51 protein-coding genes and 1 pseudogene (2 of these 52 cut by a window edge) are annotated in these 57,671 nt (G+C 71.9%); 19 read left to right on the top strand and 33 right to left on the bottom strand.

Translation table 11 applies throughout. The annotated features are described in order from the left end of the window. Window positions 1-309 carry the 3' end of a TOMM precursor leader peptide-binding protein gene (locus LNW72_RS26250; protein WP_250977611.1) on the top strand. Its footprint begins 876 nt before the window's first position, so 309 of the gene's 1,185 nt are visible here — the last part of the coding sequence; its start codon lies beyond the left edge, outside the window; the stop codon is at window positions 307-309. A 20-nt stretch (window positions 310-329) separates the two neighbouring features. Next, window positions 330-1,679 (top strand): AarF/ABC1/UbiB kinase family protein, encoded by a 1,350-nt coding sequence (locus LNW72_RS26245; RefSeq protein WP_250977610.1) that lies wholly within the window; start codon window positions 330-332, stop codon window positions 1,677-1,679. Between the two features lie 15 nt (window positions 1,680-1,694). Here LNW72_RS26245 and LNW72_RS26240 read toward each other — a convergent pair whose 3' ends face one another. The 5 genes from LNW72_RS26240 to LNW72_RS26220 all read right to left on the bottom strand — a co-directional run bounded on the left by LNW72_RS26240 (window position 1,695) and on the right by LNW72_RS26220 (window position 5,498). Beyond that, window positions 1,695-1,892, bottom strand: a complete 198-nt coding sequence (locus LNW72_RS26240; RefSeq protein ID WP_138350955.1) for a hypothetical protein — start codon at window positions 1,890-1,892, stop codon at window positions 1,695-1,697. Window positions 1,893-2,042: 150 nt separating this feature from the next. Continuing rightward, window positions 2,043-2,303 (bottom strand): hypothetical protein, encoded by a 261-nt coding sequence (locus LNW72_RS26235; protein WP_250980319.1) that lies wholly within the window; start codon window positions 2,301-2,303, stop codon window positions 2,043-2,045. 62 nt (window positions 2,304-2,365) lie between these two features. Continuing rightward, window positions 2,366-2,725 carry a WhiB family transcriptional regulator gene (locus tag LNW72_RS26230; protein WP_164298475.1) on the bottom strand — a complete coding sequence of 120 codons (360 nt, stop codon included), beginning with the start codon at window positions 2,723-2,725 and terminating at the stop codon, window positions 2,366-2,368. Between the two features lie 126 nt (window positions 2,726-2,851). Then, complete coding sequence (locus tag LNW72_RS26225) at window positions 2,852-3,160, bottom strand: hypothetical protein (RefSeq protein ID WP_374117329.1); 309 nt, start codon at window positions 3,158-3,160, stop codon at window positions 2,852-2,854. 133 nt (window positions 3,161-3,293) lie between these two features. Next, entirely contained in the window at window positions 3,294-5,498 is a 2,205-nt protein-coding gene (locus tag LNW72_RS26220) for an ATP-dependent DNA helicase UvrD2 (protein ID WP_250977609.1), read from the bottom strand. A gap of 175 nt (window positions 5,499-5,673) precedes the next feature. Between LNW72_RS26220 and LNW72_RS26215 the strand changes: the two genes are divergently transcribed. Then, window positions 5,674-5,916 (top strand): mycoredoxin, encoded by a 243-nt coding sequence (locus tag LNW72_RS26215; RefSeq protein WP_138350959.1) that lies wholly within the window; start codon window positions 5,674-5,676, stop codon window positions 5,914-5,916. Between the two features lie 80 nt (window positions 5,917-5,996). Here the strand turns inward: LNW72_RS26215 and nudC are convergent, their stop codons facing one another. The 8 genes from nudC to LNW72_RS26175 all read right to left on the bottom strand — a co-directional run bounded on the left by nudC (window position 5,997) and on the right by LNW72_RS26175 (window position 18,212). After that, window positions 5,997-6,935, bottom strand: a complete 939-nt coding sequence (gene nudC, locus LNW72_RS26210) for an NAD(+) diphosphatase (protein WP_374117328.1) — start codon at window positions 6,933-6,935, stop codon at window positions 5,997-5,999. An 88-nt stretch (window positions 6,936-7,023) separates the two neighbouring features. Continuing rightward, window positions 7,024-8,442: a M20/M25/M40 family metallo-hydrolase gene (locus LNW72_RS26205; RefSeq protein ID WP_250977608.1), complete on the bottom strand. Its 1,419-nt coding sequence runs from the start codon at window positions 8,440-8,442 to the stop codon at window positions 7,024-7,026. Window positions 8,443-8,493: 51 nt separating this feature from the next. Further along, window positions 8,494-12,027, bottom strand: a complete 3,534-nt coding sequence (locus tag LNW72_RS26200; RefSeq protein WP_250977607.1) for an ATP-dependent DNA helicase — start codon at window positions 12,025-12,027, stop codon at window positions 8,494-8,496. Window positions 12,028-12,170: 143 nt separating this feature from the next. Then, on the bottom strand, window positions 12,171-12,980 hold the full coding sequence (locus tag LNW72_RS26195; RefSeq protein WP_250977606.1) for a hypothetical protein: 810 nt from the start codon (window positions 12,978-12,980) through the stop codon (window positions 12,171-12,173). A gap of 82 nt (window positions 12,981-13,062) precedes the next feature. After that, window positions 13,063-13,800 carry a hypothetical protein gene (locus tag LNW72_RS26190; RefSeq protein WP_250977605.1) on the bottom strand — a complete coding sequence of 246 codons (738 nt, stop codon included), beginning with the start codon at window positions 13,798-13,800 and terminating at the stop codon, window positions 13,063-13,065. Between the two features lie 95 nt (window positions 13,801-13,895). Then, on the bottom strand, window positions 13,896-17,306 hold the full coding sequence (locus tag LNW72_RS26185; protein WP_374117422.1) for an ATP-dependent helicase: 3,411 nt from the start codon (window positions 17,304-17,306) through the stop codon (window positions 13,896-13,898). Window positions 17,307-17,568: 262 nt separating this feature from the next. Beyond that, on the bottom strand, window positions 17,569-17,739 hold the full coding sequence (locus LNW72_RS26180) for a hypothetical protein (protein WP_250977604.1): 171 nt from the start codon (window positions 17,737-17,739) through the stop codon (window positions 17,569-17,571). Between the two features lie 107 nt (window positions 17,740-17,846). Further along, the gene (locus LNW72_RS26175) at window positions 17,847-18,212 is read right to left on the bottom strand and encodes an MGMT family protein (protein WP_285369753.1); all 366 of its coding nucleotides are present in this window, start codon (window positions 18,210-18,212) and stop codon (window positions 17,847-17,849) included. An 80-nt stretch (window positions 18,213-18,292) separates the two neighbouring features. Between LNW72_RS26175 and LNW72_RS26170 the strand changes: the two genes are divergently transcribed. The 7 genes from LNW72_RS26170 (at window position 18,293) to LNW72_RS26140 (ending at window position 28,439) form a co-directional block, all read left to right on the top strand. Next, window positions 18,293-21,196 (top strand): lysylphosphatidylglycerol synthase transmembrane domain-containing protein, encoded by a 2,904-nt coding sequence (locus LNW72_RS26170; protein ID WP_250977603.1) that lies wholly within the window; start codon window positions 18,293-18,295, stop codon window positions 21,194-21,196. Window positions 21,197-21,338: 142 nt separating this feature from the next. Further along, complete coding sequence (locus LNW72_RS26165) at window positions 21,339-22,148, top strand: VC0807 family protein (protein ID WP_250977602.1); 810 nt, start codon at window positions 21,339-21,341, stop codon at window positions 22,146-22,148. 207 nt (window positions 22,149-22,355) lie between these two features. Continuing rightward, on the top strand, window positions 22,356-23,501 hold the full coding sequence (locus LNW72_RS26160) for a hypothetical protein (protein ID WP_250977601.1): 1,146 nt from the start codon (window positions 22,356-22,358) through the stop codon (window positions 23,499-23,501). A 227-nt stretch (window positions 23,502-23,728) separates the two neighbouring features. Then, the gene (locus LNW72_RS26155) at window positions 23,729-24,814 is read left to right on the top strand and encodes a phosphotransferase family protein (protein WP_250980316.1); all 1,086 of its coding nucleotides are present in this window, start codon (window positions 23,729-23,731) and stop codon (window positions 24,812-24,814) included. 201 nt (window positions 24,815-25,015) lie between these two features. After that, window positions 25,016-25,678 carry a hypothetical protein gene (locus LNW72_RS26150; RefSeq protein ID WP_250977600.1) on the top strand — a complete coding sequence of 221 codons (663 nt, stop codon included), beginning with the start codon at window positions 25,016-25,018 and terminating at the stop codon, window positions 25,676-25,678. Between the two features lie 32 nt (window positions 25,679-25,710). Beyond that, window positions 25,711-26,730, top strand: a complete 1,020-nt coding sequence (locus LNW72_RS26145) for a hypothetical protein (protein ID WP_250977599.1) — start codon at window positions 25,711-25,713, stop codon at window positions 26,728-26,730. 104 nt (window positions 26,731-26,834) lie between these two features. Next, on the top strand, window positions 26,835-28,439 hold the full coding sequence (locus LNW72_RS26140) for an alpha/beta hydrolase (RefSeq protein WP_250977598.1): 1,605 nt from the start codon (window positions 26,835-26,837) through the stop codon (window positions 28,437-28,439). A 71-nt stretch (window positions 28,440-28,510) separates the two neighbouring features. Here LNW72_RS26140 and moeZ read toward each other — a convergent pair whose 3' ends face one another. The 12 genes from moeZ to LNW72_RS26085 form a co-directional block, all read right to left on the bottom strand. Then, window positions 28,511-29,689: an adenylyltransferase/sulfurtransferase MoeZ gene (moeZ, locus tag LNW72_RS26135; RefSeq protein ID WP_138350972.1), complete on the bottom strand. Its 1,179-nt coding sequence runs from the start codon at window positions 29,687-29,689 to the stop codon at window positions 28,511-28,513. A 110-nt stretch (window positions 29,690-29,799) separates the two neighbouring features. After that, on the bottom strand, window positions 29,800-30,645 hold the full coding sequence (locus tag LNW72_RS26130) for a spherulation-specific family 4 protein (RefSeq protein ID WP_250977597.1): 846 nt from the start codon (window positions 30,643-30,645) through the stop codon (window positions 29,800-29,802). Next, on the bottom strand, window positions 30,633-31,544 hold the full coding sequence (locus LNW72_RS26125) for an NAD(P)-dependent oxidoreductase (RefSeq protein WP_138350974.1): 912 nt from the start codon (window positions 31,542-31,544) through the stop codon (window positions 30,633-30,635). The genes LNW72_RS26130 and LNW72_RS26125 overlap by 13 nt, the downstream gene beginning before the upstream one ends. 78 nt (window positions 31,545-31,622) lie before the next feature. Continuing rightward, the gene (locus tag LNW72_RS26120; protein WP_250977596.1) at window positions 31,623-33,497 is read right to left on the bottom strand and encodes a hypothetical protein; all 1,875 of its coding nucleotides are present in this window, start codon (window positions 33,495-33,497) and stop codon (window positions 31,623-31,625) included. After that, window positions 33,494-35,257 carry a DUF3492 domain-containing protein gene (locus tag LNW72_RS26115; RefSeq protein WP_250977595.1) on the bottom strand — a complete coding sequence of 588 codons (1,764 nt, stop codon included), beginning with the start codon at window positions 35,255-35,257 and terminating at the stop codon, window positions 33,494-33,496. The genes LNW72_RS26120 and LNW72_RS26115 overlap by 4 nt, the downstream gene beginning before the upstream one ends. A gap of 308 nt (window positions 35,258-35,565) precedes the next feature. Continuing rightward, window positions 35,566-37,293, bottom strand: a complete 1,728-nt coding sequence (locus LNW72_RS26110; protein WP_250977594.1) for an ABC transporter ATP-binding protein — start codon at window positions 37,291-37,293, stop codon at window positions 35,566-35,568. Continuing rightward, complete coding sequence (locus tag LNW72_RS26105) at window positions 37,290-38,279, bottom strand: ABC transporter permease (protein WP_250977593.1); 990 nt, start codon at window positions 38,277-38,279, stop codon at window positions 37,290-37,292. The genes LNW72_RS26110 and LNW72_RS26105 overlap by 4 nt, the downstream gene beginning before the upstream one ends. Next, window positions 38,276-39,274, bottom strand: a complete 999-nt coding sequence (locus tag LNW72_RS26100; protein ID WP_374117327.1) for an ABC transporter permease — start codon at window positions 39,272-39,274, stop codon at window positions 38,276-38,278. The genes LNW72_RS26105 and LNW72_RS26100 overlap by 4 nt, the downstream gene beginning before the upstream one ends. After that, window positions 39,271-40,989, bottom strand: coding sequence for an ABC transporter substrate-binding protein (locus tag LNW72_RS26095; protein WP_250977592.1), 1,719 nt, complete (start codon window positions 40,987-40,989; stop codon window positions 39,271-39,273). Before LNW72_RS26095 ends, LNW72_RS26100 begins: the two co-directional genes overlap by 4 nt. Before the next feature lie 176 nt (window positions 40,990-41,165). Then, a complete protein-coding gene (locus LNW72_RS42135; protein WP_374117326.1) occupies window positions 41,166-41,258 on the bottom strand; it encodes an Ms4533A family Cys-rich leader peptide in 93 nt (30 codons plus the stop codon). A gap of 82 nt (window positions 41,259-41,340) precedes the next feature. Beyond that, window positions 41,341-42,765 carry a DUF3152 domain-containing protein gene (locus LNW72_RS26090; protein WP_250977591.1) on the bottom strand — a complete coding sequence of 475 codons (1,425 nt, stop codon included), beginning with the start codon at window positions 42,763-42,765 and terminating at the stop codon, window positions 41,341-41,343. Window positions 42,766-42,773: 8 nt separating this feature from the next. Further along, entirely contained in the window at window positions 42,774-43,799 is a 1,026-nt protein-coding gene (locus LNW72_RS26085; protein WP_250977590.1) for an alpha/beta fold hydrolase, read from the bottom strand. A 105-nt stretch (window positions 43,800-43,904) separates the two neighbouring features. Here LNW72_RS26085 and LNW72_RS26080 point away from each other — a divergent pair, with 105 nt between their 5' ends. The 4 genes from LNW72_RS26080 (at window position 43,905) to LNW72_RS26065 (ending at window position 45,678) form a co-directional block, all read left to right on the top strand. Then, window positions 43,905-44,141 carry a hypothetical protein gene (locus LNW72_RS26080; protein WP_250980495.1) on the top strand — a complete coding sequence of 79 codons (237 nt, stop codon included), beginning with the start codon at window positions 43,905-43,907 and terminating at the stop codon, window positions 44,139-44,141. Between the two features lie 102 nt (window positions 44,142-44,243). Next, a complete protein-coding gene (locus LNW72_RS26075; protein WP_138350982.1) occupies window positions 44,244-44,885 on the top strand; it encodes a TetR/AcrR family transcriptional regulator in 642 nt (213 codons plus the stop codon). 171 nt (window positions 44,886-45,056) lie between these two features. Continuing rightward, window positions 45,057-45,287, top strand: a complete 231-nt coding sequence (locus LNW72_RS26070) for a DUF3107 domain-containing protein (RefSeq protein WP_250977589.1) — start codon at window positions 45,057-45,059, stop codon at window positions 45,285-45,287. Window positions 45,288-45,399: 112 nt separating this feature from the next. After that, entirely contained in the window at window positions 45,400-45,678 is a 279-nt protein-coding gene (locus tag LNW72_RS26065; RefSeq protein ID WP_250977588.1) for a hypothetical protein, read from the top strand. 20 nt (window positions 45,679-45,698) lie between these two features. On the opposite strand, the gene LNW72_RS26060 is transcribed toward LNW72_RS26065, so the two are convergent. Continuing rightward, window positions 45,699-46,436: a ferritin-like fold-containing protein gene (locus LNW72_RS26060; RefSeq protein ID WP_374117421.1), complete on the bottom strand. Its 738-nt coding sequence runs from the start codon at window positions 46,434-46,436 to the stop codon at window positions 45,699-45,701. Between the two features lie 217 nt (window positions 46,437-46,653). Between LNW72_RS26060 and LNW72_RS26055 the strand changes: the two are divergent. Together LNW72_RS26055 and LNW72_RS26050 are read left to right on the top strand one after the other, a co-directional pair. Next, a pseudogene (locus LNW72_RS26055) lies at window positions 46,654-48,215 on the top strand (DEAD/DEAH box helicase); the annotation flags it as partial. A gap of 403 nt (window positions 48,216-48,618) precedes the next feature. Continuing rightward, window positions 48,619-49,476 (top strand): alpha/beta fold hydrolase, encoded by an 858-nt coding sequence (locus LNW72_RS26050; protein ID WP_250977587.1) that lies wholly within the window; start codon window positions 48,619-48,621, stop codon window positions 49,474-49,476. A gap of 4 nt (window positions 49,477-49,480) precedes the next feature. Here the strand turns inward: LNW72_RS26050 and LNW72_RS26045 are convergent, their stop codons facing one another. Then, window positions 49,481-50,377, bottom strand: a complete 897-nt coding sequence (locus LNW72_RS26045) for an NYN domain-containing protein (RefSeq protein ID WP_138350987.1) — start codon at window positions 50,375-50,377, stop codon at window positions 49,481-49,483. 124 nt (window positions 50,378-50,501) lie between these two features. On the opposite strand from LNW72_RS26045, the gene LNW72_RS26040 reads away from it, so the two are divergent. Further along, window positions 50,502-50,642: a hypothetical protein gene (locus LNW72_RS26040; RefSeq protein ID WP_187145002.1), complete on the top strand. Its 141-nt coding sequence runs from the start codon at window positions 50,502-50,504 to the stop codon at window positions 50,640-50,642. Between the two features lie 84 nt (window positions 50,643-50,726). Here LNW72_RS26040 and LNW72_RS26035 read toward each other — a convergent pair whose 3' ends face one another. The 4 genes from LNW72_RS26035 to LNW72_RS26020 form a co-directional block, all read right to left on the bottom strand. Further along, complete coding sequence (locus tag LNW72_RS26035) at window positions 50,727-51,335, bottom strand: MarC family protein (protein WP_250977586.1); 609 nt, start codon at window positions 51,333-51,335, stop codon at window positions 50,727-50,729. 145 nt (window positions 51,336-51,480) lie between these two features. After that, the gene (locus LNW72_RS26030) at window positions 51,481-52,338 is read right to left on the bottom strand and encodes a PHP domain-containing protein (protein ID WP_250977585.1); all 858 of its coding nucleotides are present in this window, start codon (window positions 52,336-52,338) and stop codon (window positions 51,481-51,483) included. A gap of 82 nt (window positions 52,339-52,420) precedes the next feature. Next, on the bottom strand, window positions 52,421-53,059 hold the full coding sequence (locus tag LNW72_RS26025) for a DUF6758 family protein (protein WP_250977584.1): 639 nt from the start codon (window positions 53,057-53,059) through the stop codon (window positions 52,421-52,423). A gap of 152 nt (window positions 53,060-53,211) precedes the next feature. After that, a complete protein-coding gene (locus tag LNW72_RS26020; protein WP_250977583.1) occupies window positions 53,212-53,799 on the bottom strand; it encodes a suppressor of fused domain protein in 588 nt (195 codons plus the stop codon). Between the two features lie 424 nt (window positions 53,800-54,223). On the opposite strand from LNW72_RS26020, the gene LNW72_RS26015 reads away from it, so the two are divergent. Next, on the top strand, window positions 54,224-55,339 hold the full coding sequence (locus LNW72_RS26015; protein ID WP_138350992.1) for a magnesium and cobalt transport protein CorA: 1,116 nt from the start codon (window positions 54,224-54,226) through the stop codon (window positions 55,337-55,339). 21 nt (window positions 55,340-55,360) lie between these two features. On the opposite strand, the gene LNW72_RS26010 is transcribed toward LNW72_RS26015, so the two are convergent. After that, on the bottom strand, window positions 55,361-56,329 hold the full coding sequence (locus LNW72_RS26010; RefSeq protein WP_374117325.1) for a DMT family transporter: 969 nt from the start codon (window positions 56,327-56,329) through the stop codon (window positions 55,361-55,363). A 153-nt stretch (window positions 56,330-56,482) separates the two neighbouring features. On the opposite strand from LNW72_RS26010, the gene LNW72_RS26005 reads away from it, so the two are divergent. Beyond that, window positions 56,483-57,010, top strand: a complete 528-nt coding sequence (locus LNW72_RS26005; protein WP_250977582.1) for a hypothetical protein — start codon at window positions 56,483-56,485, stop codon at window positions 57,008-57,010. A gap of 43 nt (window positions 57,011-57,053) precedes the next feature. Here LNW72_RS26005 and LNW72_RS26000 read toward each other — a convergent pair whose 3' ends face one another. After that, window positions 57,054-57,671, bottom strand: the 3' portion of a protein-coding gene (locus LNW72_RS26000) for a hypothetical protein (protein ID WP_250977581.1). It continues 108 nt past the right edge of the window; 618 of the gene's 726 nt are visible here — the last part of the coding sequence; its start codon lies off the right edge, out of view; its stop codon occupies window positions 57,054-57,056.

The following is a 57,671-nucleotide window of genomic DNA, read 5'->3' as shown; positions in this document are numbered from 1 at the left end:
GCGGACGCGGATCCCGCGTGGCCGCGGATGCTCGCCCAGCTCAGATCGGGCCGGGCACCCGCGGTGCCGGCCTGCGACATCGCCCTGGCGACGACGGTCGCGGGGCTCGCCGCCGCCCATGCGCTGGCCTTCCTCGACGGCGGCAGCCCCCCGAGTTCCGGGGCCCGGGTGGAGATCGCGCTGGCCCGGCTTTCCATGGAAGTACGACCGGTTCCCGGTGACATCAGATGCGGTTGCGGTGCCGGAAGCGACGCGAGGACGGTGCTGCCCGCCGCGCCGCGAGTGCGGAGAGGCACAATGGCCGGGTGACCGACGGGAAAGAGGAGCGCATGTCTGATCTTCCTCGTAAGGCGGTGACTCGCACCGCGAAACTGGCCGCGCTCCCCCTGGGGTTCGCGGGCCGCGCCACACTCGGGCTGGGCAAGCGGCTGGGCGGTCGTCCCGCCGAGGTCGTCGCGAGCGAACTGCAGGAACGCACGGCCGAGCAGCTGTTCAAGGTGCTCGGAGAGCTCAAGGGCGGGGCCATGAAGTTCGGCCAGGCGCTGTCGGTGTTCGAGGCCGCGCTGCCCGAGGACGTGGCCGGTCCGTACCGGGCCGCGCTCACCAAACTGCAGGACTCCGCGCCGCCGATGCCCGTCGGCACCGTGCGCAAGGTGCTGGCCGAGCGGCTGGGCGCGGACTGGCGGGAGCTGTTCACCGAATTCGACGAGACTCCGGCCGCGGCCGCCTCGATCGGCCAGGTGCACCGCGCGGTGTGGCACGACGGCCGGGCGGTGGCGGTGAAGGTGCAGTACCCGGGCGCCGGGGCGGCCCTCCTCTCCGACCTGTCCCAACTGGGCCGGGTGGCGCGGCTGTTCGGTCCGCTCATCCCGGGGATGGACATCAAGCCGCTCATCGCCGAGCTGCGCGCCCGGGTCTCGGAGGAGCTGGACTACGAGCTGGAGGCACAGGCGCAGCACGCCCATGCCGCGGAGTTCGCCGGCGACCCCGATGTCTCGGTGCCCGATGTGGTGCACCAGGCCGATCAGGTCCTGGTCACCGAGTGGATGGACGGCGTGCCCATGGCCGAGGTGATCGCCAAGGGCACCCAGGAGCAGCGGGACCGGGCCGGCCAGCTGCTGGCGCGCTTCCTGTTCGCGGGCCCGGCGCGTACCGGGCTGCTGCACGCCGACCCGCACCCCGGAAACTTCCGGCTGCTGGTGGACGACGGCCCCGCCGAGGGCTGGCGGCTGGGCGTGCTGGACTTCGGGACGGTGGACCGGCTGCCCGACGGGCTGCCGCTGCCGATCGGCACCGCGCTGCGGCTGGCGCTGGAGGGCGACGCCGAGTCGGTGCACGCGATGCTCCGTCAGGAGGGCTTCGTCCGGCCGTCGATCAAGCTGCGCCCGGACGCGGTGCTGGACTATCTGCGGCCGATCATCGAGCCGGCCGGATCCGAGGAGTTCACCTTCGTCCGCAGCTGGATGCGGGCCCAGGCGGCACGGATCGCCGATCCGCGCTCGCCCGCCCATCAGTTGGGCAAGCAGCTGAACCTGCCGCCGTCGTATCTGCTGATCCACCGCGTGACCTTGAGCACCATCGGCGTCCTGTGCCAGCTGGGCGCGACGGTGCGGCTGCGCGACGAACTGCTGGAGTGGCTGCCGGGCTTCGACGCCGGTGGGGCGGCGGAGTCGGCGTGACCACCGCGCGGGCAGCTACCACCAGGAGGAGTCGAGACGACCTTCGATACTGCGGAGGTTCTCCCGGCCGCACCGGTCACAGAAATAGACGCGCCGGCTGTTCTCCACGGAGCAGGTCCAGGTGATCGGCAGACCCTCTTCGACGGCACCGCAGCGCGCGCACGTCGTCGTCTGGGCAGTCCCGACCCGGTTGTGCTGAGTCTTCTGGTCCACTTGGCGACGATACCTCTCCCAGTGCCCGTAAATACGCCGTAACGCACCGCGGGGCCGGTCCTTTCGGACCGGCCCCGCGGTGTTCGCTGTGGCACGGAGTGGTGTTACCCGGCCGCTGGTGTGCGGCCGTTGGAGCGTGTCTGCCGCTGATTACTGCATGACGGCCATCGCCAGCGCACGGCGGGCGCGCAGCGACACTCGTTCGGCCCGGCGCTGGAGCCGGCGGGCCGACACCAGTCGAAGGGCCTGACGTTCGTGCTCTGCCTCGTAGAGGCGTTGTTGCATATGGGCACGTGCCAAGGCTTCTGGCATGAGTTGCATTTCGAGGTTCCTGTTCTGGCGGGCGCTGTACGCGCCGGAGGTGTGTCGGGAGGCTTCGGTGGCGTGCGCCACTTCTGTGGAGGGGTTCATGGGGACCTGCTTCTTCGGGTCGTGCGTCAGGGGTCGGTCGACGGTTCCTACGGTGCTGGTGTTCACACCGCTACTGCGTTCTTGCGCGGACGGCCACGGGGCCGCTTGCGGGCTACGACGACGCCCTGGATGAAGAGCTCTCCACCCCAGACGCCCCAAGGCTCACGGCGGTCCTTCGCACCGGCGAGGCAGGCCTCGCGGACGGGACAGGTCTGGCACAGCGACTTGGCGTACTCGACGTCGGCCGGGGACTCCGCGAAGAAGACCTCCGGGTCGTAGGTCCGGCAGGGGACGGGTACACCGAGGCGCTCGATTTCGTCATCGAGCTCGGTCAGGGGCAGCAACGGGACCTCCGAGTGGACCGCGGGCGGGGGGAGCGGGTCTGTGGGCGATACGGACGGGGCGTGCGGGGTGGCATGCACGGTCTTGGTGTTCCTCGTCTGTCTGGTCCGGCCGGGTGGGCCGGTGGTTCGGCTGGAGAAAACAAAAGGGCCGCGGATCCCGGTCTGGGATTCCGCGGCCCTGGAAGGTGCCGGTCTGATCGTCGATCAGACTGGATCGCTCCAGGGTTCGAGCCCGCGGAAGGCCCACATCGAGAGGTGCTGCTGCTTCTGTCCATTTGTGCTGTGACCGGCACCGCCGGGCGTGAAGACATAGGCCTGGGCCTTCGTCTCCCGTACTGCCGGTGCCTTGGTCGCTCGCTCACTGCGCTCGCGGATCGAGAGTTCCGCGATGGAAGCCAGGCGCAGAGCCGGGGCACCGGACATACCGGTGCCGGGCAGCGGGGAGCCGAGCGGGCAGGTGGCGACGACAACCGGACGATCGGTCATTTTCACGTTCTCGAAGTTGATGGTCACGGGTCTTCGCCTCCTCTCGGCGTCTCGTAGGGCCTGTGGTGCTTGGTCAGTACATCACGATCTCCCCGGCTCTTGGAAGAGCCGCAGTGACCGTGCTCCGGAAGGCTATGGGGACTTCCTCGCCGGGCGCAAACTATTTTTCTGGTTCTTCTGCAACAGCTTCGTCACCGGCTCCGGTGCCGGCATCCCCGCCGGTGCAGAGCGCCAGGACCTCGGCGCCGTACTTGTCCAGCTTTCGGCTGCCGACTCCGGCGATCGCGGAGAGCTCGGCCGGTCCCCCGGGCCGGACCTCGGCGATGGCCAGCAGCGTCTTGTCGGTGAAGACACAGTACGCGGGCTGGCCCAGCTCCCTGGCCTGCTCCATGCGCCAGTCGCGCAGCCGCTCGTACAGCCCCTCGTCCAGATCGGACGGGCAGTCCTCGCAGCGCATCAGCTTGATCTCGCCGGCCTCCGACAGGGTGCGGCCGCAGACCCGGCAGCGCACCGGGCCGCGCTTGCGCTTGGCGGCGGCCACTCCGCGCTCGATGCCACCCGTACCGGCCGCGAAGCGGTTTCCGGTGCCGCGCGTCGCGGAACCGGGCCGCAGGCCGTCCAGGAAGCGTGAGGGCTTGCGGGTGGCGCGTCCGCCGGGCGAGCGGGAGAGCGCCCAGGACAGGAACAGATGGAGCCGGGCCCGGGTGACGCCGACGTACAGCAGCCGGCGCTCCTCCTCGACCTGCTCGTCGGTCTTGGCGTACGTGATCGGCATCATGCCCTCGGTCAGCCCGACCAGGAACACCGCGTCCCACTCCAGGCCCTTGGCGGCGTGCAGCGAGGCGAGGGTGACGCCCTCGACCGTCGGGGCGTGCTGGGCGCTCGCCCGCTCGTCCAGCTCCGCGACGAGATCCGACAGGGTGGCCTCGGGGCGGGCCAGCGCGAAGTCGTCGGCGAGCCGGACCAGCGCGGCCAGCGATTCCCAGCGGTCCCGGACCGCGCCCGACCCGGCGGGGGCCTCGGCCGTCCAGCCGCGGGAGCTGAGGACGGCCCTGACGTGCTCGGGCACTTCCGTGCCGGCCATCCCCGGATCGGAACCGGCTCCGGCGCGGGCGGCGCCGCGCAGCAGCAGCCCGGCCTCGCGGACCTCGGGACGGTCGAAGAACCGCTCCGCCCCGCGCAGCTGGTACGGCACCCCGGCGTCGGCGAGCGCCTGCTCGTAGACCTCGGACTGGGCGTTGATGCGGTACAGGATGGCGATCTCGCTGGGCCGCACCCCGCCGGCGATGAGCTCCTTGATCCGGCGGGCGGTGCCCTCGGCCTCGGTGGGCTCGTCCACGTACTCGGTGTAGCCGGGCTCGGGGCCCGGCTCGCGCTGCGAGACCAGTTCCAGCTGGTGCTGGGCCGCCTGGCCCTTGGCCTGGGAGAGCAGCCCGTTGGCCAGCTGCACCACCTGGGGGGTGGAGCGGTAGTCGCGGACGAGCTTCACGACGGTGGCTTCCGGGTGCCGGGAGCGGAAGCCGAGCAGGTAGTCCGGGGTGGCGCCGGTGAAGGAGTAGATGGTCTGGGAGGCGTCCCCGACCACGCAGATGGTGTCCCGGCCGCCGAGCCACAGGTCCAGCAGCCGCTGCTGGAGCGGGCTGACGTCCTGGTACTCGTCGACGACGAAGTGCTGGTACTGGGAGCGGATGGTGTCCGCGACGTCCGGGCGCTCCTGCAGGACGCCCACGGTGAGCAGCAGCACGTCCTCGAAGTCGATGACGCCGCGGTCCCGCTTGAGCTGCTCGTACGCCGTGTAGATCTTGGCGATCTCGGCCGGGTCCCGGGGGACCTCACGGCCGGACTTCGCGGCGGCCGCCGGGTAGTCCTCGGGAACGGTCTGGGTGACCTTGCACCATTCGATCTCGCCCGTCACGTCCCGCAGCTCGCTGCGGTCCAGCCGGATCCGGCAGCGGGCGCCGGCCTCGGCGACGAGCTGGACCTTGCGCTCGACGAGCCGCGGCATCTCACCGCCGATGGCGCGCGGCCAGAAGTACTGGAGCTGGCGCAGCGCGGCGGAGTGGAACGTACGCGCCTGGACGCCGCCCGCGCCGAGCTGGCGCAGCCGGCCGCGCATCTCCCCCGCCGCGCGGGCGGTGAAGGTGACCGCGAGCACACTGCCGGGCTGCAGTATCCCCGCCCGCACCCCGTAGGCGATCCGGTGGGTGATCGCCCGGGTCTTGCCCGTGCCGGCGCCGGCCAGCACGCAGACCGGCCCGTGCAGGGCGGTGGCGACCTCGCGCTGTTCGGGGTCGAGCCCGTCGAGCACGGCGTCGGGGGAGTCCGGTACTGCTGGGAAGAGCGAGGTGTGCGTTGGTGCGGTCACCCCGCCATGCTGCCAGGTCCGCGGAGGCGGTCGGGAAAGTTATCCACAGCTGAGGTGCGATTGTCGGACCGCGAGCGGTGGGGAAGGGGTGACATCGGGGGGCCCAGGAATGCCCGGAGCAGGGTCAGCGTTCTTCCGATCGACGATTCCACCTGCTTGTGAGGAGCGGACACCCATGTCGGGCACTGTGACGATGTACAGCACCACCTGGTGCGGATACTGCCGTCGGCTCAAGGGCCAGATGGACCGCGAGGGCATCGGCTACACGGAGATCAACATCGAGAACGACCCGGAGTCCGCGGCGTTCGTCGAGAAGGTCAACGGCGGCAACCAGCTGGTCCCCACCGTCCTCTTCCCGGACGGCTCGGCGCTCCCGAACCCGTCGCTGGCGCAGGTCAAGCAGAAGCTCGGCGTCTGATCCCGCGGCCCGGTCCCACCCGCATCCGCCGGGGCGCGCCCGCGCCCCGGCGGAGTGCTGTCCGGGACGCGGCGACGCGGCTATCCGGCGGCCGGGAACGGGCTGCCGTACCAGAGCTCCATCAGACGGGCGGCGATCGAGATGCCGCCGGGCGGCAGGATCTCCCCGGACTCGATGCCCTTGCGCAGGTCCTCGCGGGAGAACCAGCGGGCCTCGTGGATCTCCTCGCCGTCGACCTGGATGTCCGGGGAGGTGGCGCGGGCCATGAAGCCGAGCATCAGACTCGACGGGAACGGCCACGGCTGGCTCGCGACATATGTCACGTCGCCGACCGCCACCCCCGCCTCCTCCGCCGTCTCGCGGACCACGGCCTGCTCCAGCGACTCGCCCGGCTCCACGAAGCCCGCGAGCGTCGAGAAGCGCCCTTCCGGCCAGTGCGCCTGGCGGCCCAGCAGCGCGCGGTCCTGGTCGTCCGTCACCAGCATGATCACGGCCGGGTCGGTGCGCGGGTAGTGCTCGGCACCGCACGCCTGGCAGCGCCGGATGTGGCCGGCGGCGGCGATGACGGTGCGCTCGCCGCAGCGGGAGCAGAAGCGGTGCATCCGCTGCCAGTTCTCCAGCGCGACGGCGTGCACCATCAGGCCGGCCTCCAGCGGGGAGAGCAGCCCGGCCACCTCGCGCAGCCCGGCCGCCCGCGCCACGTCGTCCATCCGGCCCGGCAGCGCGTCCTTCTGCAGCGCGAAGTACCGCACGCCGTCCTCGCCGATGCCGAGGAAGTAGCGGTGGGTCTCGGTCTCGGGTGCGTCGAAGGCCGGGACCATGACGAGTTCGGTGGTGCCGTCCTTCTCCTCGACCAGGACCTGGCCGCCGGAGACGACGAAGACCCGGGTCGTCGGATGGCTCCAGGCGGCGGCCAGCCAGGCCTCGTCGAGCCGGTGGTGGGCGGCGCGGTCCACGCCCGTCTGGGCGAGGGCCAGCGGCTGGGTTGACAGGTCGATCTCGGACAAGGCTGCTTCCAACTCCCCGTGCGTACATGCGGTACGCGGTTGCGCGGCTGTCGTTGTCAGTGACTGGTGTCGGTGGGGCGCGCCGGTGGCGCCGGCGGTGTCACCCGGTGACGTCGGCGGAGGCGGGACGCCAGTTCTCGGCGAGGTCGCCCCACAGGTAGGCGGCGGTCTCCACACCCTTGAAGAGGAGGTCGAGCTCGACCTTCTCGTTCACCGAGTGCCAGCCGTCGGACGGTACGGAGATGCCCAGGAACAGCACCGGCACACCCAGCACGTCCTGCAGATCCGCGGCCGGTCCTGAACCGCCCTCGCGGGTGAAGAGGATCTCCTGCTGGAAGGCCCGGCCCATCGACCGGACGACCGACTGCAGCGCCGGGTGGTCCAGCGGGGTCAGGCAGGGGCGGGTGGTGCCCCAGAACGTGACCTCGTGGCGGATGCCGTCCGGGAGCCGGGCGGCGACCCAGTCGGTGACGAGCTGCTGCACCGCGCCCGCGTCCTGGCCCGCGACCAGCCGGAAGGACAGCTTGAGGTGGGCGGAGGCCGGGACGATGGTCTTGCCGCCGGGGCCCTGGTAGCCGCCGTAGATGCCGTTGACCTCGGCGGTCGGCCGGGCCCAGATGCGCTCCAGGGTGGTGTGGTCCGCCTCGCCGAGCGCCCCGTGGGACTTGGCGGTGCTCAGCCAGCGCGACTCCTCGAACGGCAGCGCCGCGAAGAGCTCCCGCTCGCGCGCGGTCAGCTCGACGGCACCGTCGTAGAACCCCGGGATCGCCACCCGCCGGTCGTCGTCGTGCAGCGCGGCGACCAGCCGGGCGGCCTCGGTGGCGGGGTTGGGCACCGCGCCGCCGAACGAACCCGAGTGGATGTCCTGGTCGGGCCCGTACAGATCGACCTGGCAGTCGGCCAGACCGCGCATGCCGGTGCAGACGGTCGGGGTGTCCTCCGACCACATGCCGGTGTCGGAGACGATCACCGCGTCGCAGGCGAGCCGGTCGGCGTGCTTCCGGATCAGGGTGAGGAAGTTCGGCGAGCCGGACTCCTCCTCGCCCTCGATCAGCAGCTTGAGGTTCACGGCCGGCGCGGTCCTGCCGGTCGCGGCGAGGTGGGCGCGCAGGCCCAGCGTGTGGAAGAGGACCTGGCCCTTGTCGTCGGCCGCGCCCCGGGCGTAGATCCGGCCGTCGGCGGTGTGCGGCTCGAACGGGTCGGTGTCCCAGCCGTCCTCGCGGGCGGCGGGCTGCACGTCATGGTGGCCGTAGACCAGCACCGTCGGCGCCTGCGGGTCGCCGGACGGCCACTCGGCGAAGACCGCCGGCAGCCCGTCGCTCTCCCAGACCTCGGCGGTCGGGAAGCCGGTCTCCGCCAGCTTCGACGCCAGCCATCGCGCGCTGCCCAGCACGTCGTCCGCACGGTCGGGGTCCGCGGAGACGGACGGGATCCGCAGCCACTCGACGAGGTCGGCGAGGAACGCGGAACGGTGGGCGTCGATGTAGGCGTGGACTGCGCTGTCCGGGGCGGTACTCATGACGTCGAGCCTAACCGGCGCGCCGGACCCCTCCGGCCGGAGGTGGCGGCATCAGCCCGGCTCGTCGAGCAGCAGCCGCTCCAGGGCGGCGCGGTCCGGCAGGGACGCGGGCCTGACGACCTCACCGGTACGGACATAGAGGAACGCGGCGGTCACCCGGTGCAGGGGCAGTTGGTGCTGCTCGGCCCAGGCGAGCCGGTAGAGGGCCAGCTGGAGCGGGTCGGCGGAACGGGAACGGTTGGTCTTCCAGTCGACGATCTCGTAGGTGGCGCCCGCGCCGGTGTCCCCTTCCCCGCCTTCGGTGCGGTAGACGGCGTCGATCCGGCCGCGGATCATGCGGCCGGCCAGCGCCAGCTGGAAGGGCGCCTCGACGCGGTACGGCGCGAGGTCGGCGTACGGAGTGCCGAGGAACGCCTCCTTCAGGGCGGCCAGGTCCCGCTCGTCGTCGATCTCGTCACCGCCCTCGACACCGGGCAGGTCCTCCGGGGCGAAGAGCGGCCGCTCGTCGAAGCGCGACTCGACCCAGGCGTGGAAACGGGTGCCGCGGCGCGCCGCGGGCTGCGGGGCGCGCGGCATGGGGCGGGCGAGCTCGCGGGCGAACCCGTCCGGGTCGGCCGCCAGCCGCATCAGCTGCGAGGCGGTGAGGACGGGAGGCACCGGCACGTCCCGGACGGTCGCCCGGGCGCGCCGCAGCTCCCCGGCGAGAGCGTCGAGGTCACGGTCCCAGGAGGCGACGAGTCGGGACTCCTCGGGGAGCAGCCGCGCCCGTGCGGGGGCTCCGGCAGCGGTGGCGAGGCCGGCGACCGTGTGGCCGGGGTCGACGGGACGCTCCGGATCGGACCCGGGATCGGGAACGTGCTCCGGATCGGGCTCGGGGCGCCCGGGATGTTCGGGATGTTCGGGATGTTCGGGATGTTCGGGATGTTCGAAGCCTGCGGGACGCTCCGCCGAGAGCTCGTCCCAGTCGGCGTCCTCCCACTCCTCCTCGTCCGCCCAGGCAGGCTCGTCCTCTGTCTCCGCTTCCACGTCCGCGGACGTGCCCGCTTCCGCGTCCGCGAACGCGTGCTCCTCCGGCGCGTCCAGGTACGCGAGCACCGTCCTGGCCGCCTGGCGGCGGCGGTCGAGGGCGGTGGGGTCGAGCGGGAGCGGCCAGGCGTGCTCGACGGAGGTCTGCAGCGCCGGATTGAGAGCGCCGTCCTCGGGGGGCTCCGTCCAGTGCTCGATCTCGCCGTGGCCCGCCTCGCAGTGCCCGCGCAGCGCGTCCAGGAAGGCGGACGGGCCGTACGGGGTCTTCTGGGTGGGCCCCCACCAGTAGCCGGAGCCGAGCAGCAGCGAGCGCGGCCGGGTGAAGGTGACATAGCCGAGGCGGAGTTCCTCGATCCGGTTGTGCTCCTTCATCGCGTCACGGAACTGGTCGAGGCCCGCCTTCGACCATTCGTCGACATCGGGGAGGGTCGCCGCGTCGCCGCGCAGCGCGTGCGGCAGCACCTTGGCGTTGGCGGTCCACAGCTCGCGGCCGCGCTCGTTCGGAAAGCCCTTCTTCACCAGCCCCGGGACGGCCACGACGTCCCATTCCAGGCCCTTCGACTTGTGCGCGGTGAGCACCTTCACCGTGTTCTCGCCGCCGGGGAGCGAGCTGTCCAGGCCCTTCTCGTACTGGGCGGCGGTGCGCAGGAAGCCGAGGAACGCGAGGAGGGTCGCCTCGCCGTCGAGGGAGGCGAAGTTGGCGGCGATGTCCAGGAAGGCGTTCAGCGTCTCCTTGCGGCGGGCCGCCAGCGCGTGCGGGGACGCGGACAGCTCGACCTCCAGGCCGGTGACCGCGAGCACCCGGTGCAGGACGTCCATCAGCGGGTCGGCCAGCGCGCGCCGCAGATCCCGTATCTCGGCCGCCAGCCGGGCGAACCGGACCCGCGCCTCGGGCGAGAACGGCAGCTCGTCGCCGGGGTCGCCGTCCAGGAACGTCTCCAGGGCGTCGGCCAGCGACACCACCTCGGCCGGGTCGACGCCTTCGACGGCCGCCGCCAGCCGCCGCTCGGGGTCCTCCTCCGCGCCGCCGGCGCCGAACCGGACGAGGACCCGGGCCCGGCGGCCGAGCAGCGCCAGGTCCCGGGCGCCGATCCGCCAGCGGGGACCGGTGAGCAGCCGGACCAGCGACGCGTTCGCCGTCGGGTCGTGCAGGACCTCGCAGACGGCGACCAGGTCGGCGACCTCGGGCAGATGGAGCAGCCCGGACAGGCCCACGACCTCGACCGGGATGTCCCGGGCGACCAGTGCGGCGTGGATGTCGGCGAAGTGGCCCGTCGTACGGCACAGGACGGCGATCTCGCCGGGCTCGGTGCCGGTGCGCACCAGGTGCGCGAGGGAGTCCGCCAGCCACTCGATCTCCTCGGCCTGGCTGGACAGCAGCGCGCAGCGCACCAGCCCGTCGCGCTCGGCGCCGGGCGCCGGGCGCAGCGCCTCGACGCCTTCGTGCCGGGCGCGCAGTTCGGTGGCGAGGCCGTTGGCGAGCTCCAGGAGGCGGCCGCCGCTGCGCCGGTTCTCGCTGAGCGAGAAGCGGCGGGCGGGGGTCCCGTCGGCGTTCGGGAAGTGCGCGGGGAAGTCGTCGAGGTTGGCGACGGAGGCGCCGCGCCAGCCGTAGATCGCCTGGCAGGGGTCGCCGACGGCGGTGACCGGGTGGCCGGTGCCCTCGCCGCCGAACAGCCCGGCGAGCAGCAGCCGCTGGGCGACGGAGGTGTCCTGGTACTCGTCGAGCAGCACCACCTTGTACTGCTCGCGCAGGATCCTGCCGACCTCCGGGCGGGTGCGGGCCACGGTCGCCGACAGGGCGATCTGGTCGCCGAAGTCCAGCAGGTCACGGCGCTGCTTCTGCGCGCGGTAGGCGGCGGCGAGCCCGGTGAGGTCCTGCCGGGCCTGCGCGGTCTCCGGCAGCTTGCGCAGGTCCGCGTTGGTGAGCTTGACGGGGGCCAGGGTGTCGAGCCAGCCGGTGTCGTGGGCGCGCAGCCGGTCGGGCGGGACGAGGTGCTCGTTGAGCTCGCCCTCCAGCGCCAGCAGGTCGCTGACCAGGGACGGCAGGCTCTTGGTCAGTGCCGGGTACGGGCCGGGCGCGGCCCGCAGCACCTTGGCGGCGAGCTGGTAACGGGTGGCGTCGGCGAGCAGCCGGGCGGTGGGTTCGAGACCGATGCGCAGCCCGTGTTCCTTGAGGAGCTGGCCGGCGAACGCGTGATACGTGGAGATCTGCGGCTCACCGGTCGCGCCCTCGCCGGCGGCCTCGCCGGAACCGGGAGGCGGGCCGATCGGATCCGGATCGGTGATCCCGGCTTGGACGAGCGCCCTGCGGACCCGCTCGGCGAGCTCACCGGCGGCCTTGTTGGTGAACGTCAGGCCGAGCACTTCCTCCGGGGCGACCTGCCCCGTCCCGACCAGCCAGACCACGCGGGCGGCCATCACCGTCGTCTTGCCGGAGCCCGCCCCCGCCACGATCACGTTCGGGGCGAGAGGTGCGGTGACGCACTCCATCTGCTCCGGGGTGAAAGGGATGCCGAGGAGCGCCTTGAGCTGCTCGGGGTCCGTGATGCGTGCTGCCACCCCAGTGAGGCTATCCGGCCCCACCGACAGCCGGCGGCCACCTGGGCACGGACCCCTGCCGCCGGGCGGTCAACCCGTGGTGTCCGTGCCCAGACCGACCCTGCCCGGGCGCCCGTGCTCAGGCGCCCGGGCTCAGGCGTCCGTCAGACGTTCTTGCCGCCGTCGCCCTGGAACTTGCTGATGTCCACCGTCTGGGAGGCCGGCGGGGCCACCGCCTTGACCGGCTTGTTGAAGTCGCCGAAGGTGGCGTGGCCCGGCTCCTTGCCGCCCTCGTTGACGATCTTCAACGGGTACGGCTCGCCCTGGGCCGCCACGTAGATGGTGGTCTTCTCCGAGCCACCGGCCTTCTTCTGGATGATCGTGACGACCGGCTGGCCGTCGATCGTGGTCGGGGGGCCCTTGGTGAAGGCGCCGTCATTGTCGTCCGACGAGATCCCGTCGAGGAACGAGTCCAGGTCGCAGAAGGACGCCAGGTCCTTGTCCTTGGCGGCGTCGCCCGGCACCTTCACCCACTTGCCGTGCAGCAGCTCGACCGTGGCGTCGCCGTCCTCCTTGCCGCCCGCTTCGCGCCAGAAGGTGTCGTTGGCCTTCATGTAGCTGGTGTGGTGCGTGCCGATGAACTGCATCGTCGACTTGCCCTGGCTCATCGCACCGGCGCACTCGCCCGCCTTGGACATGGAAGCCTTGAACTGCATCGGCTTTCCGGTGTCGATCATCGCGAAGTCCACCTTCACCGCAGTGAGGGACTTGAGTGCCGCCTCGGCCTTGTCCGAGATCTGCTGCGCGGTCAGGGCGTCGAGCCCCGTCGCCGCCGTGGTGCTCGCCGAGACGGACGGCTTCGGCTTGGAGCCGATCACCGCGTCGTCCGACGTGTCGCCCCCGCAGCCGGTCACTCCGCCCACCAGCGCCGCACAGACCACTGAGGCCGCCACGACGTTCCGCTGTACTGCCACCGGATTTCCCCTCCACCCACACGCATCCTGCTGATAAGCACAAGATAAACATGCGGGCGCAACGGGTTTGACCCCGGGCTGCTCAGACGTCGAGGCCCTTGTCCCCGCCGAACAGGCTGAGGTCGACCGTCTGGTTCGCGGGCGGGGCCGTGACGTTGACCGGTTGGTCGAAGGCCCCGAAAGCCATGGTCAGTTCGCCCTTGTCCGACGCGATCTTCAGCAGATAGGGCTTGCCCTTGGCCGCCACCGAGAGCGTGTTGGTCCCGTCCGGGTCCTTCTGCCTGATGGTGACGACGGGCTGACGCCCGATCGTGCCCGTGCCGCTCTTCGTGGACGAGGAGTGGTCCAGCTTCATCCTGCCGAGGAAGCCGTCGAGATCGCACGATGCGGCCAGCCGCCTGCCCGGGACCGAGACGGCGGGGAACTTGATCCACCGACCGCCGGCCAGCTGCCCGATGGACTTGCCCTTGGCGCCCAGCGAAGTCCAGTAGCCGGCATCGCCCTTGATGTAGGACGCCCCGTCGTCGGTTCGGATGATCTGCATCGTCCAGCCGCCCTGCCGCACAGCGGCGGCGCACTTGCCCCCCATGGACATCGCGATCCTCATCTGGGCCGGCTTGCCACGCAGCACTCCGGAGAAGTCCAGCGTCATGGAGCGCGCCGCATTCATCGTCTCCCACATCCGCCGGGATATCTCCGGCGCGGTCAGCCCCTCCAGGGAACCGTCCGACGTGGTGCCGGTCGCGGTCGCCGGCTTGGACGCCGCATGGACCGCCCTGCCGCGTTCCGCCGTGCCCTGACAGCCGGACAGCGCTCCCACGGCCGTAACGCAGACCACTACGACTGCGACAACACTGCGCCTCAACGCCACGACGGCCACTTTCCTTCAACCAACCCGCATACCCGCACTTGCCCTTACGTCGAACTGACGCACGAACAGCCGGAAGGGTTGCACGATCGAGGCAAAGTGCATGCGGGGACGCCACGGCCGTTACTCCACGACGTGCCGGCCCTCCGGCTGCGCGCTGCAGGCCGCACGGAACGCGCAGTGCGTGCAGTGCTGGCCGGTGGCCGGGGTGAAACGCTCGTCCAGGACCCGGCCGGCCGCGTCGGCCAGCAGGTCCTCCACCACCCACTCCCCTCGCCGCCGGCCTCCGCCGGCTCCACCGCCTCCACCCGCTTCTCCGCGAGCGGCTGCTGGCGCTGGACGGCCGGTACGGTGTCGCCGCCGTCCTTCTTCGCCGCGCCGAGGCGCAGCTGCACGAGTTCGGCGCCGCCCGGCAGCGGGCGGTCACCGCCGAAGAGCTCGTCGACCGCGCCCTCGCGGACCGCGAGCTGGTAGACGGCGAGCTGCGGGTGGCGCTCGACCTCCTTCGCCGTCGGCTTGGACTTGCCGGTCTTGAAGTCGACGACATAGGCGTTGCCGTCCGCGTCCGCCTCGACCCGGTCCATGCTGCCGCGGATCCTGACCTGCACCTCGCCCGCTTCGATGACGACGTCGAAGCCGTGCTCGGTGGCGACGGACGCCCGGCCGCGCTCCATCACGTGCCAGTGCAGGAAGCGTTCCAGCGCGTCCCGCGCGTTCCGCTTCTCCTGGAGGGACTTCCACGGCGCGTCGAAGGCCAGCGCGTCCCAGACGGTGTCCAGTCGGGCCATCAGTACGTCCAGGTCGGCGGGGGTCCGCCCGGAGGCGACCTCGTCGGCCAGCACGTGCACGACATTGCCGAAGCCCTGCGCGGCGGTCGACGGCGGCTCCGCCTTCACCTCGCGGCCCAGGAACCACTGCAGCGAGCAGGTGTTGGCGAGCTGGTCGAGCGCGCTGCCGGACAGCGCCACCGGCTGGTCGCGGTCGCGCAGCGGAACGGCCGAGCGCGTCGGCTCGTACAGGCCCCACCACCGGTCGGGGTGCGCGGACGGTACGAGCGCGTGCCCGGCGTCGTTCAGCGAGGCGAGCCGGGCCAGCCGCAGCGCGGCGGCCTCGCGCAGCGCCGGGGACGCGGCCGGGTCGACGGTGGTCGCGCGCAGCTCCGCGACGAGCGCGGAGACGGCCAGCGGACGGCGCGCCCGGTGCGTGACGTCCTGCGGCTCGACGCCGAGCTCGGTCAGGAAGCGGGACGGCTGGTCGCCGTCGTCCGCCGCCGCCTTGACCGCGGTGACGACCAGCCGCTCCTTGGCGCGGGTCGCCGCCACGTAGAACAGCCGCCGCTCCTCGGCCAGCAGCGCGCCGGGGGTGAGCGGCTCCGCGAGCCCGTCGCGGCCGATCCGGTCGGCCTCGAGCAGCGAACCCCGGCGGCGCAGGTCGGGCCAGAGGCCCTCCTGCACTCCGGCGACCACCACCAGCCGCCACTCCAGTCCCTTGGACCGGTGCGCGGTCATCAGGCGTACGGCGTCGGTACGGATGACCCGGCGGCTCAGCGTGTCGGCGGCGATGTCCTGCGCGTCCAGCTCCTCCAGGAAGTTCAGCGCGCCCCGGCCGCCGGTCCGCTCCTCGGCGCGTGCCGCCGTCTCGAACAGGGCGCACACCGCGTCCAGGTCCCGGTCCGCGTTCCGCCCGGCCGTGCCGCCGCGCGTCGCCGACCGCTCCAGCCGCTGCGGCCACGTCGATCCGTCCCACAGCTCCCACAGCGCCTGCTCGGCGGTGCCGCCGCCCGCCAGCAGCTCCCGCGCCTTCCGCAGCAGCATCCCGAGCCGCTGCGCGCCACGCGCGTACGCCGGATCGTGCGCCACCAGCCGCTCCGGCTCCCCCAGCGCCTCCGCGATCAGCAGATCGGAGGGCCGCGGCACGGCATGACCCGCGGCCCGCTCCTCCTCGCGCAGGGCCCGCCCGAGACGGCGCAGGTCCGCGGCGTCCATGCCGCCGAGGGGTGACGTCAGCAGGGTGATCGCGTCCTCGACGCTGACGGACGCGGGATCGGGATCGGGATCGGGGTCGGGCTCGGGATCGGGCTCGCCTGTGGAGTCGGCTTCGTTCTCTTCTGCTTCTGCCGGCTCCTCCGGTTCTTCGGGCTCCTCGGGCTCCTCGTGCTCGCCGATCCGGGTCTGGGCGGGTACGACGGGTGCCCCCTGCGCGCCCGCGGCGGCGACGCGCAGCGCCAGCAGGAGCGGGGCGACGGCGGGCTCATGCCGGAGGGGCAGATCGTCACCGTCTATCTCGATGGGGACACCGGCGGAGGTCAGCGCGCGGCGCAGGCCCGGGATGGAGCGGGCGCCGGCCCGGACCAGGACGGCCATGTCGCGCCAAGGAATGCCGTCCTCCAGATGGGCGCGGCGCAGGGTGTCGGCGATGCCGTCGAGCTCGGCGCCCGCCATGGGGTACGTGCGGACGGCGACCGTGCCGCCGTCCCGGACCGCGGTCAGCTCGCGGTGCGCGCGGACGGCCGCGGCGGGCAGCCGCGGCAGCGCCATCCGGCGGGTGACGAGGCGGGTGGCGTCCAGCAGGGCGGCGCCGGCGCGCCGCGAGACGGTGAGGACGTGGACGGGGGCGGGTCGGCCGTCGCGGCGCGGGAAGGCGTCCGGGAATTCGAGGATGCCGTTCACGTCGGCGCCGCGGAAGGCGTAGATCGACTGGTCGGGGTCACCGAAGGCGACGAGGGTGCGGCCCTGCCCGGCCAGCGCGCGCAGCAGCCGGACCTGCGCCGGATCGGTGTCCTGGTACTCGTCGACGAAGACGGCGTCGTACTGCCCGGCCAGGGCCTCGAAGACCTCAGGGCGCTCCGCGAGCAGCACCGCCCGGTGCAGCAGCTCGGCGTAGTCCAGGACGCCCTGGAGGTCGAGCACGTCCAGGTACTCGGCGAGGAAGGACGCGGCGGCCGACCAGTCCGGGCGGCCGATCCGGCGGGCGAAGTCCTGCAGCGCCGCCGGGCCCAGGCCCAGCTCACGGCTGCGGGCGAGCACGGCGCGCACCTCGTCCGCGAAGCCGCGGGTGGTGCGCGCGGCCCGCAGGTCGTCGGGCCAGTGGATCCGGCCGCGGCCGTCCTTCTCCAGCGCGCTCTGTCCCGCCAGCAGCTCACGGACGACGAGGTCCTGCTCGGGCCCGGACAGCAGCCGCAGCGGATCGGCGAAGAGTTCCGGCTCCTGGTGCGCGCGGAGCAGGGCGTAACAGAAGGAGTGGAAGGTGGTCGCCTGTGCGGTGGCCGTGCCCTCCATACGGGCGGCCATCCGGTCCCGGAGCTCGACGGCCGCCTTGCGGCTGAACGTCAGCACGAGGATCCGCTCGGGGGCGGTGCCGAGCCGCACCCGTTCGGCGACCGCCTCGACGAGCGTCGTGGTCTTGCCGGTGCCCGGTCCGGCGAGGACCAGCAACGGTCCCGACCGGTGCTCAACCACCGCGCGCTGTGACGCGTCCAGAACAGGAGGCGCGGTCCGCGCGGGCGGGGTCCGCAGCAGACGGTAGGCGGCGGTGCCCGTGTCGATCCCCCGGTGCGACGCGCGCTGCGCCGGTCGGAGGGAGGAGGAGGTCACGTGGTTCGCCGGTTCCGTGGGTGCTGTGGGTGGTTCGGGTGCCGCAGGTCCTGCGGGGGCTTCTCGTCCCGTCCGGTGGTCCGGACGGCGACCCGGACCCTGGGGCCGGTGTGGTCAGCTGTCGACGCTACGCCTCCCGGCGCACGGGCCGCAGCCAGTCCCACCCGTGTTCGGGCGTGGACTCGGTCACGTCCTTCGTCACGTCCTTCGTCGCGTACTTCGTCGCGTACTTCGTCGCGTACTTCGGCACGTATGGGGTCAGTTTCCCGGTCAGGTGCTCGACCGCATACTCCCTCACCTCATTCACGGCCTCGTTCGCCCACGCGTTCACGTACTCCGTACGGACGGCTCGCCGCATGTTCCGGCCCGCCATGGCCGAAGCTGGACACTGTGAGCATCCGGTCGTCATTCCCCGGCGGGCGCGCCGTCCCACCGGGCCCGCCGCATATCGATGCGCGGCACATGACCCTCGGCGGAGCGCGCCGCCTCCCGCAGCGGTGTGCCCTCCTCCCGGTAGTGCTCCAGCGCGCGCAGCTCATGGCCGGGCAGCAGATGGCCGTCGGAGCGCACCACGCGCCACCACGGCACGGCGCCGCCGTACAGCGCCATGACCCGGCCGACCTGCCGCGGCCCTCCCTCGTCGAGCCACTCGGCGACGTCCCCGTAGGTCATCACCCGGCCGGGCGGGATGGCCTCGGCCGTCTCCAGCACCCGCTCTGCGTATTCGGAGGGCGCGGTCTCCTCGTTCGTCCGCTCACTCATCCGGCCCATCCTGCCTCAGGCCACCGACAACGGGGGGTTCAGCGCGCGTCCCCGGACCGCTCATGCCACCATCGTGCGCGGGGTGACTGGTGATACGAGAGCAAAACGAGACAGCGGGACAGCAGGACCAGGACGCGGCGGCCACTTCGGCCGGCCGCGCCGTTGACGTGCCGTCGTCCGACAGCGGGACGCCCGGAGCCGGCAGCGATGCCGGGAACGGCGCCGGCGGCAGCACCGGCCCGGAGGCCTCGACCCCCACGAACGAAACCCCCACGAACGAAACCCCTGCGGACAAGGACCAGGACCAGGACCAGGCGACCGAAGCAGCAGCTGCGGCCGAGCCGGCCGAAACGACCGAACCCGCTGCACCGGTCGAGTCCGCCGAACACACCGAGCCCGCCCGGCCCGCCGAAGAGCCCGACGTCGTCCACAGCGACGACGTCTCCAGCGACGAGCCGCTGCTCGCCGCCCGCGTGCACCGTCCCGCCGACCTCATGCGGTTCCTGCTCGGTCTGCTCGGCATCGCCGTCGTCATGGCCATCGCCGGTTTCGCCCATGCCACCACCAACGGCGTCGAGGCGGACATCGCCAAGGGCGCGCGCAACGCGCCCGACGCGCTGAGCACCTTCGCCGGCCTCACGGCGAGCATCGCCGTACTGATCGTCCCGGTCGCCTTCGCGATCGAGCGGCTGATCAAACGGGACGGGCTGCGGATCGCCGACGGCGTGCTCGCCGCCGTCCTCGCCCACGGTGTGGCGCTGGCCACCGACCTGTGGGTGACCAACGCCGCCCCGGGCCCGATCCGGGCCGCGATGACCCAGATCGCGCCGGGCGGCGGCGGGATCACCGACCCCGTGCACGGCTATCTGGCACCGGTCATCGCCTATATGACGGCCGTCGGCATGGCCCGGCGCCCGCGCTGGCGGGTGCTGCTGTGGTTCGTGCTGCTGCTGGACGCGTTCGCGGTGCTGGTCGGCGGCTATACGACGCCGTTCTCGATCATCGTGACGGTGCTCATCGGCTGGACCGTCGCCTACGGCACCCTGTACTCGGTCGGCTCGCCGAACGTCCGGCCGACCGGCCAGAACCTGCTCGCCGGCCTGCGCCGCGTCGGCTTCGCCCCGCTGACCACCCGCCGCGCGGACGGCGAGGTCCCCGAGACCCCGGACTCCGAGCGCGGCCGCGGCTATCTCGTCACCCTGGAGGACGGACCGCCGCTCGACGTCACCGTCGTGGACCGCGAGCAGCAGGCGCACGGCTTCTTCTACCGGGTGTGGCGCCGGATCTCGCTGCGCGGCATCAACCAGCGCCGCAGCCTGCAGTCGCTGCGCCAGGCCCTGGAGCAGGAGGCGCTGCTGGCGTACGCGGCCATCGCCGCCGGGGCCAACGCGCCGAAGCTGATCGCCACCTCCGAGCTGGGCCCGGACGCCGTCATGCTCGTCTACGAGCACATCGGCGGCCGCCGGCTGGACGCACTGCCGGACGAGGAGCTCACCGACGCGCTGCTGTACAACGCCTGGCAGCAGGTCAAGGCGCTCCAGTCGCGGCGGATCGCGCATCGGCGGCTGGTCGGCGAATCCCTCCTGGTGGATCGTTCCGGCAAGGTCTTTCTGACGGATCTGCGCGGCGGCGAGATCGCGGCCGGCGACATCGTGCTGCGGATGGACATCGCCCAGCTGCTGACCACCGTCGCACTGCGCGTCGGCCCGGAACCGGCGGTCAAGACGGCCGTCGCCGTCCTCGGCCCGGACGCGGTCGCGAACTCCCTGCCGCTGCTCCAGCCGATCGCGCTGAGCCGCTCCACCCGCGCGGAGCTCAAGCAGCTGAACCGTGCGCGGGCGCAGCGCGAGCGGGACGCCGTGCTCGCCGCGTCCGCGGCCGACAAGGAGGCGCGGGCCGCGGCGGCCGCTGCCGCCCCCTCGCGCGGCTCGGCCAAGGCCGAGAAGCGGGCCGAGAAGCGCGCCATCGAGGTGGCCCAGGACGAGGCCCGCGAGGAGGATCTGCTCTCCAGGATCCGTCAGCAGGTGCTGCTCATCCGGCCGCAGGCCCCGGTGGAGCCGGTCCGCCTGGAGCGGATCAAGCCGCGCACCCTCGTCACGGTCATCGCGGGCGCCTTCGCCGCGTACTTCCTGCTGTCGCAGATCAGCTCGGTGCCGATCGCCGACACGATCTCCCGCGCGAACTACGGCTGGGCGGCCGTCGCCGTGGTCGGCTCCGCGCTCAGCTATGTGGCGGCGGCCTGCGCGCTGGCCGGCTTCGTCCCGGAGCGGCTGTCGCTGTTCAGGACGGTCATGGCACAGATCGCCGGATCGTTCGTGAAGCTCGTCGCCCCGGCGGCGGTCGGCGGCGTCGCCCTCAACACCCGCTATCTGCAGAAGTCGGGCGTACGGCCGGGCCTCGCGGTGGCGAGCGTCGGCGCATCCCAATTGGTCGGTCTCGGCTCGCACATCCTGCTGCTGCTGACCTTCGGCTACATCACCGGCACCGAGAAGACACCGTCGCTGTCACCGTCCCGTACGGTCATGGCCGGGCTCCTCACCGCGGGTGTCCTCGTGCTGGTCGGAACGGCGATCCCGACTCTGCGCAAGTTCGTCTCCACCCGGGTACGGGCACTGTTCGCGGGTGTCATCCCGCGCATGCTCGACGTGCTGCAGCGTCCGGTGAAGCTGCTGACGGGCATCGGCGGCACCCTGATGGTCACCTTCACCTTCGTGATCTGTCTCGACGCCTGCGTACGTGCCTTCGGCGGCGGCCTCAGCTACTCGACGATCGCGGTCGTCTTCCTCGCCGGCAACGCGATCGGTTCCGCCGCGCCCACCCCCGGCGGTGTCGGCGCGGTCGAGTTCGCCCTCACCGGTGGTCTGATCGCGGCCGGGATCCCGGGCACGATCGCCACTCCGGCGGTGCTGCTCTTCCGGCTCCTCACCTTCTGGCTCCCCGTCCTGCCGGGCTGGCTCTCCTTCAACTACCTCAGCCGCAGGGGCGATCTCTGAGCGGAGCGGCGCGCGCCGCTCCGCAACTGCTCCGCCGGCCGGGACATTTGTACTGCCGAAGCCTGGAGATCCATCTCTGTCGAGCGCACCACCCTCCGCGCGAAGCTCTTCCTACAAGGAGTTCTCACGGAGGAGGCCGGACATGACGCAGGGACAGCAGGCGGCGCAGGTCCAGCAGATGCGGCAGCAGACGCAGACGCAGAGCCAGGTTGTCGAGGCCGCCGTGCAGGAGTCCAACCCGCTGGTCACGATGCTGAAGCCGCTCGTCCTCGACATCGCCGTGCCGCTCGGTTCGTACTACCTGCTGCACAACGGCTTCGGCGTCGGCCTGGTCGCGTCCCTCATGCTGAGCAGCATCGTCCCCGCCGTCCGCACCATCGTCGCGGCGGCCCGGGACCGGTCGTTCAACGGGCCCGCCGGCATCATGCTGGTGGTCAACCTCGTGGGAATCGTCCTCAGCTTCGTCACCGGCGACGCGCGTCTGATGATCGTCAAGGACTCGGCGCTCAGCAGCGTGGTGGGGATCGCCGTACTGATCGCGGCCGCCACCGGGAAGCCGCTGATGTCCGCCGGGCTGAAGCCGTTCATGACGAAGGGCAAGGCCGCCAACATCCTCGCCTGGGACCGGCTGTCGGCCGGAAGCCCCCGCTTCCGGCGCGCGGAGCTGCTGTTCAGCACGATCTGGGGCGTCTCCATGCTGACCGAGTGCGTCGCACGGATCGTGCTGGCCTTCATCCTTCCGGTCTCCACCATGGTCTGGCTGTCGACCGTCCTGCTGATCGCGTCCATCCTCCTGGCCGCGGTGGTCGGCGGCATCGCCACCAACCCGATCGAGCGGATGATCGCGGACGAGGCGAAGGCGGCGGACGAAGGCGCCGCGTCGGAGACGAAGGCCGTCGCGGCGGACACCGTCGGAGCGGAGAGCGTCGCAGTGGAGACCGTCGCGGCCTGACCCCAGTGGCCCCCTCAGGATGCTGCCGTCGGGCCGCGGAACGGCCTGTCCGGACATGGCGTGGGAGCCGAAGGAGTCGTTCGGGGCGCTCGCCGCCGCGTACAGCCCGAAATCCGAGTGATACGTGCACGGATCTAGGCCCGGCCTCCATAACTGACGTACCGTCAGGGAATTCTCGACACCGAGGAGCCCGAGGAGGAGACGGCCGTGCCACAACGCCCCGTTCCGCTGGACGAGTACCCCGTCCACCAGATCGCCCGCTCCATGCGCCATGTCGCCAGCGGTGACCGCAACGCCTACGACCGGTCGATCTTCCAGGTCTTCGACCACGAGGGCCGGGCGCTGCTCATCACCGGCCTCGGCGTCTACCCGAACCTCGGCGTCACCGACGCCTACGCGACGCTGCTCCAGGGCGACCGGATCGTCGCCGTCAGAGCCTCGGACGCGCTCGGCGAGGACCGGATGCGTCAGCAGGTCGGACCGTTGCGGATCGAGGTACAGGAACCGCTCAAACGGCTGCGGCTGGTCTGCGAACCGGAAGAACCGGACCCGGACGCCGACGAGGCCTCGAGCCTCTCCTTCGACCTGGTCTGGGAGGCGGACTTCCCGGCCGTCGAGGAGCCGCACCACATCCAGTACACCGGCGACCGGCTCTTCCTCGAAGCCAACCGGTTCTGCCAGGCCGGCAGCTGCCACGGAGTGATCCGCGCCGGCGGCCAGGAGATCACCGTGGAACGCGGCCGCTTCACCGCCACCCGCGACCGCAGCTGGGGTGTCCGCCCCATCCCCGGCGAGGCGCCCGGCCGGGCCGCCGAGGAGTTCCGCGCCGAGGGCTTCCACTGGCTGTGGATCCCGATCCGCTTCGAGGACCGTTTCGTCATGGTGATCCTCCAGGAGGACGCCGACGGCTACCGCGCCCTCGACAGCGCCGTCCTCGTACACCCCGCGGACGCCGGCCGCCCCGACGAGCAACTCGGGCGCGCCCACGTCGACATCACGTACCGCTCCGGCAGCCGGCACCCCGAATCGGCCGTCATCCACCTCACCGGAGCCGACCGCAAGCCGATCGAGATCCACGCCGAGCTGCTCGGCGGCAGCCCGCTGGCGGTCGGCGCCGGATACCCGCCGGCCGGCGACTGGCAGCACGGCGAGTGGAAGGGCCGCGGCTGGCTGGACCGCCGCACGTACGACCTGGCGGACCCGGCGGGCCTGGGCCTCGCGGCGTACGGCGTCATCGACCACGCGGCCCGCTTCACCTGGGACGGCGCCACCGGCTACGGAATCTTCGAGCACGGCAGCTTCGGGCGGCACAACCCGAGCGGGTTCACGGGCTTCGACTCGGTAGCGCCGTAGGGCCACAACGGCGTACGGCGTATCGGCGTAACGGCGTAACCCCGTCAGCCCGTCAGCCCGTCAGCCCGTCAGCCCGTCAGCCCGTCAGCCCAGAACTTGTAGCCCTTGGAGCAGTCCCGCGTACTTCCCGCCGATTCCGGCAAGGAACGGGGAGTAGCCGAAGCCCTGTCCGGCAAGGCCCGCAAGGAGGACCCGTGTCGAGCCCGACCCCACCCCCCGCACCGCACATGACCACCAGCACCCGCGATCCCCAGCTCCTCCGGCAGCGGCTCGACGCCTGGCTGCACGCCCGCGAACCCGGCGCGCACACCCGCACCTTCCACGTCCCGTCCTCCAACGGCATGTCCAGCGAAACCGTGCTGTTCGACCTCGCCGTGCCGCACCGGGCCGGCACCGCCCGCCAGCAGCTGCGCCCGTGCGTCCTGCGGCTGGCCGCCGACCCCGACGCCTACGCGGCGTTCCCCGTGTACGACATGGAGCGCCAGTACCGCACGATCCAGGCCGTCGCCCAGCACAGCAAGACCCCGGTCCCGGCCCTGCTGTGGCTGGAGACCGACCCGGCGCCGCTCGGCGCACCGTTCTTCGTCATGGAACGCGTCGAGGGCCGCGTACCGCCCGACGTCATGCCGTACACCTACGGCGACAACTGGCTCTACGACGCCGAACCCGCCGACCGTGAGCACCTCCAGCAGTCCACCGTCGATGTACTGGCCGAGCTGCACACCGTCCCGGTCGCATCGGTCGCGTTCCTGGCCGGGCCCTCCGGCGACGCGCTGCGCGACCATGTGACGGCCCAACGCGAGTACTACCACTGGGTCGTCGACGGCCGCCCCCGCTCCCCGCTCATCGAGCGCGCCTTCGACCGGCTCGACGCCCTGTGGCCGGACGACCCCGGCCCCACCGTCCTGAGCTGGGGCGACGCCCGCATCGGCAACATCCTCTACGCGGGCTTCGACCCCGTCGCCGTCCTCGACTGGGAGATGGCCGCCCTCGGCCCCCGTGAGCTCGACCTCGGCTGGATGATCTACCTCCACCGCTTCTTCCAGGACCTCACGGAGCAGACCGGCTACCCGGGCCTCCCCGGCTTCATGACCCGCGACGCCATCACCGCCCGCTACCGCGACGCCACCGGCCACACCCCCCGCGACCTGGACTTCCACACTCTGTACGCGGCCCTCCGGCACGCCAACGTCATGCTCCGCATCGGCTACCGCCAAATCCACTTCGGCGAACGCCCCCTCCCCACCGACCCGGACGACCTGATCATGCACCGCACCTCCCTGGAGGCGATGATCGAGAACCGCTACTGGTGACCGTCACGGGGGCCCGTCCGGCCGGGCCCCCGCGTCCCGCTCGCCGGCAGTGACATGAACGTGACGCATTCAGCACACCCTCCCCCTCGATCCCCCTGCGTGGCTTGGGTAACGTCGTACGTCCTACGTACGGGGACCACGGGGACGTACTCAACGCTGACCCGCCGGTGCCCACCCACCGACCGGGAGCCCTTCACCTCTATGCGAGCCCCCACCGCGCTCACCGCCGCCGCCCTCGCGACCGCGTCCGCCCTCCTCCTCACCGCCTGCGGCGGGGGCGGCTCCGACGGCAAGTCCGACGGGATCCCGGGCGTCGTGACGACGACGGCCACGGCGTCGGCGACTCCGTCGGCGTCCGCGACACCGACGGCGACCGGGCCGGACCTCACGTTGCCCGCGGATCTGAAGCTGGAGTTCGCGTGGGCGGCGCCGTCCGATCACGCCAAGGCCGTCGCGCTGGCCGATGCCGCCCATTTCGTGCAGAGCATCGCGCACGGCGTCGTCAAGCGGAACGCCAACGACCCGGGGCTCACGACCTACTCGCGGGATGCCGCCCTGGCGTACGGGAAGTTCCACGTCCAGAACCACCTGACGCACGGCTGGACGCTCACCGGGACCGATCGCTACTACCGTCCGCAGATCAGGGTGGCCGCCGACGGGCAGACCGCCGAGGTGGCGTTCTGCAACGACCAGACCAAGATGTACGGCCGCGAGGTGAAGACCGGCAAGGTCCTCTACACGCAGCCGAGCGACAAGGACTTCTCGTACTACTCCATCATCATGACGAAGCTGCCGACGAGCCCGGAACTGTGGCAGGCCAAGTCCATCGACGTGAAGGGGAAAGCGACGCAATGCAAGCAGTGATAGCGGCTCGGCTCGCGCGACGCGGTCTGGCCATGTCCGCGGTCGCGGTGTTGCTCTCGGGCGGTCCCGCATTCGCGGGCGGACCGGACGACAACACCACCCAGCCTCCCCCCGCCGACGGCGGCGGCCAGAAGCACGGCGAGCTCTACGCCAAGGTGTCCTTCACCCCCGCCAACGGCCACGACGGGCCGGGCCGCGGGCCCCTCAAGTCCACGGACGTGAGCTGGAGCCCGCCGCCCTGCTGGTACGCGCCGATGTACGGCGCGAAGGAGTACAAAGAGTTCTTCCAGAAGGGCTGGACCGAGAACTCCGGCGACTGGCACGGTACGGCCGGCACCGCGATGGGCCAGCTGCGCGACCACTACACGGACGGCTACTCGTGGCCCGGCCACCCCGGCTACAAGGACTTCAACGTCGCCGAGGACGGAAAGGGCATGTTCTGGGCGGGGGTGGAGAATCCGGCATCGACGGATGTCCTGGCCCGCGGCTCATGCTCCGAGGTCCCGTTCTGGGTCGAGAACGGCAAGACGCCACCGATCAAGAACGCCATCTCTCCTCTGTTGCTGTCGGAGCTCGCCTATCAGCGGATGCGCGTCCCGGGCACCGACGTCTCCCTGAGCCCGCAGACCAACCAGACCGTCAACCTCCCCACCTGGGTCTGGCTGAGCGGGGACGAGTACGCGCCCGTCACCGTCAGGGCCTCCGTCGCGGGCGGCACCATCTGGGCCGAGACCACGGCCACGCCGGTCAGCGTGCACATCGAACCCGGAACGGAGGACGCCAACGTCTTCCCCGCCGGGGGTGACTGCCCGATCGGCAAGGACGGCCATGTCGGCACGCCCTACGCCAAGGGCTCCACGGGCAGTCCGCCGTGCGGCGTGACCTACCTCCGGTCGACCCCGAACGGCTCGTCGTACCAGCTCACCGTGACCGTGACCTGGAAGGTCACCTGGCGCGGCTCCGACGGTCCGGCCGTCCACCCGCTCCCGGACGGGGTCTTCGGGACCCCGACTCCCGTCACCGTCAAGGAGATCCAGACCGTCGTCCGCTGACCCGTTCCCGCACCGCCGCCGCCGGCCCTCGAGCCGTAACCCCAAGCAGACCTATCCGCCCGTATGGGATCATCCGCGCATTGGGAACGACGGGTGGGAGATCCATGAGCAACGTACGGGTGCGGCGGGACGCGGTGGTGGGTGTCGCGTTGGTCATTGTGCTGGGGGCGGCGGGGTGTGGGGGCGGGGATTCGAAGGCCGCGGACGACAAGCCCGCGGCGAGGGCCTCCGTGGCGGGCAGCACGCCGCCGGCCGGCGCGCCGGGCGCGCTGCCCGGCTCGCTGACCGGGCAGAAGCTGAGCTGGCGGCGGTGTCCGGCGCCGAGTGTGGCGCAGGGGGCGGACGGCAAGGCGCCGGGGAGCGAGTGGCAGTGCTCGACGCTCAAGGCGCCGCTGGACTACGCGAAGCCGGACGGTCCGACCATCGGTCTCGCGATGATCCGCGCCAAGGCCACCGGCAGCGGCCGGATCGGATCGCTGGTGTTCAACTTCGGCGGACCCGGCGGGTCGGGCGTGGGCGCGCTGCCGTCGTTCGGGAAGGACTACGAGAAGCTGCGGTCGCGCTACGACCTGGTGAGCTTCGATCCGCGCGGCGTCGGTGAGAGCCAGGGCGTGAAGTGCCTGGACGACCGGGCCACGGACGCCTCGCGGTCGATCGACGGAACCCCGGACACACCCGACGAGGTGCGGGCGCAGCAGGCCGATCTGCGGAAGCTGGTGGCGGCGTGCGTGCAGAACTCGGGCGACGTGCTGCCACACGTGGACACGATCAGTGCCGCCCGCGACATGGATCTGATGCGCCAGGTGCTGGGTGACGACCAGTTGCACTACTTCGGCATCTCGTACGGCACTGAGCTCGGCGGCGTCTACGCCCATCTGTTCCCGGGCAAGGTGGGCCGCGCGGTCCTCGACGGGGTGGTCGACCCGACGCTCGACCCGGAGCAGGCCGGCATCGGCCAGGCGAAGGGCTTCCAGCTCGCGCTGGACAACTACCTGACGGACTGCGCGAAGAACACCGCCAACTGCCCGGCCGGCCACAGCCGGCAGGCCGGCGACCAGTGGATCTCCGCGTTCCTGGCGAAGCTCGACGGGAAGCCGCTGCCGACCGACGACGGCCGCGAGGTCACCCAGACCATCGCGACGAACGGGATCGCCGCCACCCTGTACTCGAAGGACGACTGGAAGTACCTGACCATGGCGCTCAAGGAGGCCAAGGCGACGGGCAGCGGCAATCTGCTGCTCGCCTTCGCCGACTCGTTCGCCGGCCGGGACCAGAACGGCCGGTACAACAACCTGATGCCGGCCAACACGGCGGTCAACTGCGCCGACGCCAAGCAGCGTTACACCCAGGAGCAGGTGCGGGAGAAGCTGCCGGCGTTCCGTCAGGCCTCGCCCGTCTTCGGCGAGTTCCTGGCCTGGAGCCTCCCCGCGTGCACCGGCTGGCCGGTGCCGGGCAACTGGCAGACGCCGGACGTCGGCGCCCCGGGCGCGGCGCCGATGCTCGTCATCGGCAACACCGGTGACCCGGCAACGCCGTACGAGGGCGCCGGGAAGATGGCGGCCGGGCTCGGTGCGGACGTCGGGATCGAGATCACGTACAAGGGCGAGGGCCACGGCGCGTACAACAGCGGCAACGCCTGCATGACGAAGACCGTCAACGCCTATCTGCTGGACGGGACGGTCCCCGCGAAGGGCACGACCTGCTCCTGATCACGCACGTGAGGTCCCGCACACCGTTGTCGGTGTGCGGGCCCTCACGTTTTGCGCGACCGGCGATACCGCTAGTAGACCGGCTTGTGCGGCTCGACCGTGTGCACCCAGCCGATGACGCCGCCACCGACGTGCACCGCGTCCGAGAAGCCCGCGGACTTCAGGACGGCGAGGACCTCCGCGGAGCGGACACCCGTCTTGCAGTGCAGGACGATGCGCTTGTCCTGGGGCAGGTTCTGCAGGGCGGTGCCCATCAGGAACTCGCCCTTGGGGATGAGCTTGGCGCCCGGGATGGAGACGATCTCGTACTCGTTCGGCTCGCGGACATCGATGATCTCGATGTTCTCGCCGTCGTCGATCCACTCCTTGAGCTGCTTCGGCGTGATCGTCGAACCCGCGGCGGCCTCCTGGGCCTCCTCGGAGACGACGCCGCAGAAGGCCTCGTAGTCGATCAGCTCGGTGACGGTCGGGTTCTCACCGCAGACCGCGCACTCCGGGTCCTTGCGGACCTTGACCTGGCGGTAGGTCATCTCCAGGGCGTCGTAGATCATCAGTCGGCCGACCAGCGGGTCGCCGATGCCGGCGAGCAGCTTGATCGCCTCGGTGACCTGGATCGACCCGATGGACGCGCAGAGCACGCCCAGCACGCCGCCCTCGGCGCAGGAGGGGACCATGCCGGGGGGCGGGGGCTCCGGGTAGAGGCAGCGGTAGCACGGACCGTGCTCGCTCCAGAAGACGGACGCCTGCCCGTCGAAGCGGTAGATCGAGCCCCAGACGTAGGGCTTGTCCAGCAGCACGCACGCGTCGTTGACCAGGTAGCGGGTCGCGAAGTTGTCCGTGCCGTCGACGATCAGGTCGTACTGGGAGAAGATCTCCATGACGTTCTCGGCCTCGAGGCGTTCCTCGTGGAGAACGACGTTCACGTACGGGTTGATGCCGAGGACGGAATCGCGCGCGGACTGGGCCTTGGAACGGCCGATGTCCGCCTGGCTGTGGATGATCTGGCGCTGCAGGTTCGACTCGTCGACCTCGTCGAACTCCACGATGCCGAGCGTGCCGACACCGGCGGCGGCCAGGTACATCAGGGCCGGCGAGCCGAGGCCGCCGGCGCCGACACACAGCACCTTGGCGTTCTTCAGCCGCTTCTGTCCGTCCATCCCCACATCGGGGATGATCAGATGGCGCGAGTACCTGCGGACCTCGTCGACGGTGAGCTCGGCAGCCGGCTCGACCAGGGGTGGCAGCGACACGGGGACTCCGGATCGGTAGGCATACGGGTGTACGGGTGGTTCTCTCCGTAACACTGCCACGCCGGTCTTCATTCCGAGACACCCGGTCCGAGGAGCGAGACCGAGAAGGCTCAGATACTGGGCGGCGGCTGCTTTCGCAACGTTCGCACCGATTCGTCCCAGTAGCCGGCCATCCCCTCCCACGGGTCGGTGCCGTTCCGGTCCGTGCGGTCCGTGAAGCAGACGGTGGCCGCGCCCTGCCAGCGGGCGATCCGCATCGCCGTGACCAGATGCGACCGCGGCACCCCGTGGACGAGGTGCGCGAAGCGCTCCGGCGGGTACGCGGCCGTCCACTGCGGGGCCTCGGACCAGCGGTACTGGGTCCACGGGCCGGAGAACGTCACCAGCTGGTCGGCGATCTCGGCGTACCCCGGATAAGGATGCGTGCCGTGCCCCAGCACGAGATGCCCGTCACCGCCGTCCCCATCACTCTCTCCGGCGGCGTCCCCGCCGTCCCCCGCCAGCAGCGCCCGCAGCGTCGTCGTCACCCGGCGGCACTCGTTCAGCGCGGCGCGCTCCGTCGGCGCGCGGTCCAGGTAGAAGCCGTCCACCCGGTACCAGTCCAGGTAGTGGGAGGCGTCGGAGACGAGCTCACCGAACGGCCGCGCGCCGAGCCCGGCGTCCAGATGGCCGAGGACCGGCACCCCGCTCTCCCGGAGCCGCGCCACCGCCTCCGTGTACAGCGGGTCGGGCAGGGTGCCGGGACCGCGCGCCACGTTCAGCACCACCCAGTGCAACGGGGTTCCCGGGCGGGCGAGTTCACCCCACTCGGCCGGTGCGACCAGCGGGTGCGCGTTCACCGGGACGCCGAAGCCGAGCCGGTCGGAACGGGCCTGGCCGCCCGCTCCCTGACCGGCCCCGCCGAAGCGGTCGCGCAGCCCCGCACCCCAGAAGTGCGGTGGCGTCAGACGCGACATGCCGCCTCCATCCAGACGTCGGCCAGCGATTCCTCGAGGCCGATGCGGGGCCGCCAGCCCAGCCGGTCGCGGGCCGTCCGCACGTCCGCCTGCTGCCAGATGCCGCAGCCGTCGGGGTACGGGGGCGGGCCGGGCGCGACCTGCGGCTCGTCCAGCTCGTGCAGGGTGCCGTCGTAGCCCGCGACGTGCGCGAGCCCGGCCGCCATGTCCCGCATCCGCACGGCCCGGCCGGACCCGATGTTCACCAGGCCCTGCGCGGCCGACAGCGACGCCGCGTGCACCGCCCGCGAGACGTCCCGGACGTCGATGAAGTCGCGCTGCACGGCGAGGCCGCCGAGCTTCAGCTCGCCGTCCCCGCTCTGCATCGCCCGGCGCAGCGCCTCGGCCACCCGCCCCAGCGGTGAACTCGTCGGCGTGCCGGGTCCGACCGGGCTGAACACCCGCAGCACCACCGCGTCGAGACCCGAGCCCAGCACCAGCTCGGACGCGGCGAGCTTGCTCACCCCGTACGGGCCGCCCGGCCGCGGCACCGCGTCCTCGGCGGTGGACGCCCCGACCGGCGAGGGACCGTATTCGGCGGCGCATCCCACCTGCACCAGGCGCGCGCCGGTACTGCTGCGCCGCATCGCCTCGCACACGGTCGCCACCGCCACCGTGTTGTGCCGGGTCAGGTCCCGGGCCCCGCCGCGGGTCGCGCCCGCGCAGTTGACGACGACGCCCGGGTGCACGGCGTCCAGGAACCGCGCCAGCGCTCCCGGCGCCCCGCTCGCCAGGTCGAACCGCACATCGGCGTCGTCGCTGCGCCCCAGCGCGGTCAGCTGTACGGCGGGGTCGGCGAGCAGCCGTTCGGCCACGTGCCGACCGAGGAATCCATCGGCTCCGAGCAGCAGCACTCTCATCGGCCGACACCCCCACCCGGTGTCCTTGCCGGTGCGCTGTCCCGCGCGGTGGGCGGAGCGAGGTCGTTCGGTGCGTGATCAACGTTTCTCCTGGTTGGTGTTGCGGAGGTCTGTCGTACGGGGGTGGGCGGCGGCGGGGGTGCCCGTGCGGGCACCGGTGCCGTGCGCCGAGGCCCGGGTGAGGGCGCGGAAGGCGTGCACTACGAGGACGGTGGCGGCGCAGCCGCAGGCCAGGACGGGTATCGCGGCCGGGCCGAGCCACTCGACGGGGGCCGAGACGGCCGCCAGGCCCGGCACGTGGTGCAGTACGGCGGCGCCGAGCGCGGCCCCCTCGGCGGCGGCCGCCGCCCCGGTTCCCCACGCGGCCGCCCGTGTGAAGCCGTGCACCGCGAGCAGCCGGGCGGTGAACAGCAGCATCCCGAGCGCCGCCGCCCCGGCGACACCGGCAGGACCGGCCAGCGCGGCGGCGGCCCACAGGAGCGCGAGCAGCACCGCGAGGTACAGCACGAGGGTGCCGGCGAGCAGCGGGCGCACCCGGGCGGCGAACTCCCCGAGCCCGCGGCTCGGCGTGAGCTCGGCCCGCGCCCGCAGCGCGAACCGGTGCGCGCACCACGCGGCGGGCGCCAGGGTGAGGGCCAGCGCCACGAACGGGCCGCCGGCGGGCGGGTCGAACGGCCCGCCGAGCAGGCTCGACAGCAGCGGACCGCCGCACAGCGCGAACGCCAGCAGCCACCCGCCCCACAGCGCCCCGCCGGGGCCCGCGGCACGCAGCGGACCACGTCGCAGCGCCGCCCAGGTGGCCAGCGCGACGAGCAGGGCGATCACGGCGCCGACGGCGGGCGACCGCACCACGAACGCGGCCGCCGACGCGCATCCCGCGCCGGGCACCACGTGCAGCAGCCCGACCCGTACCGGTCCGACCCGCACCGCGACCCGCTCACCGGCGACGCCGTGCGGCACGCGGGCGTACAACTCGTCCGCCAGCGAGAACACATCCCGGTGCCGGAACCGACCCGCCACCCGGTCGGTGACCCCGTGCGCCTCCAGCCCGGCGGCGATCTCCAGCACGTCCACCGCCCCCGCACACAGCTCCTCGTGCCGGTGCATCACCCCACGCACAGGATCAGCGGGCCCCCGCCGCCGAGGCGGCGAGGCCGAGGCCCTCCCGGCGGGTTCGGCAGAACCATCCGGCACGTCACCATCCGGGCGGCACGAACCTTCGGCGTCGACGGACGACTCCGGCGCAGGCGCCGCACCGGTATCCCGGCCGCTCGCACCCACCGCCGAGGCGGGATCCCCACCGTCACCGACCGGCAGAACCGGCCCCGGCCGCGACCCCGAGAGCAACACCCCGTCGCCCACAGCCGCCTCCGCCAGGCGGTACGAACCCCCGCCATCGACGGGCAACTCCGGCGCCAGTGTGCCGCCGTCCGTTCCCGGGCCGTAGCCCAGGGCTGCCACGACCCGCGCGCGGATCTCGCCCGCGGCGTCGAGTCCGGGGGTGGGCGCCTCCGCGGGCGGAAGCGCCCTGGAGGCGGCTTCGGAGACGGCTTCGGCTTCGGCTTCGGCTTCAGCTTCCGGCCAGGCGATCGTGGCGTCCGCGTTCAGGCGGTCCGGGGTGGCGGTGGGAGCTGGCTCGTCGGAGGGGTCTACGCAGCCGCTCAGGCCCTCGGCCGTGGCTTCGGCCGTCGCGATGGCGTCGTCCGGAGCCGGCTCGGGCTCCGGAGCCGGGTCGTCGGCCCGGCCCCCGGCCGAGCGCTCGACGCCGTCGCTCAGAACCTCTTCCGCGACCGTCGCGGAATCATCGACCGGGCCGGAGGCCGCCCGGCGGAAGGCCGGGGGGAGGAGATCGGCGCCGGGGAAGGTCTCGTTGGGCGGCGGCGGGTCGGTGGGGACGTCGGAGAGGATGCGGGCGAGGAGGGCGGCCTGCGCGGAGCCATGGGTGGCGGTCATACGAGGTCACCTCCCGGGAACGGGAAGCCCGCGGGCTGTGGGCGGCGGGCCCAGGTCGGGGCGGGCAGCACGGGTGTGAGGCGGCCGGGGACGTGGGCCTCGGCCGGCTCGGAGAAGGGGCGCGGCACGCCGTCGGTGTCGAGCTGCGGCTCGCGCCGTACGGGACAGTGCGCGACGAGCTCCAGGTAGATCTCGCGGAACGCGCCCACGCACCGCTCGACGGTGAAGAGTTCGAGCGCCCGCTCGCGCGCCGCCGCGCCGAGCCGGGCGGCGCGCTCGGGCTCGCGTAGCAGCGCGAGGCAGGCGTCGGCGAGCGCCTTGGGGTTGCGGGGCGGTACGACGAGCCCCGTGCCGCCGATGACCTCGCGGACGGCGCCCACGTCGGTGGAGACCGTCGCGCGTCCGCAGAACATCGCCTCGACGAGGCTCAGCGGGAAGCCCTCGACGATGCTGGACAGGACGACGACATCGCCGGAGGCGTAGGCGTCGGCGAGTTGGGGTGCGCCGGGCGAGCCGATCTCCTCGAAGGTGACGGGGCTCTCGCCGACCGTCACCGCGTCCTGGGCCTCGTCGGGGAAGAGCTGGGCGGCCAGCGTGCGGCAGCCCGCCAGGTAGGAGTCGACGCCGCCGCGGACATACAGGATCCGGAGCCGTGCGCCCGGTTCCGCCTTGCGTATCGCGTCGAAGGCGTGCAGGAGCGCGATGAGGTCCTTGGCCGGGTCCGGGCGGCCGACCCAGGTGAGCGTGGGGTCGGTGTGCCCGGCCGGGGCGTCCGCGCCGGCCGCTTCCGCGGCCTCGCCGGCGCGGGCGAAGCGGGCGGCCTCCATGCCCGGGTAGACGGTCCGCAGCCGGGAGCGGTCGGCGCCGCAGCGTTCCTGCCAGCGGCGGGCGTGGGTGCTGCCCGGGGTGATCAGGGCTGCCTCGCGGTAGGACTCACCGGCGAGCAGCCGGTGGAACGCGGTGAGGAGCGCGCGGACTTCGGCGGAGAGGCCGGAGGCGCGGTGCGCGAGGAGTGCCTCGCGCAGTCGGACGCCGTACTCGGTGACCAGGAGCGGCGTTCCGAAGAACCGTTTGGCCAGCAGCCCGGGAAGGGTCGCGGGACCGCCGGAGACGGCGTGGCACAGATCGGCGGCGCCGAGCTCGTCCGGTTCGTACCAGGGCGCGGACAGCGGTCTCAGGGCGCGTTCCAGGAGTTCGGCGGCGGTGAGCAGGTCCGCCACGCCGACCGTGGCCAGCAGGGGTCGCACGCCGGGGGCGCGGCAGGCGTCCTCCAGGGCGCGCAGGGCGTGTTCCGAGCGGAGCAGCCCTGACAGGCCGCCCTCCTCGCGGGAGAGTTCGGCGAGCCCGTACAGACCGGAGGCGAAACGGTCCGCCCGGGCGCCTCCGTAGCCGTCGGCTCCCGCGCCGGCCAGGCCGATGACGTCATCGACGCAGCCCGCGGCGGATCCCTCGTCGCCGCCCGCCAGCGCGGCGGCGAGTTCCCGGTAGTGGTGCAGGAACCGGTGGCGGCGCGCCCGGCGGGCCGCCCGGCCGCGGGTGCCGTCGTCCTCCGGCGGGGCGCCCCACAGGCGCTCGCTGCGCACCCGCCGTACCTGCGACGGCAGTTCGACCCGTCCCCCGGTCTCCGTCCGCTCGGACCTGCTGAGCGCGTACACCTCGAATTCATGGCCCGGAAGCCCGCGCACGAGCCGGTCGCACCAGGCGCCACCTTCACCTCGTGCATACGGATAGCCACCCTCGGTGAGCAACGCGATGCGCATGTGTACGCCCCCCTTCCTTCGCCGGTCCGCCGGATGCGTGGCCGGGAGGGCGGATACGTCTGCCCGGCGCGATGACGGTATGCCGGTACGACAGTGGCGCGACGGACGGTTGTCCGCCGCGCCACCAGAAGGGGTGAACGGTCGTAACTTCTCGCACCACAACGCGTTGTCGTCGCTTAGGGTGCGCGGAACAACACACTCCACTCACCCGGTCCGCGACTGTGCCGCGCTCCGGCAGGACGCGTTTCCCATCCCCCGGATCGGACCCCGGCCCGGACTCCGGCCCGGACTCCGGCTCAGACTCCGGCTCAGACTCCGGCGAGTCCCTTCCGGCTCGCGCGCCGCGCCGCGGACTCGACCGGGTCGAGCACCGGCACGGCCGCCAGCAGGCCCTTGGTGTAGGCGTGCTGGGGCGAGTCGTACACCGCGTCCGCCGGCCCCTCCTCAACGATCTTCCCGGCCCGCATGACCGCGACCCGGTCGCTGACCTGCCGCACCACCGCCAGGTCGTGCGCGATGAAGACCAGCGAGAGCCCCAGGTCACGCTGCAGCTCGCCGAGCAGCGCGACGACCTGGGCCTGGGTCGTCACGTCGAGTGCCGAGACCGGCTCGTCGCAGACGATCAGCTTCGGGGACGGCGCCAGCGCCCGCGCGATCCCGACCCGCTGCCGCTGGCCGCCGCTGAACTCGTGCGGGTACCGGTGGTACCAGTCCGGTTCCAGCCCGACCCGCTCCAGCAGCTCCCGTACCCGCTCGACGACCGCCTTGTCCGTGAGCTCGCCCGCGGCCCGCAGCGGGTCGGCGATCGACTCGCCGATGCTGCGCCGCGGGTTCAGCGACGAGACCGGGTCCTGGAAGACCATCTGCAGCTCGCGGCGCAGCGGTCGCAGCGCCTTGTCGCCGAGCTTGCCGATGTCCCGGCCGTCGTACCGGAGTTCACCGGCCGTGGGGTCGAGCAGCCGCACCAGCATCCGGCCGAGGGTGGTCTTCCCGCTGCCGCTCTCGCCGACGATCCCGAGCGTCTCGCCCCGCCGGACGGTCAGCGACACGCCGTCCACGGCGGTCACGGTGTCCTGGCGCTTGCCGAAATCCCGGCGCAGACCGACCGCTTCGAGCAGCGGCGCTTCCGGCCCCGGCGCCACGACCGCCGTCGGCTCGTCGCCCGTCCGCTGTTTCACGAGGACGGCCGGCCGCGCCGCGTCCACCTGCGGCACCGCCGCGAGCAGCGCCCGGGTGTAGGGCTCGCGCGGGTCGTCCAGTACGGCGCTCACCGCTCCGCGTTCGACGGCGGCGCCGTTCCGCATGACGAGTACGTCGTCGACGCTGCCGGCCACCACCCCCAGGTCGTGGGTGACGAGCAGCAGCCCCATGCCGGTCTCGGCGCGCAGTTCGTGCAGCAGGTCGAGGATCTGGGCCTGGACGGTGACGTCGAGTGCGGTGGTCGGTTCGTCGGCGATCAGCAGTCGCGGTTCGCAGGCCAGCGCCATGGCGATGAGCGCGCGCTGCCGCATGCCGCCGCTGAACTCGTGCGGCCGGGCGCGCGAGCGCCGGGCCGCGTCCGGGATGCCGACCCGGTCCAGCACCTGGACGGCCCGCTCGCGGGCGGCCCGCCGGGTGGCCTTCACATGGACGCGGTAGACCTCGGCGATCTGGTCGCCGATCGCGTAGTACGGGTCGAGCGAGGAGAGCGGGTCCTGGAAGACCATCGCCGCCCGGCCGCCGCGCAGCCGCCGCAGTTCGGTGTCGTCGGCGCCGAGGACGTCCGTCCCGGCGACCCGTACGGTGCCGCCGGTCCGCGCGCCGGTCCCCCGGTGCAGATCCAGCAGGGCGTACGCGGTGGCGCTCTTGCCGGAGCCCGACTCGCCGACGATGCCGAGGGCGCCGCCCGCTTCGAGCCGGAAGCTGAGGCCGTCGACGGCCCGTACGGTGCCGGACGCGGTGGGGAAGTCGATGACGAGGTCTCTGACCTCCACCAGCGGCTCGGCGAGGCCGGCCGTGGCGGCGGGACCCACAGCGGAATCAGTGGCCGCGCTCATGCCAGCACCACCCTTCGGTCGGCCAGCGCGTAGAGCACATCCGCGGCGGCGTTGGCGAGGACGACGGCGAAGCCCATGACGAGCACGATGCCCACCACGACCGGCAGGTCCTTGAGCTCGACGGACTGCACGAGCTTCTGGCCCAGCCCCGGCACGTTGAACAGCGACTCGGTGAGCAGCGCGCCGCCGAACATCGTGCCCAGGTCGAGCGCCGACAGCGCGATCACCGGGGTGAGGGCGGCGCGCAGCGCGTGCCGCCCGATGATCGCGCGCTCGCTGACGCCGTAGGCGCGGAAGGTCCTGATGTGGTCCTCCGCGAGCGTCTCCAGCATGGAACTGCGGGTCAGCCGGGCGTACTTGGCGGACTCGACGAGCGCGAGCGCCAGCCAGGGCAGCAGCAGGTTCCAGGCCCACTGCTGCGGGTCGTCGGTGAACGGCACGTAGGAGGGGTAGGGCAGCCACTGCAGCACGGAGCAGAAGAGCATCAGCAGCAGGATGCCGATGATGAACACCGGGGTGGCGGTGCCCGCGAGGGTGAGCCCGGTGAGCAGCCGTTCGGTGGGCCGGCCGCGGCGCAGCGCGGACAGCACCCCGGTGCCGACGCCGAGGATCAGCCACAGGACCATCGCGCCGAGCGCGAGGGAGGCGGTGGCGGGCAGCTTGGCGACGAGGATGTCGGTGACGAGTTCGCCGGTGCGGTACGACTGGCCGAAGCAGGGTGCGGAGCAGTGCACCGTGCCGGTGCCGGTGCTGTAGTCGCGGCCGGTGGCGATGCCCTGCAGGAAGTGCCAGAACTGTACGTACACCGAGTCGTTCAGGCCCATCTGCTCGCGGATCTGCACGAGTTGGGCGGGTGAGCACTTGGGCCCGCAGGACAGTTGCGCGGGGTCGCCGGGCGCCAGGTAGAAGGTCGCGTACAGCACGACGGCCAGCACCAGCAGGACCACCGCGGCGGACACCGTGCGGCGCAGCAGGAAGCGGATCATGACGCGGCCTCCTCGCGCTTGCGGCCGGTGCCGACGCGGAGCCTGCTGGCGGCGCGCGGGTCGAGCGCGGTCCTGATGCCGTCGGCGAGCACGGTGAAGGCGAGCACGCTGATGAACAGCATCGCGGCGGGCAGCAGCACGTACGCGGGATCGGCCTCGTACCAGGTGTTGGCGCTGGAGAGCATCTGACCCCAGGACGGGGTGGGCGGCTTCACGCCGATGCCGAGGAACGAGAGCCCGGACTCGATGACCATGTTCGCCGGGATGAGCAGGGCGGCGTAGGTGATGACCGGCGCGACGAGCGACGGCAGCAGTTCCCGGCGGGCGATCCGCCAGGTACCGGAGCCGGCGAGCCGGGAGGCGGCCACGTAGTCCAGTGACTTGAGGCTGAGCACCTGCGCCCTGACGAGCTTGGAGATGCTGCCCCACGCGACGAAGCCGATGATGAGCGCCAGCAGCAGCGGGCGCGGGAAGCCGTCGGGGACCACGGCCATCAGCGCGATGGCGAAGACCAGCGCGGGCATGGTGATCATGACGTCGGTGACGCGGCTGAGCAGGTTGTCCACGAAGCGGTTGCCGAGCCCTGCGGCCAGGCCGGTGCCGACGCCGACGAGGATCTGCACGAGGGTCGCGCCGAGGGCGACGGCCAGCGAGATCTGGGCGCCGTGCACGAGCCGGGAGAACATGTCGCGGCCGGTGCCGGGTTCGACGCCGAGCCAGTGGTCGCCGCTGATCCCGCCGAAGGAGCCGAGCGGTACGCCGCCGGAGGCGGAGTCGATCAGCTCGGGGTGGTAGGCCGTGGTGTTCTGGCCCTCGATGGCGCTCAGCAGGGGTGCGGTGAGCGCCACCAGGACGAGGAGTGCGATGACGGCGGTGCCGGCGACGGCCGCGCGCTGGGCGCGCAGCCGTCGCCAGACCTGCCGGGCCCCCGGGGCGGGGGCGGCGGGATTGCCGACCGCCCCCGCCTCGACGGCCGTCAGGTCCTGGGTGGTCACTTGACCGAGACCTGCGAGATGTCCAGGACGCCGGTCCAGTCGCTGATCACGACGTTCTTGATGTCCTTGCCGAACAGCCGCTTGTAGACCGGGTGGAAGAGCGGCACGGTGACGGCCTGCTCGCCGATCTTCTGGTCCAGCGCGCCCCAGCGGGCCGCCGCGGCTTTGAGGTCGGTCAGCTTGTTGATCTCGTCGATCTCCTTGTTGACCGCCGGGTCGTCGAGCTGCGCGTTGTTGAAGTTGGAGCCGTCCTTGACGATCTGCCGGCCGTCGAAGATCGGGCCGAGGAACGGACCGCCGGACGGCCAGTCCGCGCCCCAGCCGGTGAGGAAGAAGCCCGGCTCGGTGGAGACGTTGTGGATCTTGTCACCGAACGCCTTGTGCTCCTGGCCGTCGAGCTTGACGGTGATGCCCGCCGCCTTCAGCGCGTCCTGGACGGCCGTGGCGACCTCGGGGCCCTGCTCGTCGGCCTTGGTGACGTCATGGGTGAGCGAGACGGTGATCCCGTTCGGGTAGCCGGCCTCCGCCAGCACCTGCTTGGCCTTGACCGGGTCGCCGGTCTTGCCGGCCGGGAACGGGTCGTACGGCGTGTAGCCGAAGGACGCCTGCTCGGGCAGGTAGGTGGTGGCCTGGTCGGCGAGCGAGGAGCCGCCGACCGCGTTGACCACGGTGGTGCGGTTGACCGCGTACGCGATGGCCTGGCGCACCTTCGGGTTGTCGAACGGCTTCACCTTCGGGTTGAAGGCGATGTAGTCGGTGTAGCCGAAGTGGCCGGTGCCGACCCGGCTCGCGAGCGCCTTGTCACCGTTGACCTTGGCCAGCTCGGCCGGGCCGAGGTTGGTGTCGGTGGTGACGGCCGCCGCGTCCTTGCCGGTGCCGGTGGACAGCCGCTGGTTGATCACGGCCTGGTCGAGTCCCGACTGGACGTCGATGCTGTCCGGGTACGCCTTGCGCTGGTCGTCGGTGGCCTCCGACCAGTTGGGGTTGCGCTCCAGGACCAGGTGCTCACCGTTGTTCTCGTTCTTGATCACCTTGTACGGGCCCGAGGAGACCGGGTGCTCCGCGTACTTGGTGCCGGTGTCCTTCGCCTTGGGCACCGGGGCGAACGAGGTCTGCGTGGCCAGGAACGGGAACTCGCCCTCGGGCTTGTTCAGGTGGAACACGATCGTCTTGGCGTCCGGCGTCTCCACCGAGGCCAGCCCGTTCTTGTCCTTGTACGGACCCTGGTACGCGGCACCGCCGATCAGCCAGTCGCGCAGGTAGGGCGCGCCGCCGGACAGCTCGGCCGCGAAGGAGCGCTCGATGCCGTACTTGATGTCGGCGGTCGTGATGGGCGAGCCGTCCTCGTACTTCAGGCCGTCCTTGAGGTGGTACGTCCAGACGGTGGCGTCCTTGCTCGGCTCACCGGTGGTGGTGGCCAGGTCCGCGGCGACCTTCGAGCCCTCGGCGCCGTTGGCCCGGGTGCGGGTGGTCAGTGTGCGGTAGACCAGCGAGGGAACGTTTCCGCCGCCCGAGGTGTACAGGCGGGCCGGGTCGAAGTCCTCCTGGGCCTGGTTGTTCAGCACGTAGAGGGTGCCGCCCTTGGCGGGCTTGGCGTCGGTGGAGGCCTTGGCGCCGCCGCTGTCCTTCGGGCCGCAGGCGGCGGCCCCTCCGGCGAGGGCCAGACCAACGGCTACCGCTGCCACGCGGCGGGATATGAGGGACAGTTGACGCATGAGAGATCGGCCTTTCGCGGCTGCGAGGTATGACGGCAGGATTCAACGAATACCCGCGGGCAGCAGCAGCCGATTCCCCTCGACGGAGAAATGGCTCGAACTCAGGGGGGTGCGTCTGCCCACGGATGGACAGCTCGGGGCGGAGGCGGAAAGCCTCTACGCGACCGAACCGTGGGTCACCGACAGAGAATGTCGGCTACGCAGATTTCGGCCACGCCGATGAGCACCAGCTTGATGCTGGCGTCCTCGGCGGCGTGGCGGTGCGACATGGGAGAAGAGTGAACGACGATCCCGCCGATGTCAAAATCCGGTCGGCGGGATCATGCGCGGCCAGGCGGTCGAAACCGCTGGTCAGGCCTTCGGGAACGGCCAGGCGTTGGGCTTGCAGGTGGGGCCGCCGTCGAGCGACAGGAACTTCGTCTGCTGCATCATGACCGGCGCGAGCTCGCCCGCCTTCGGGCAGCCGACATGGCCGTGCCCGAGCCGGTGGCCGACCTCGTGGTTGATGAGCATCTGCCGGTACTCGTGCATCCGGTCGGGGCCGAACGTCTCGGCACCCTGCGCCCAGCGGAACGCATTGATCATGGTGCGCTCGGTCGACGCGGCGTCACATGACACATTGTCAACAGTGATGTCCAGGTCGGATTTCGCACACCACTTGGCGGTGGTGCCGGGGCTGGCGAGCGTGACGACGATGTCGACGGGGCCGGATGACACCCGCTCGAACGTCTTGATCCCGCCGTGGCCCCAACTCCGGTCGTCGTTCAGGGTGGTGAAGACCGTCCGGGTGAAGAGCGCGGAGTCGAGCGGCAGGCCCTTCTCCACGTCCACCCGGAAGCGCAGCACCTTCCCCCTGCCGGGCGCCGGGTCGTGTCCCGGCATCGTCTGGAACTGACCGCTGAGGGCCAGCTTGGCGTCGAGCGGGTACTGCTTCGCCATCAGCTGGTCGTAACTGGCGACGGCCACGGCGGGTGCGTTGGACGGTGCGACGCCGGGCGTCGGACGGTCCTTCGACCGTGAGGCCGCGTCGCTGCCGTCGCGGGTCGCCCCGTCGGAGGCCCCGGCCTCGCTGTGCGCCGCGCCACCACTGCCGACCTGCCCGGCGACGACCACGGCGAGCACCGTCACCACCGCTGCGGCGGCGATCCCGGTGAACGCACGGCCCTTGCCGCCGCCCTTCCGGCCGGCGTCGGCGGCCGTGGCCTCCGGCAGGTCCGAGTCCGGGACGGGCTCTGGCTCGGGGACCGTCTCCTGCCCGGCACGCTGCCGGGGTATCCGGCGGCCGGGCGGGGCCTCGAAGGACTGCGGCGGGAGCACCGGCTCGTCGAACGTCTGCCACTCGTCGGTGTCGTACGGGTCCTGGACGGGGTGGACGGGCCGCTGGAACGTCTGCCACTGACCGGTGTCGTAGGGATCCGGGACGGGCAGGACGGGCTCGTCGAACGTCTGCCACTGACCGGTGTCGTACGGGTCGGGGAGCGCGTCCGGCCGGTAGCCGGTGCTCCGGCCGCGGCCGCTCTCCGCCGCCCAGCCGTCCTGGGCGCCCCAGGCGGCGTGCTCACGGTGCTCGGGGTGCGGGCGGGAGTCCGGGTGGTCACCGACGACGTAACCGCCGTCGTAGCGGGCGCCCGGCGCCGGCGTCTGGGACGGGACGGAGACGGGAACGCCGACGTCACCCCGGCGTCTGCGGCCCTGGCCTGACCGGCCGCCGCCGAGGGTGCTCGATATGTCGTTGTCGCGGCTCTGCCGGCCGCCGCCCGCGCTGTGCTTCCCCACGCCCTGAATCAGCTCCTGCTCGCCGCGTCGCTCGTCTTGTCGTTCATTACGCGTGCGTCCGTCTCATCGTTCACCACGTGACCGTCCGTCTGATCGAGCAGGTCCCGGACGGCCCGTGCCACCACGTCAGGGTGCTCCATCATCGCGACGTGCCCGCTGTCGGGCAGCGTCACCAGCCGGGAGTCCCGGAACGCCCGGGACGCCTTCCGTGCCATCCGGAAGGAGACCAGCTTGTCGCGCCCCCCGTAGACCAGCAGCGTCGGGGCGAGCACCCGCTCCGCCTGCCGCCACAGAGAGTGTTGTCCACCCAAGGTGTACGCGTTGACGATGCCCCGTGTCGAACGGACCATCGCATCCCAGAAGTACGGGAGCGCGATGCGCCGTTCGTACTCCTCGACCGCCTCCGCCCGCGCCCGGTCACCGACCGACGAGGCGTCGCCGTAACACAGTGTGAGCAGTTCCTGGGTGCGCCGCTCGGCCGGCCAGTCCCTGGTCGCCCGAAGATAGAGCGCCGGAATCCCCGGCATCGAGACGAGCGCCGTCGGCCACGCGCTGCGCTGCGGCGGAAGTTCCGGCAGCGCGGGCGACACCAGTGTCAGCGTCCTGACCAGGTCGGGACGGGCCGCCGCGACCTTCGTCGCCACCGCGCCGCCCATCGAGTTCCCGAACAGGTGGACCGGACCCCGGTCACCCGACTCGATCAGCCGGACCACCGCCCGGGCGTGTCCGGCGATCGAGTAGTCACCGTCGTCCGGCGGCGGCGAGAAGCCGAAGCCGGGCAGATCCGGTGCCTGGCTGTCGAGCCGGTCGGCCAGCCGGTCCATCAGTTGTGTCCAGTTCTGCGACGAACCGCCCAGTCCGTGCACAAGAACGGCCGGTTCGAGTCCGTCGCGCTCCGAGGTCCGCTCGCGGACCACCAGAGAAAGGCCGGGCAGACTCACATTTCGCTGCGTTTCCCCTGGTCCGAGCCGCGGCCCCTGCGGGGGGACGGCTGCGGGAGCGATCGCAGCTTGAGGAGACTCCGTCGAGGACATGGGGCAATGTTACGAGACGATCACGCATGCGCTTGTGTGTTCGCCCTCACAGGCTGCGCTCGGGACCCCGCGCTCCTACGCTCGACAGTGAGGAAGGGAGTCACCGTGTCCGACGAAATCCAGATTTCCGAGGATGAATTCGAGGCCGCCGCCGACGATCCGGCCATCGAGATGGACATCGAAACCCCCGAAGCCGATGCCGCCGAGCAGCACACCGATGTCGTGCAGCGGCACGACGCCCCGGCCGGGGAGGACTCCGATTCGCCCGTCGCGTCCGCCGATCCCGTGGACGTCGCGGAACAACGTCGTGTCGTCAACCTGGACGAGGAGGACTATCGCTGAAAGGTTCCAGGTAGTGAGAATGTGCTCTCGCACCGCGCACAGCCCCGTTACCGAAAAGTACGATGGCACCCGCAGTGTTCCTTCAACAGATTGGGAGGCGGCGTGACAGCCATCGAGCACACTCAGGCACGCCCGCGCGGCACCCGCCTGCCCCGCCGGGCCCGCCGCGAACAACTCCTGGGCGCGGCCCAGGAAGTGTTCGTCGCCCAGGGCTACCACGCCGCCGCGATGGACGACATCGCCGAGCGGGCCGGCGTCAGCAAGCCGGTGCTCTACCAGCACTTCCCGGGCAAGCTGGAGCTGTATCTGGCGCTGCTCGACCAGCACTGCGAGTCACTGCTGCAAGCGGTGCGTACCGCACTGGCCTCCACCTCCGACAACAAACTGCGCGTCGAGGCGACCATGGACGCCTATTTCGCGTACGTGGAGGACGAGGGCGGCGCCTTCCGGCTGGTCTTCGAGTCGGACCTGACGAACGAGCCCGCGGTCCGCGAGCGCGTCGACAAGGTCTCGCTGGAATGCGCCGAGGCGATCTGCGAGGTCATCGCGGAGGACACCGGGCTGCCCCGCGAACAGTCGATGCTGCTGGCCGTCGGCCTCGGCGGCGTCTCCCAGGTCGTGGCCCGCTACTGGCTCTCCAGCAACAGCCAGATCCCCCGCGACACCGCCGTCAACCTGCTGACGTCGCTGGCCTGGCGCGGTATCGCCGGCTTCCCGCTGCACGGCACGGACGGCCACCACTGACGGCCGCCGGCCACCGCTGACGTCCCCGGCGGACGGGCACCGCCGGTTATTCCCCGTCGCTGTTCGCTACCGGCGTTCATCATCTTCGGATTCCACGCCTCAGAGCCCGGCTAGTGTTTCCTGCGTACGGCGCGAAGACGCGCACACCGCCAGACCTGGAGGTACAGAGCCGTGGAGGTCAAGATCGGCGTGCAGCACGCGCCGCGCGAGATCAGCATCGAGAGCGCGCAGTCGGCCGAGGAGGTCGAGAAGGCGGTCGCGGACGCCATCTCCGGCACGTCCCCGCTCCTGAGCCTGGTGGACGAGAACGGCCACAAGGTCCTCATCCCGGCAGCCAAGCTCGCGTACGTGGAGATCGGCCAGCCCGCCAGCCGGAAGGTCGGCTTCGGCGCGTCGATGTGACGACACGGAGGGCCCGCACCCGTAATCGGGTGCGGGCCCTCCGTTTTGTCCGGCTCCCCGAAGGGGTAGGACCGTTATGCAACGGTCGGCCCCCTCGGGAAGGACCCCGTACATGTGGGAAGCAGTCGCATTCGCCGCGCTCGGTCTGGGCATCGCCTACGCCGCCACGCACTTCTTGCCCGAACGCTTCCCGTCCCGCGTCCTCGTCCTCGCCACCGGTCCGATCGCGGCCCTGGTCGGGGGCCTGATCACCCGTACGGTGCTGGGCGCAGGCCACGCGGCCGTCACGCTTCCGGTGTCGGCGCTCGTCGCGGCGGCGCTGCTCAGCCTGCTCGTCCGCCCCGCTGACGACCGGCGCTTTCTCCGCCACTCGGTCGCGGGGCGGGCCTGAGGACCAGGCCTGAGCGACGGTCAGGCAGCCAGCCCGAGTGCCGCCATCCGCTTGGTGTGCGCTTCGGTGATCCGGGTGAACATCCGGCCGGCCTCGGCCAGGTCGAAACCGCCGGCCACTCCCCCGACGAGCATCGTCGACAGCGCGTCCCGGTCGGCGACGACGCGCTGCGCCTGTGACAGCGCCTCACCCATCAGCCGCCGCGCCCACAGCGCGAGCCGGCCGCCGACCCGCGGGTCCGCCTCGATGGCGGCGCGGACCTTCTCGACGGCGAAGCTGGCGTGGCCGGTGTCGTCCAGTACGGCCAGGACGAGCGTGCGGGTGTCGGTGTCGAGCCGCGCCGCGACCTCGCGGTAGAAGTCCGAGGCGATCGAGTCGCCGACGTAGGCCTTGACCAGACCCTCCAGCCAGTCCGACGGGGCGGTCTGCCGGTGGAACTCGTCCAGCGCGGCACCGAAGGGTTCCATCGCCTCCTTCGCGGAGGCCCCGATCTCGGAAAGCCGGTCCCGCAGCCGCTCGAAGTGGTGGAATTCGGCCGCCGCCATGGCGGCCAGCTGAGCTTTGTCCTCGAGCTCCGGCGCGAGCTTCGCGTCGTCCGCGAGGCGTTCGAACGCGGCCAGTTCGCCGTAGGCCAGCGCACCCAGCAGATCCACCACCGCGGCTCGGTAGTGGGGGTCCGCGGAAGCTCCGGCCCAGTCCAGGGCGGCGATTCCGGTGGCAGGTGCGGTCGTCTCGTCAGGCGTCTCCATGCTGCGCACAATAGCCAAGTCCGGCTCCCGCCGGACCACCCCCGTAGCCCCCGCCGAAACATTTGATCGGGTGCAGCTGCGTGATTCCGGGGTAGAGTGGTAATGCACTCCGCCGATTTTCGGCAATTTCCTGTGCACTGTACGCAGTATCTGGATGCCCGGTCGGTGGCCCGATCGGCTCCTACACCGACCGCCCTCCTGACAGCAGGAGGGGCCCACTCGCGGCATGTGCGAGGGCAGCGGTCCCGCGCTTCTCAGCCACCCACGGCTGGACGACACCTGCGCGGTCAGCGCCCGGCGTTCCTTTCCGGACGCGGACGCTCGACCCCCCTCACAGCCCAGTGCCGCGTCTCACAGAAGAGGCAAGCATCCTGACCACCACGACTTTCCGCAGTCTCGGAATCCTTTCCGAGACCGCCGAGGCCCTTGAGGCTGTCGGCATCATCAATCCGTTCCCGATCCAGGAGATGACCCTTCCGGTCGCCCTGGCGGGCAATGACATCATCGGCCAGGCCAAGACCGGCACCGGCAAGACGCTGGGCTTCGGCCTGCCGCTGCTGGAGCGCGTCACCGTAGCCGCCGACGTCGAGGCCGGCCGTGCCAAGGCCGAGGACCTCCCCGACGGGCCGCAGGCCCTGATCGTCGTCCCCACCCGTGAGCTGTGCCAGCAGGTCACCAACGACCTGCTGACCGCCGGCAAGGTGCGCAATGTGCGCGTCCTGGCCATCTACGGCGGCCGCGCCTACGAGCCGCAGGTCGAGGCCCTCAAGAAGGGCATCGACATCGTCGTCGGCACCCCGGGCCGGCTGCTGGACCTCGCGGGCCAGAAGAAGCTGAACCTGAAGTCGGTGCGCGCCCTCGTCCTGGACGAGGCCGACGAGATGCTCGACCTGGGCTTCCTGCCCGACGTCGAGCGCATCATGGCGATGCTGCCGCCGAAGCGCCAGACGATGCTGTTCTCGGCCACCATGCCGGGCGCGGTCATCAACCTGGCCCGCCGGTACATGTCGCAGCCCACGCACATCCGCGCCACCTCGCCGGACGACGAGGGCGCGACTGTCGCGAACATCACGCAGCACATCTTCCGCGCGCACTCCATGGACAAGCCGGAGCTCGTCTCCCGCATCCTGCAGGCCGACGGCCGTGGCCTGGCCATGATCTTCTGCCGCACCAAGCGCACCGCGGCCGACATCGCCGACCAGCTCGCCCAGCGCGGCTTCGCCTCCGGCGCGGTCCACGGCGACCTGGGCCAGGGCGCCCGCGAGCAGGCGCTGCGCGCGTTCCGCAACGGCAAGGTGGACGTGCTGGTCTGCACCGACGTCGCCGCCCGCGGTATCGACGTCGACGGTGTGACGCACGTCATCAACTACCAGTCGCCGGAGGACGAGAAGACGTACCTCCACCGCGTCGGCCGCACCGGCCGCGCCGGCAAGACCGGTATCGCGATCACGCTGGTGGACTGGGACGACATCCCGCGCTGGAAGCTCATCAACAAGGCGCTGGACCTGCCGTTCGACGAGCCGGAGGAGACGTACTCCACCTCCGCGCACCTGTACGAGCTGCTCAACATCCCGGCCGGCACCAAGGGCATACTGCCCCGGGCCGACCGGACCCGTGCCGGCCTCGGCGCGGAGACCGTCGAGGACCTCGGCGAGACCGGTGGCCGCGGCAAGACCGGTGGGCGCAAGCCCGCCGTCGCCGCCGCGGCGGCGACCGTCACCGAGGAGCGTCCGCCGCGCACCCGCACCCCGCGTCAGCGCACCCGCACCCGTGCCGGTGAGACCCTCGCCGGTGAGACCGCCGCCGTCGCGGTGGACACGGCCGCGGCCGTGACCCCGGTCGTCGACGTGGCGGACACCGAGGGCGAGGCGAAGACGGCCCCGCGCCGCCGTCGCCGTACCCGCGCCGCCGCTCCGGCCGCTGAGGGCGCTCCGGCGGCCGTGGTCGAGGCCGCTCCGGCCGAGGCTCCCGCCGCCGAGGGCGACGAGGCCAAGCCGGCCCGCCGCCGCCGTCGCACCCGTCCCGCGAAGGCCGAGCCGGCCGACGGCTGACCGACCCGCGGAACAGCACAGCGGAACAGCACCACCAGCAACGCCGACGCCCCCGGTTCTTCACCGGGGGCGTCGGTTTTCGTCGGTGTGGTGTCGCTGTCCGCAACCTGTCGTACACACGCATCGCGTAATCTCACGGCATGAGCAGACCGCCAACACTGGAGCTGCCCGAAGGGGCCCGTGCGTACCGCCTCGTCACCGCGAGGGGCGACTTCGCGGTGCTGGACGCCGGAACGGCGGTCCTCGGCACCGCCCTGCTGGTGCCCGGGTTCACCGGGAGCAAAGAGGACTTCATCGCGCTGCTCGAACCGCTGGCGCTGGCCGGCTACCGGGTGGTCGCGGTCGACGGCAGGGGGCAGCACGAGACGGGCGGCCCGGCTGACGAGAGCGCGTACGCCCAGGCCGAACTGGCCGCCGACGTCCTCGCGCAGACCGAGGCGCTGGGCGGTCCGGGTCCGGTGCACGTACTGGGCCACTCGCTGGGCGGGCTGATCGTGCGGGCGGCGGCGATCGACGCGGTGCCGCCGTGGGAGTCGCTGACGATCATGAGTTCCGGGCCGGCCGCCATCGACGCCGAGCAGCAGGCCAGGACGCGGATGCTCGTCGAGGCGCTGCCCGCGATGGGGATGGAGGCGGTCTGGCAGGCGATGCGCGACATGGACGCGGAGAACGCCGACGCGGCGGATGTCCCGCCCGCCATCGCGGAGTTCCTCTACCGGCGCTGGATGGGCAACGTCCCGGAGCAGCTGATCGCGACCGGCGGGCAGCTGATCGCGGAGCCCGACCGGGTCGCCGAGCTGGCCGCCGTACCGATCCGCACGCTGGTGCTCTCCGGCGACGTCGACTACGCGTGGCCGCCGGAGTGGCTCGACGACATGGCGCTGCGGCTGGGCGCGCGGCGGGTGGTCATCAAGGGCGCCGAGCACTCACCGAACGTGGAGCAGCCGGAGGCCACGGCCGAGGCACTGATCGATTTCTGGAGCTCGAAGGGCGAGTGAGGAGTCAGAGCTGGGCGGTGAGGTGGTCCCAGAAGCCGTCGCGCAGCGAACGTCGCAGGTCGGCGTGGGCGCGCAGCGAGATGCCGAGCAATCCCTCGGCTTCGACGAGCAGTTCCTGGTCGTAGGCCGGCGGCAGATAGGGCCGGCCGGGCAGCAGTTCCGCGAGGGTGTCGCGGCCCCGCACGGCGAGCCACTGGCCGGCCACCCGGGCGCCCACGAAGTGCACGTCCGCGCGCGAGGGCACCGGCGCGTCACCGTACTCGGGCACCGGCCGACGGGTCAGATACGGCTTGCAGAACTCGAGGTCGAAGGTGCGCTGGCTGTCGACCTCCCAGAGCAGGGGGTCCGCCTGGTTGCGTCCTTCGGTGGCCTCGATGCCCCACAGGTGCACTCGCGCGCCGTAGCCCTGGGCCGCCTCGACGGCGGACACCAGGTCCTCGTCACCGCCGATGAGGACCGCGTCGCTGATGGCGCGGTGCCGGGCGAGCGATTCGAGGTCGGTGCGGATGAGGGAGTCGACGCCCTTCTGCTGGCGGCTGGCGTTGAGGTTGCCGAGCCGGACCTTGACGTCGGGGAGCTCGGCGATGCGCTCCTGCTCGCGGGTGTGGATGCGGCGGCGGGCGCCGTCGTACCAGTAGACGCGGAGCAGCCGGCTGTCCGGGAAGAGCGAGCGCGCCTTGTCGATGAACGCCTCGATGATGCCCTCGGCGTCCAGGTCGAAGGTCTGCCGGTCCTCGGTGCCCGCGACGAGGCGGCCCGCGGCGGCGTAGACGTAGCCGGCGTCCACGAACACGGCGTGGGTGGCGGGGGTGGTGGCGACTTCGGCCAGGACCCGCTGGAGGAGCTCGTTGGTGCGCTCGATACCGGCGGCCATGGCGGCCAGCGCGTTGTCGTTGTCCATAGGTCCGCCATTGTCCCGTACTCGCGAGTACTTAGGCTCGGAAAAGTTTTCATTAGCGTAGGGAATGTTTTAGCGAGGGGGTTCGTTGACTACTCATGGACAGTGCGACGAAGGGAGAAGCACCATGCGCTTCGAGATCATGCGACTCGACGACCGGAACGGCACCGCTGTGGACAGCACAGTCGTGGACGCCGCCGCCGTCAACAAGATCGTCCAACAGGCCGCGGCCATCGGCCAGCGGATCTACATCCGACCGGCGATCTGAGACAGCATTCGACGACGGCGCCCCTGTACGCACGACGTACAGGGGCGCTTCTGCGTCCGGTGGGCGATGCGGGGGCCGTCCGGGTCAGCCCTCGCCGTGCACGAACCCCAGCACGCCGTTGGCCACCTGCTGAACGGCGATGGCCGAGAGCAGCATCCCGGACAGCCGGGTCACCAGCACCACACCGCCCTCCTTGATGAGCCGGATGATCGCCAGCGAGTAGCGCATGACCAGCCACAGCACGACGTGCATGGCGGCGATCGCCAGCCACACCGACGCCTGCTGGCCGAAGCCGTGGGCGTTCTGCACCGCCAGGATCACGGTCACGATCGCACCGGGCCCGGCGAGCAGCGGCATCCCCAGCGGCACCAGCGCGACGTTCACGTCCTTGGTCTGGGTCGGCTCGTCCATCTTGCCGGTGAGCAGGTCGAGCGCGATGAGCAGCAGCAGCAGACCACCGGCGATCCGCAGCGCGGGGACCGAGACATGCAGGTAGTCGAGGATCTGATGGCCGAAGAGGCCGAAGACGGTGATGACGCCGAAGGCGACGGAGGCCGCCTGCCAGGCCATCCGGCGCTGCACCTTGGTGGCGCGGCCGGAGGTCAGCGCGAGGAAGATCGGGGTGATCCCGGGCGGGTCCATGATCACGAAGAGCGTGACAAAGACCGACCCGAAGAGGGTGACGTCGAGCATTTCAGTGGGGGCTTTCCGCGGTGGGCCGGCAAAACGGGCGGGGCGCCGGCGCCTGAGGCCAGGGCATCAGGACACACGGCAGGAACGAGCGGCGGGGAGGCGGCGGGACGCCGGGCGTCGGGGCCGCCGGGGGGCGGGAGGAGCGCTAGACGGCGCTGATCGGGACCGCGCCGGTCGCCCTGCGCGCGATCTCCCGGTACACCTCGGGGTCGGTGACGCACTCCCCGAGCCGACAGGCCTTGCGGCTGCCGTGGTAGTCGCTGGAGCCGGTGGCGAGCAGCCCCGCCTCGGCGGCGAAGCCGCGCAGCCGGGCCCGGGTGGCCTCGTCGTGGTCCATGTGGTCCACCTCGATGCCGTCGAGTCCGGCCGCCGCCAGAGCGGCTATGACGCTCTCCGGAACGGTCTCGCCGCGCTTGTGGGCGCCCGGGTGCGCGAAGACGGTGACCCCGCCGGCCGCCTTGACCAGGCGTACGGCGTCGAAGGGGTCGAACTCGTGCTTCCCGACGTACGCGCGGCCGTCGTTGGCCAGCCACTGGTCGGTGAACGCGTCGGAGACGCTGTCCACGACGCCGAGGTCGACGAGCGCGGTCGCGATGTGCGGCCGGCCGACGGAACCGTCACCGGCGATCACGGCGACCTGCTCCCAGGTGACGGGGACGCCGAGCTCCTGGAGCTTGCCGACCATGGCCCGCGCGCGCGGCACCCGGTCGTCCCGTACGAGCTCGCGCTCCCGGAACAGCTCGGGCTCGGCGGGGTCGAAGAGGTACGCCAGCATGTGCATGCTGATGCCGTCGACCTTGCAGGACAGCTCCGCGCCGGTCACCAGCGTCAGCGGCGACCCGAGGTCGTACAGCGCCTTGGCGGCCTCGTCCTGGCCGCCGACCGTGTCGTGGTCGGTGATCGCCACGACGTCGAGACCCGCGGCGGCGGCGTTGCGCACCAGCTCGGCGGGGGTGTCCGTACCGTCCGAGGCCGTGGAGTGGGTGTGCAGGTCGATGCGCACGGCACGGCTCCCAACGGCGATAGGCGGTATACGGCACAGGCTTTCGGAAAATAAGGATAGCGGGCCGGAGAACCTGCGAATCTCAGGAGAGCAGCCGGGGAGACAGCGCACCGCACGACAGCAGGTCGACTTCCGCCCCCGCGTCCCGCAGATCGGTGAGCACCAGCTCGTCGTACATCATCAGCCCGGACTGCTCGGGCCACACGATGGCCCAGAGCCACAGCCCGAGCGCCTCGCCCGCGAAGACCGCCCGGTCGCCGGGTGCGTCCTTCACATGCCACAGCGGGGTGGGCCGGCCCGCGGCCAGCACCTTGGTGTGCGGGGACTGGTCCACACACATCGAGGGGCCTGGATCGGGTCCCTGGATGCCCGCGTAGCGCGCCCCCAGCCCCACACCCAGCTCCTCGGCGATCAGCAGCAGCTCACCGGGACCGCCGAGCGGCCCGGGACCGGAGCAGGCCACGGCGGTCGCCCGCCCGCCGCTGCGGTCGTCGCCCGCGGAGGCCACCCCGGAGAAGAGCCAGCCGACCGGCAGCGGCCAGGGCATCCACACCGGTACCTTCGCGCGATGGACCACCACCCCGAGCGCCTCGACGCTCGGCGGGACGACCGGCTGGAGCGGATACACGGTCCCGTGCACGCCGCACTGCCAGGCATCGGCGAAGAGGCCGGGCGCTCGCACCCGGCCACCACACTTCGGGCAACTGGGTTCGCCCCTCATAGAGCCCAACGGTCCTCCCGCGACGTGCCCGCGTCAAGGACGATCACCCGTCCGGCGTCGAGAGATCAGCCGTACGCACGGCGGGACGGGCTCCAGGGGCGGGACTTGTGGGGACGGGACGGGCGGCGGCGGGTCCCGACGCGGCCGCCGGGTCAGTCGCTGAGCGGTACCGACGCCCGCAGCGGGTCGCGCAGATCCGTGCCGTACTTCAGCCAGCGCTCCTGCAGCGCGGCGCCGCCGTGGACGCGCTTCCAGGCCGCCTCGTTCTGTGTCATGGGGAGCACGGGAAAGAACCGGACCGGATCCAGCGGTTCGTCCAGGCCGAGATCCTCGACCAGGCCGCCCGGCTCCGCGACCAGCACCGCGGAGAACGGCGCGCCGGTCCAGAGCGGTCCGCCGACGTCCAGCGAGGCGCCGGGAGCCACCACGACGCCCTCGACCTGGGGCGAGGCGGCGAGCACGGCGAGCGGCCGCAGCACCTGGTCCACGGGGGCGAGCCCGGCCCGTACGGACAGCACCAGTTCGGCGCGCGGGCCGCGCAGCGGGTCGGCGACGGTGGCGAGGGGATCGCTCATCGGCTGCCGCGACATGCCGAGCGTCGCGTAGCGCAGCACATCGCCGTCGACGAAGCGCAGCACCTCGATGCGGTCGGTGCCGAGGAAGGTCACCGCCGCCCTGCTGTGCCGCTCACCGAAAGCCGAGTGCAGTCGCGCCTCGACCAGCTGAAGAAGATCGCCCATACCGCGGAGCATAGGTCCGCCGTGCCCGCGACAGGTAGGGGAACCGTATCGAACGGGCAAAGCCGGGCAGGAGCGCTCCAGGCGCTTGCTAAGGTGGGGCGTTGGCCGCCGTGAAGTCCGGCGCAGCCATGGGTATACGTCATCCCTCAGCGGGGATCGGCCGGAGGAGGTGGGGTTGACATGGATCATAGTCGACCTTGCAGTCCTGCCCGCTCTTCCTTCCGCCGCCTCGCCGGCTGAACCCTCGCGTTCCATACCCGGCACCGTCGCCGGGAAACACGGAAGTTCTCACTTCCCCATGGATCCGCGCCCGCCGCGGGCATCGCGCCGGAAGAGCGCCCTGAACTGCCTTGTGATCACCCTGCCTTGATCAGCATTTCAGTGCGGCTTCCGTGCCGTCGGCCAGTCCGTGAAGGAGCTTGCCATGTCGATGATCCGTGACCTGCGTGCAGTGGTCCGTCCCTCCCTGCGCAAGAGCGCCGTTTCATACGACTACGGCGCGACCCGTACGCCGAGCGCGACGAGCGCGGTCGTGGACTGCGCCGTCTACCGCGACGGCGCGCGCTGCAGCGACCACATCGACCCGGCCGTCGCGCTGGAGAAGGTGCGCACCGGCAGCCGCAGCGAGGGCTTCGTCTGGATCGGGCTGCACGAGCCCACGGAGCAGGAGTTCGCCGGCATCGCCGAGGTGTTCGGGCTGCACCCGCTGGCCGTCGAGGACGCGGTGCACGCCCACCAGCGCCCCAAGCTGGAGCGCTACGACGACATCCTGTTCACCGTCTTCAAGACCATCAGGTACGTCGAGCACACCGAACTCACCGCGACCAGCGAGGTCGTGGAGAGCGGCGAGGTCATGGTCTTCACCGGCCGGCACTTCGTCATCACCGTCCGGCACGGCGGCCACGGCTCGCTGCGCGCGCTGCGGCACCGGCTGGAGGAGGACCCCGAGCTGCTCGCCAAGGGCCCCTCGGCCGTGCTCCACGCCATCGCCGACCAGGTCGTCGACGACTACCTCGCCGTCACCGAGGCGGTGCAGGACGACATCGACGACGTGGAGATCGACGTCTTCTCCGCCGCGCAGGGCAAGTCCGCGCGCGGTGGCGACGCCGGCCGGATCTATCAGCTCAAGCGCGAGGTGCTGGAGTTCAAGCGGGCCGTCTCGCCGCTGCTGCGGCCGATGCAGCTGCTCAGTGAGCGGCCAATGCGGCTGATCGACCCGGAGATCCAGAAGTACTTCCGCGATGTCGCCGACCACGTGGCGCGGGTCCACGAGCAGGTGGTGGGCTTCGACGACCTGCTCAACTCGATCCTGCAGGCGAACCTGGCGCAGGCGACCGTCGCGCAGAACGAGGACATGCGCAAGATCACCGCATGGGCCGCGATCCTCGCCGTCCCGACGATGATCACCGGTGTGTACGGCATGAACTTCGACCACATGCCGGAGCTGCACTGGCGCTACGGGTACCCGATGGTGCTGTGCGCGACCGTCGCCATCTGTTTCAGCATCCACCGTGGATTCCGGCGTAACGGCTGGTTGTAGCGCGGTCGGCGGCGGTGGTGGTCAGGCTCCGCCGGGCGTCGCCGGAAGGTCCGCCGGCACCGGGCTGGATTTGCGGTCCGCCAGGATCACCAGGGCCAGGCCGGCGAGGATCACCCCGAGCGCCGGGTAGGCCATCGCCGGCGGCGTCTGGCCCAGCCAGAGCGCCGCGATGAGGGCCGCGCCCGGTGTCTCCAGCAGGATCGCGGTCGAGGTGGTGGACGGGCCGAGCCCGTGCACCACCCGGTTCAGCAGCGAGTGGCCCAGCAACTGGGCGGCGACGGTGAGCGCGACGAGCTTCAGCCAGGTCTCCCCGCTGTACCCGCCCAGCGAGGCGCCGGAGACCAGGCAGGCGACGAGCAGCGCGGCCGCCGTCGTCGAGTAGCAGATGTAGGTGTACGCGGTGGTGCTGGCGGTCCTGCGGACCTCGGCGCCCAGCAGGACGTACGCGGCCGCCGCGATGCCCCCGCCCAGCGCGAGCGCGTCGCCGCCCAGCGCACGGGTGTCGGTCGACATGTCGATGCCGGTCAGGATGATGACGCCGACCACGGCCAGCAGGGTGCCCGCCCACACCATCCGGGGCGGCCGGTGGCCGCGTATCCGCAGGATGATCGTGGTCCAGATCGGGGTCGTGGTGCACAGCGCGGTCGAGGTCGCGACCGACGTCATCGACAGGCTCGGCAGCCACAGGCCGAAGTGCAGTGCGAGCGTCGCGCCCGCCGCCACCGACAGCAGCAGCGAGCGGCGGCCCATCCGGCGCAGCTCGCCGAGGTTGCGGCGCAGCACGAACGGGGTGAGCACCCCGACCGCCATGGCGTTCCGCCAGAACGCGATGGCCAGCGCCGGGGCGGCGGTCGCCGCGATCAGCGGCGCGGAGAACGAGACGCCGGCGATGGCGACGGCCAGCAGCGTCAGGTCCAGCGGCCGGTGCGCGACCGCTGCCGCGGGGGGCACGGCGACAGGCGGGGCGACGGTGCGCGGCTCGGCGGACACGGGTTCTCCTCGGTCGGTACAGGGTCTTCGACCAGCGTAAGGGCCGTGACAAGACCATGCTCCTGTCGTCCAGCGCTTGGACCCGCCTGGAGCGCCGCAGGGAACGCCGTGGAGCACGCCGCGGGGCAGGGCGCACCGAATAAGGTGAGCCCCATGACGGAAACCGCCGAACAGACCGCCCTCGTCGAGGAGGCCACCAAGAAGTCCGGCCTGGTCTGGGTCCAGGCCCCGACCGGCCGCTCGCCGCAGGCGGTGTGGCACGCCTGGGTGGACGGCGCGATGTGCGTGGTCGGCGGCGGCCCCGGGGAGCAGCCGCTCGGCGGACTGACCGACGGCGGCACCGCGGTCGTGACGGTGCGCAGCAAGGACAAGGGCGGCCGGCTGGTCGCGTGGCCCGCCGCCGTCTCCGCGCTCGTCCCCGACAGCGACGGGTGGACCGCCGCCGTCGAGGAGCTCAAGGGCAAGCGGCTGAACGCACCGGACGCCGAGACGATGACCGAGCGCTGGGCGCGTGAGTGCCAGGTGCTGCGGCTCGTCCCGTCGGGACCGCCGGGCGAGCAGCCCGGCACCATGCCGGACGGCTCCGGTGCGGCCGTTCCCGTTCCGTCGCCCGCCACGACCCGGCAGCCGATGCCGGAGGCGCTGCCGCGGCTGCTGGCCCGCCGTAAGAAGCGCGCCTGACGGTCGCGCCTGACGGAGGCCCGACGGTACGGCCGGGGCGGTGTCAGCCGCCCGAGGTGCCCGTCACGGACTTGCCGTAGTCGACGACATGGGCGGCGTCCGGCGCCGCGAGGGCGAAGTCCTTGCCCCAGTCGGCGAGCGTGAGGGTGCCGGAACCGCCGGCGCGCTCGTACCGCAGCGGGTACGGGCTGCCCTCCAGGGACACGTCGAGGGTGCCGCCTCCCCCGCCGTCCGCGGCGAGGGCGATGGTGCGGGTGCCGTTGACCTTGCGGTGGTCGCCGGTGGACAGCTCGCCGTTGAGCGCGAAGAGCGCGTCGAGCAGCACCTTCTTGTCCGTGAAGCCGCTGAACTGCTGGTAGGCGGGGTCGCCGGCCGGCACCTTGACGTACTTGTCCTTCAGCTTCGCCGCGGCGGCCTGGCTGTTCTTGTCGGAGCCCGCGTCGCCGTAGAAGTCGGCGCCCGCCTTCAGATACAGGTCGTCGTCGACCCGCAGCAGCTGGAACGTGCTGCTCTGCGTCGAGACGTCGCCGACCCCGCCGTTGCCGCGCAGCCGCATGTCGAGCTTGTACGTCTTGCCCTTGCTGACCACGGTGCCGGACAGCCGTACGGTCTGCGCCGCCGCGGCGGCGTCGCGGGCCCGCTGCTCGATCGTCTTGGGGGG

Origin of the sequence: Streptomyces sp. RKAG293 (assembly GCF_023701745.1) — a bacterium.
Taxonomy (GTDB): Bacteria; Actinomycetota; Actinomycetes; order Streptomycetales; family Streptomycetaceae; genus Actinacidiphila.
This window is presented reverse-complemented; position numbering and strand designations above follow the sequence as displayed.

Coding starts and splice junctions, on each gene's coding strand:
- LNW72_RS26105 (WP_250977593.1), bottom strand. CDS start 38,279: ATGATCCGCTTCCTGCTGCGCCGCACGGTGTCCGCCGCGGTGGTCCTG.
- LNW72_RS26050 (WP_250977587.1), top strand. CDS start 48,619: ATGAGCAGACCGCCAACACTGGAGCTGCCCGAAGGGGCCCGTGCGTAC.
- LNW72_RS26120 (WP_250977596.1), bottom strand. CDS start 33,497: ATGACCGCCACCCATGGCTCCGCGCAGGCCGCCCTCCTCGCCCGCATC.
- LNW72_RS26155 (WP_250980316.1), top strand. CDS start 23,729: ATGACCACCAGCACCCGCGATCCCCAGCTCCTCCGGCAGCGGCTCGAC.
- LNW72_RS26065 (WP_250977588.1), top strand. CDS start 45,400: ATGTGGGAAGCAGTCGCATTCGCCGCGCTCGGTCTGGGCATCGCCTAC.
- LNW72_RS26140 (WP_250977598.1), top strand. CDS start 26,835: ATGAGCAACGTACGGGTGCGGCGGGACGCGGTGGTGGGTGTCGCGTTG.
- LNW72_RS26130 (WP_250977597.1), bottom strand. CDS start 30,645: ATGTCGCGTCTGACGCCACCGCACTTCTGGGGTGCGGGGCTGCGCGAC.
- LNW72_RS26215 (WP_138350959.1), top strand. CDS start 5,674: ATGTCGGGCACTGTGACGATGTACAGCACCACCTGGTGCGGATACTGC.
- LNW72_RS26165 (WP_250977602.1), top strand. CDS start 21,339: ATGACGCAGGGACAGCAGGCGGCGCAGGTCCAGCAGATGCGGCAGCAG.
- LNW72_RS26150 (WP_250977600.1), top strand. CDS start 25,016: ATGCGAGCCCCCACCGCGCTCACCGCCGCCGCCCTCGCGACCGCGTCC.
- LNW72_RS42135 (WP_374117326.1), bottom strand. CDS start 41,258: ATGTCGCACCGCCACGCCGCCGAGGACGCCAGCATCAAGCTGGTGCTC.
- LNW72_RS26035 (WP_250977586.1), bottom strand. CDS start 51,335: ATGCTCGACGTCACCCTCTTCGGGTCGGTCTTTGTCACGCTCTTCGTG.
- LNW72_RS26040 (WP_187145002.1), top strand. CDS start 50,502: ATGCGCTTCGAGATCATGCGACTCGACGACCGGAACGGCACCGCTGTG.
- LNW72_RS26115 (WP_250977595.1), bottom strand. CDS start 35,257: ATGCGCATCGCGTTGCTCACCGAGGGTGGCTATCCGTATGCACGAGGT.
- LNW72_RS26175 (WP_285369753.1), bottom strand. CDS start 18,212: ATGGGCCGGATGAGTGAGCGGACGAACGAGGAGACCGCGCCCTCCGAA.
- LNW72_RS26025 (WP_250977584.1), bottom strand. CDS start 53,059: ATGAGGGGCGAACCCAGTTGCCCGAAGTGTGGTGGCCGGGTGCGAGCG.
- LNW72_RS26020 (WP_250977583.1), bottom strand. CDS start 53,799: ATGGGCGATCTTCTTCAGCTGGTCGAGGCGCGACTGCACTCGGCTTTC.
- LNW72_RS26245 (WP_250977610.1), top strand. CDS start 330: ATGTCTGATCTTCCTCGTAAGGCGGTGACTCGCACCGCGAAACTGGCC.
- LNW72_RS26015 (WP_138350992.1), top strand. CDS start 54,224: ATGTCGATGATCCGTGACCTGCGTGCAGTGGTCCGTCCCTCCCTGCGC.
- LNW72_RS26110 (WP_250977594.1), bottom strand. CDS start 37,293: ATGAGCGCGGCCACTGATTCCGCTGTGGGTCCCGCCGCCACGGCCGGC.
- LNW72_RS26205 (WP_250977608.1), bottom strand. CDS start 8,442: ATGAGTACCGCCCCGGACAGCGCAGTCCACGCCTACATCGACGCCCAC.
- LNW72_RS26235 (WP_250980319.1), bottom strand. CDS start 2,303: ATGAACCCCTCCACAGAAGTGGCGCACGCCACCGAAGCCTCCCGACAC.
- LNW72_RS26095 (WP_250977592.1), bottom strand. CDS start 40,989: ATGCGTCAACTGTCCCTCATATCCCGCCGCGTGGCAGCGGTAGCCGTT.
- LNW72_RS26005 (WP_250977582.1), top strand. CDS start 56,483: ATGACGGAAACCGCCGAACAGACCGCCCTCGTCGAGGAGGCCACCAAG.
- LNW72_RS26125 (WP_138350974.1), bottom strand. CDS start 31,544: ATGAGAGTGCTGCTGCTCGGAGCCGATGGATTCCTCGGTCGGCACGTG.
- LNW72_RS26085 (WP_250977590.1), bottom strand. CDS start 43,799: ATGTCCTCGACGGAGTCTCCTCAAGCTGCGATCGCTCCCGCAGCCGTC.
- LNW72_RS26045 (WP_138350987.1), bottom strand. CDS start 50,377: ATGGACAACGACAACGCGCTGGCCGCCATGGCCGCCGGTATCGAGCGC.
- LNW72_RS26145 (WP_250977599.1), top strand. CDS start 25,711: ATGTCCGCGGTCGCGGTGTTGCTCTCGGGCGGTCCCGCATTCGCGGGC.